Origin of the sequence: Escherichia sp. MOD1-EC6475 (assembly GCF_003046645.1) — a bacterium.
GTDB lineage: Bacteria > Pseudomonadota > Gammaproteobacteria > Enterobacterales > Enterobacteriaceae > Escherichia > Escherichia ruysiae.
In genome coordinates, this window is sequence record NZ_PZKQ01000052.1 from 1 (window position 1) to 57,671 (window position 57,671).

A 57,671-nucleotide genomic window follows, 5' to 3' on the forward strand; every position below is an offset into this window, starting at 1 on the left:
TGGCTGCCACACCATGTTGCCGGGCAACAAGGGAGACCGTCATTCCCGGTTCAAAGCTCTGCTGAACGATAGCGATCTTTTCCTGTGTAGTACGCCGTCTGCGTTTCTCCGGCCCTAAGACATCAATCATCTGTTCTCCAATGACTAGTCTAAAAACTAGTATTAAGACTATCACTTATTTAAGTGATATTGGTTGTCTGGAGGTTCAGGGGGCCAGTCTACAGGGAAAGATATCGTTACTATAACGTTCACAAACAAGGTTAGAACTCGATATATAGCTGTTACCTGACTATGTTTTCTTATCTTAAATCAAAATCAGCACTCAGTTAAGGAATGATAGCCGCGTCAGTTTATCATTGCCTTTCAATTAGTTACGTAGAAACATGATTAAAAAGCATTAATTAAGGACATTTCAGGTTACATTCGAAAAAATCCTCTATAAATTAATGCAAACAGTCATGGAATTTTATATATACAAAATCATATACAGTTTAATAAAACATATATGAATATCAGTTATATCTATTACTCATTCAGGACGTAAATAACCATAAACTTTACAGGGGTTAGCTAATGGATTTAGAAATTAAGTTTTCATATCATTTTCCTGATGGAATAATTCTTACAGAAGATGGTATTCTTACAAAAGGGAATGAGCAATCTTACATACCTCCGAAAGAGCTTGGCGTATTATTTGTATTGCTTGAATCATCTGGCAATGTTGTATCAAAAGATATGATCATTGAGTCCGTGTGGAAAAATGTGATTGTAAGTGACGAGTCCCTTACACGGTGTATATATTCATTAAGATGTATTTTTGAACGCATCGGTTATACCCGCTGTATAGAAACCATATACAGGAAAGGCTATCGATTCAGTGGGCAAGTTTTCAAAATAAAAGGGAACCAAAATAATGAAGAAGGAAGTACGGTTGCTTTATTTCCATTTACAACGTCTCACAGTCATCATGATCCATTAAAACTAAATCAGGATCTTGTACAACTTATTTCAAACCAAAAAGATGATGACCTTTACATATACCCACTGGCGGCAACCCAGTATTGTATAGATAATAAATCTCAAACAGCTTTTCTGGCCAGATTCAAACCAGATTATTTTATAACTGGAAGAATTAGCCAACATGGAGCATCAAATAGCTTATATGTAGAAGTGATCGATGCAAAAAGCTTTTATCTTGTTGCCAGCACACATCTGCAAGCGGATGATATACAAAAAGTATCACAATTTATAATCAGTAACTTGAATCTGGCTATGAAGAAACCTAAAGCCGCGCAGGAAATGATCAGTCAACGCGATTCTTTTAATGACAATATTTTATCAAAAGAAATGTCTAACGGAAAAAACGCACTGAATGAGTTCACACCTGAAAGTATTGTCAAAGCAATAACAATATTTGAACACCTGAAAAAAAAATACAATATTCCGTCTCTAATAAATGAGTGTCATTGCCTGTTGGCTGAATGCTATATATCCCTGGCTCTTCATGGTATGAACGAGCATAAAGATGCAACTCAAAAAGCATTAGCATTTATAGATAAGGTGTCAGATAAAACTATTTGTGATGGAAAGATTTTAGGGATCATGGGATTGATAACCGGCCTTTCCGGACAAGCAACGACATCACGTATTTTTTTTGAACATGCGCAGACACAAATATTAGATATCGCCGCCTTATACTATTATCGTTCACTGGTAAATATATATAACGATAGAATTGAGGATGCAATTGCTTGTATAGATCAAGCTCTGTTACTTGAACCTAATATGCATAAAGCTGTGGTAATAAAAAAAAGCATTAATGCATATATTTCTGCAACACAGAATAAAAAATACACACTCGTTTATCAAGGAACAGAGAAAGAATGCTATTTAGTTATTATTAATAACATCCAAAAGTTAAAGCAATTGACAAAAACTAACAATAGTATCGATTTTAACAGTCAATATGCAGTAGCGTGAGTCGTGATAATCCTCGACTGGTATAACGAATGCAAACTCGTTTATGACTGTTAATGTCGAGGAGCACACAAGCCCTACTTATTTTTGATTGTTGTTATTTGATTCAACCATACTTGATGTAAGCACATTAAAAGAATGGAAGTTTTCGATAAAAAAAGAAAAATAAATGAGGATATAAAAACTGGAGCGGGCGAAGGGAATCGAACCCTCGTATAGAGCTTGGGAAGCTCTCGTTCTACCATTGAACTACGCCCGCTTTGAGATGCGTAAGGCATTATAAACCTTACGCTCTTCTTAGCAAGTGCCTTGCTACTGACTGCTGATTAATTCACCATCAGCACTTTGGTTTACTGCCCTGTGGCGGCAAGTAGCGCAAAGGATCAATCGCCGTAGCACGGTAACGAATCTGGAAATGTAACCGCACAGATTCAGCATCCGTACTGCCCATCGTCGCTATCTTTTGCCCAGCCTTAACATTTTGCCCATTGTTTACCAGCATCGTGTCGTTATGAGCGTAAGCAGTGATGTAATCTTCACTGTGTTTAATCATGATGAGATTACCGTAGCCACGTAATTGGTTACCGACATACACCACCTTACCGGCGCCGGCTGCATATATTGGCGTCCCGCGCGCTGCAGCAATATCAATCCCTTTATTACCACCATCAGCCATTGAGTAAGGCATGATAACTTTTCCACTCGTTGGCCATAACCAGCAACGTTGTCCGACGGGCGGCCATGAAGATTTCGGAACCACTGGCGGTGGAGTGACTGACGCTGTTTTCGTCGTTGATTTGGCTGTATATTTTCTCGAGCTGCGGTTACTTTTTGCCCCACCAAGCTTCAACTTTTGACCAACTTCGATGGTATAGGGTGGAGAAATGCCGTTGAGTCGGGCAAGTTCTTTTACGCTTGTTCCCGTGGTGCGTGAAATACGATAAAGCGTATCCCCCCGTTTCACGGTGTAAACGGAGCCGGAATACGTTCCTGTGTCTGATGATTTGCTACCAGAACAGCCCGCCAGAAGCAGCCCTGCCGATAACAGCATCACGATACCCAGCGTTTTTTTATTCGGGCGTCCTGCGCTCAAAATCTTTCCTCGCTCAAAAAACAAGACGCTATATCATAGCAGCCACCTGTCAGATACCCAATCCATTGCTCAGAAAATGGATGTACAAATCAAGAATTGTGAATGAATCCATTAGGATAGCGATCCCCCATTTGCACATCATCATAACGCAAAAGAAGGCATCCTGACTGTCGCCTAATATTCATTTATCACAATGATTTTTATCACACTCATATTGATACACAGCCCTCTCTTTCTTTGCTGATAAAAACGCATCATCCCTGGCGTTTTATTAACAACATCACACTTCCCTCCTCCCCCCATGCTTATAGTCGTTTCTGGCGTAATTCTTGCCTGCAAAGACTAAATCATTGCCATAAGAACCAAATGTTCAAATCAAGGGGATTTCTATGGAAGCGCGGGAAGCAACCGCTACAGGTGAATCATGTATGCGCGTAGATGCCATTGCTAAGGTTACCGGGCGGGCACGATATACTGATGATTATGTTATGGCGGGCATGTGTTACGCAAAATATGTACGTAGCCCTATCGCACATGGTTATGCCGTAAATATTGACGATGAAAAAGCCAGAAGCCTGCCGGGCGTACTGGCGATTTTTACCTGGGAAGATGTACCGGATATCCCATTCGCTACGGCAGGACATGCCTGGACACTTGACGAAAACAAACGCGATACCGCCGATCGCGCACTGTTAACCCGCCATGTTCGTCATCATGGTGATGCCGTTGCCATTGTCGTGGCTCGCGATGAGCTCACGGCAGAAAAAGCGGCGCAACTAGTCAGCATTGAGTGGCAAGAATTACCCGTTATCACCACACCAGAAGCGGCACTGGCAGAAGACGCAGCACCAATCCATAACGGCGGCAATTTACTTAAACAAAGCACGATGTCGACGGGCAATGTCCAGCAAACAATCGATGCGGCAGATTACCAGATCGAGGGGCATTATCAGACACCGGTCATTCAGCATTGCCATATGGAAAGTGTGACCTCACTGGCATGGATGGAGGATGACTCGCGAATTACCATCGTCTCCAGTACGCAGATCCCACATATTGTTCGCCGCGTTGTCGGTCAGGCGCTGGATATTCCCTGGTCATGTGTTCGAGTCATCAAACCGTTTGTCGGCGGCGGTTTTGGTAATAAACAGGATGTGCTGGAAGAGCCTATGGCGGCCTTCCTGACCAGCAAGCTCGGGGGCATTCCGGTGAAAGTTTCCCTTAGCCGTGAAGAGTGTTTTCTCGCAACCCGAACCCGCCACGCCTTTACCATTGATGGGAAAATGGGCGTGAACCGTGATGGTACGTTGAAAGGTTATAGTCTGGATGTTCTGTCCAACACCGGCGCTTATGCCTCCCACGGTCACTCCATCGCTTCCGCAGGCGGTAACAAAGTCGCTTACCTTTATCCTCGTTGTGCTTATGCCTACAGTTCAAAGACCTGCTATACCAATCTGCCCTCGGCAGGCGCGATGCGTGGTTATGGCGCACCGCAAGTCGTTTTTGCTGTCGAATCAATGCTGGATGACGCCGCTACCGCGTTAGAACTAGACCCAGTAGAAATTCGTTTACGTAATGCTGCTCGAGAAGGCGATGCAAATCCGCTCACGGGCAAACGTATTTACAGCGCCGGATTACCAGAGTGTCTTGAAAAAGGGCGGAAAATCTTTGAATGGGAAAAACGCCGCGCAGAGTGTCAGAACCAGCAAGGCAATTTACGGCGAGGCGTTGGCGTTGCCTGTTTTAGCTACACCTCTAACACCTGGCCTGTCGGGGTCGAAATCGCGGGCGCCCGTCTGTTGATGAATCAGGATGGAACCATCAACGTGCAAAGCGGCGCTACAGAAATCGGTCAGGGTGCCGACACCGTGTTCTCACAAATGGTGGCAGAAACCGTGGGTGTCCCGGTCAGCGATGTCCGCGTAATTTCGACACAAGACACCGATATTACACCATTCGACCCCGGCGCGTTTGCATCACGTCAGAGCTACGTTGCCGCGCCAGCGTTGCGCAGTGCGGCGCTGCTGCTGAAAGAGAAAATCATCGCTCACGCCGCTGTCATGCTACATCAGTCAGCGATGAATCTGACCCTGATAAAAGGCCAAATCGTGCTGGTTGAAAGACCGGAAGAGTCGTTGTTGTCATTAAAAGATCTGGCAATGGATGCGTTTTATCATCCCGAGCGTGGCGGACAGCTTTCTGCAGAAAGTTCTATCAAAACTACCACTAACCCACCGGCATTTGGCTGCACCTTTGTTGACCTTACAGTCGATATTGCGCTGTGCAAAGTCACTATCAACCGCATCCTCAACGTTCATGATTCGGGGCATATTCTTAATCCGCTACTGGCAGAAGGCCAGGTACACGGCGGGATGGGAATGGGCATTGGCTGGGCGCTATTTGAAGAGATGATCATCGACGCGAAAAGCGGCGTGGTACGTAACCCAAATCTGCTGGATTACAAAATGCCGACCATGCCGGATCTGCCACAACTGGAAAGTGCGTTTGTCGAAATCAATGAACCGCAATCCGCATACGGACATAAGTCACTGGGTGAGCCACCAATCATTCCTGTTGCCGCTGCTATTCGTAACGCGATGAAGATGGCTACCGGTGTTGCAATCAATACACTGCCACTGACGCCAAAACGGTTATACGAAGAGTTCCATCTGGCAGGATTGATTTGAGGATAACATCATGTTTGATTTTGCTTCTTACCATCGCGCGACCACCATTGCCGATGCCATCAACCTGCTGACCCACAATCCGCAGGCAAAACTGCTCGCCGGTGGCACTGACGTACTGATTCAGCTCCATCATCACAATGACCGTTATCGCCATATTGTTGATATCCACAATCTGGCGGAGCTTCGGGGAATTACGCAGGAGGAAAATGGCGCGCTACGAATCGGCTCCGCGACGACATTTACTCAGCTCATTGAAGATCCGTTAACCCAGCATCATCTTCCGGCGTTATGTGCTGCGGCTTCGTCAATTGCCGGACCGCAGATCCGTAATGTCGCTACCTACGGTGGAAATATTTGCAACGGTGCCACCAGCGCAGACTCCGCCACACCAACGCTGATTTATGACGCGAAGCTGGAGATCCACTCACCGCGTGGAGTTCGTTTCGTCCCGATTAATGGCTTTCACACAGGGCCAGGCAAAGTCTCTCTTGAGCATGACGAAATTCTTGTCGCCTTTCATTTTCCGCCACAACCGAAAGAACATGCTGGTAGCGCGCATTTTAAATATGCCATGCGCGACGCAATGGATATTTCAACGATTGGCTGCGCCGCGTATTGTCGGCTGGATAATGGAAGTTTCAGTGAATTACGCCTGGCATTTGGTGTTGCCGCTCCAACGCCGATTCGCTGCCAACACGCCGAACAGGCTGCACAAAACGCGCCACTGAACCTGCAAACGCTGGAAGCCATCAGCGAGTCTGTCCTGCAAGACGTCGCCCCGCGTTCCTCATGGCGTGCGAGTAAAGAGTTTCGTCTGCATCTTATCCAGACGATGACCCAAAAAGTCATTAGCGAAGCCGTCGCTGCGGCAGGGGGAAAACTGCAATGAACCACAGCGAAACAATTACCATTGAATGCGTCATTAACGGTATGCCTTTTCAGCTCCGCGCCGCGCCGGGTATGCCGCTTTCAGAGCTACTCCGTGAACAAGGATTACTTAGCGTCAAACAAGGATGCTGCGTTGGAGAATGCGGCGCGTGTACTGTGCTGGTTGATGGCACCGCGATAGATAGCTGCTTATACCTTGCCTCCTGGGCTGAAGGAAAAGAGATACGCACGCTGGAAGGCGAAGCAAAAGGCGGCAAACTTTCTCATGTACAACAGGCTTATGCGAAATCAGGCGCGGTACAGTGTGGCTTTTGTACGCCCGGGTTGATTATGGCCACCACGGCAATGCTGGCAAAACCACGCGAGAAACCATTAACTATTACGGAAATTCGTCGCGGCCTGGCGGGAAATCTTTGTCGCTGCACCGGTTATCAGATGATTGTGAATACAGTGCTGGACTGCGAGGAAACGAAGTAAAACGAAATCCGGCCTGAATGCAGGCCGGATTTACTGCGGTTACGCACTTAACAATTCATATTTTTTAATCTTACGATAGAGCGTAGCAATGCCGATTCCCAGTTCATCAGCAACTTGCTTCTTGCTGTTATGACGTGAAAGCGCCTCGCGGATCATCTGTTTTTCCATCTCCTCCAGCGCCGTACCACCAGCATCATCAAGTGCCAAATGTGCTTCGCTGGCTTCTGGGCTCTCACTTTGCTCTGTCACGCCGTTATTCACCAGATTGGGCGGCAGGAGTGTGCTGTCAATGACTTCACCTGAAGGAACAACGTTGACCAGATATTCCATCAAATTGCTTAGCTCTCGCAGGTTTCCAGGCCAATAATGCTTACGCAGCAACTCAACAACATCAGGAGCAATGCCAGGATAAACTGACCCCAGACGACGGGTATGCAGATGTAAAAAGTAATGCACCAACAGTTCAATATCTTCCTGACGTTCACGCAAAGGCGGCAACGTTAACGGAATAACATTCAGGCGATAGAAGAGATCCTCACGAAACTTACCTTCAGCAATAAACTGAGCCAAATTCTGGTTAGTTGCAGAAATGATGCGGATGTCGACCTGTATTGGGCTGCTGGCACCAATCGGCAGAATTTCACGCGCCTCAATAGCTCGTAACAATTTTGCCTGCAACATTAATGGCATATCGCCAATTTCATCGAGAAACAGCGTGCCCGTATTCGCCGCCTGAATCAGCCCTGTTTTGCCGTTGGCAGAAGCACCCGTAAAAGCGCCTTTGACATAACCGAACAGCTCACTTTCCAGAAGCTGCTCCGGGATCGCGGCACAGTTGATAGCAATAAAGGGTTTATTCCGTCTTCCACTCAACTTATGAATTGCACGAGCGACAACTTCTTTACCGGTGCCACTTTCCCCGACCACCATTACGCTGGATGGGCTGGGCGCGATACGGCTAATGAGTCGTTTTAATTGCCGCATAACCCGGCATTCACCCACTAATTGTTCAATATGCGGTTCATCAGAAACGTTCGCCACAGAAAAACTGGTATGTGACTGGTGAAACGCCATCAAAAATAACTGTCGCCCCTGGATGTTATGCAACTGACCAATTATTAATTCACTTTTATCATCCCACGAAACGATATGTTGCATATGTCCATGAGTAAAATTACTCTCAAATGTTAATGGTCTGAAACGAATAGGTTTCCCAACCATATTATTTTGAGCAACACCAAGAGTTTTTAATGCAGTCTGGTTAACAAACTGAATACGATTGTCTTCATCGATAACTAACACTCCCTGATCCATATTATCGATCATGGTAGCGAATATTTTACTTATATTATCTCCTGGCCCCTGATCTTCCAGAAGTTTCGAGACAAAAATAGTAGATATATGGCGAACGTAATCTGAAAATTCGCGTAAATTATCACTGATATGTTCTTGTTGCTCATGAGTAACAGCAATCAAACTTATTACTCCGACACAACGATCTTGCAGAATAACGGGCGTGCCCAGGAATGCCTTTTCACGACAATTTTCTTTACTGTCACAACCTTCACAAAGGGGATCGAAGCGAGACTGTGTCACAACCTTTTCGGTTTTTGTTTCCAGGACATAGCGGAGCAAACGTGAATTGCCACTTAGCTGGCGCCCAAGAAACTTCCCATATGCGCCAGTTCCAGCGACGCGACACAAGTTTTCATCAACGATCTCAACCTCAAGCTGCAAAACGCTGGCTAGCATTCTGGCAAAACGCTGAATTGTTGGTTGAATTTGCATCAATACTGACTGCGTAGTAACAAGCTCCATAGCTTTACCTTCCAGAATCACTTAAAAGTCGATCATTGAAGACGTTGATGGTTCACAGGTCATGACGATATTAACTCAGACAAATATAGCTTTGCTAAAAACATAGGATTTTTATCACTTTCTAATGAAATTATGGAAGTGATATCACATTTCTATATCAATATGAGAATTACGGGACTGCATTTATCAAACTGACGACGATTCTCCTCTCCCTTATATCTTATTTACGATACTTAGCAGCAAATAAATAACGGCAGAAAAAAAGCCAATCGTTTCCGTATATTTTTATGCTCCATAGTGCAATGTTAATTTGTGATCAACCCCACACATTACCTGTCAAATTACTCTTTCGCAGCCGCGTAGATAATTCTGGCACACTTATTGTTAGTCCCTGGTATAGCTGTGAAAACACCAATCACTTTGGCAAGTCATAGTGAAATAAACCACTTTGCCTGTCATTCCACTATCGGGACTTTATGATGAAAACTGTTAATGAGCTGATTAAGGATATCAATTCGCTGACCTCTCACCTTCACGAGAAAGATTTTTTGTTAACGTGGGAACAGACGCCAGATGAACTGAAACAAGTACTGGACGTTGCCGCAGCGTTAAAAGCACTGCGTGCTGAAAACATCTCGACCAAAGTCTTTAATAGTGGATTAGGTATTTCCGTATTCCGCGACAACTCCACCCGTACCCGTTTTTCTTATGCTTCCGCGCTTAACCTGCTCGGTCTGGCACAGCAAGATCTTGATGAAGGTAAATCACAAATCGCTCACGGCGAAACCGTTCGTGAAACCGCTAATATGATCTCCTTCTGCGCCGACGCTATCGGTATTCGTGACGATATGTATCTGGGTGCGGGTAACGCCTATATGCGTGAAGTTGGCGCGGCACTCGACGACGGCTACAAACAGGGCGTGCTGCCGCAGCGCCCGGCTTTAGTTAACCTGCAATGTGATATCGACCACCCGACGCAGTCGATGGCTGACCTGGCATGGTTGCGTGAACACTTTGGTTCGCTGGAAAACCTGAAAGGTAAAAAAATCGCCATGACCTGGGCCTATTCACCAAGCTACGGCAAACCGCTTTCTGTTCCGCAAGGCATCATCGGCCTGATGACCCGCTTCGGTATGGATGTCACCCTGGCCCACCCGGAAGGTTACGACCTGATCCCGGATGTGGTTGAAGTGGCGAAAAACAATGCTAAAGCGTCCGGCGGCAGCTTCCGTCAGGTCACCAGCATGGAAGAAGCGTTCAAAGATGCAGACATCGTTTATCCGAAGTCATGGGCACCTTACAAAGTGATGGAAGAGCGTACTGAACTGCTGCGCGCTAACGATCACGAAGGCTTAAAAGCACTGGAAAAACAGTGTCTGGCGCAGAACGCACAGCACAAAGACTGGCATTGTACTGAAGAGATGATGGAGCTGACCCGTGATGGCGAAGCCCTGTATATGCACTGCCTGCCAGCCGATATCAGCGGCGTATCCTGCAAAGAAGGTGAAGTCACTGAGGGCGTATTCGAAAAATACCGTATCGCGACCTACAAAGAAGCCAGCTGGAAGCCTTATATCATCGCCGCGATGATCCTGTCCCGTAAATACTCCAAACCGGGTGCACTGCTCGAACAACTGCTGAAAGAAGCGCAAGAACGCGTGAAATAACCCCTCGGGCCGATCGACAGATCGGCTCTCTATTTACAGAGGCCAAAAGGATAGGATATGTCCGTTTTCTCATTGAAGATTGATATCGCCGATAACAAATTTTTCAACGGCGAAACATCACCGCTCTTTTCGCAAAGCCAGGCAAAACTGGCGCGCCAGTTCCATCAGAAGATTGCTGGCTATCGCCCAACACCGCTTTGTGCGCTGGACGACCTCGCGAACCTTTTTGGTGTGAAGAAAATTCTCGTTAAGGACGAATCAAAACGATTCGGTCTGAACGCCTTCAAGATGCTCGGCGGTGCGTATGCCATCGCTCAGTTACTGTGCGAAAAATATCATCTTGATATCGAAACACTGTCATTTGAACACCTGAAAAAGGCTATCGGCGAAAAAATGACCTTCGCCACCACCACCGACGGCAACCACGGGCGCGGTGTGGCATGGGCAGCGCAGCAACTCGGACAGAATGCGGTGATTTACATGCCGAAAGGCTCCGCTCAGGAACGCGTTGACGCCATTCTGAATCTCGGTGCCGAGTGCATCGTCACCGATATGAACTATGACGACACCGTTCGCCTGACCATGCAACACGCGCAGCAGCACGGCTGGGAAGTGGTACAAGACACAGCCTGGGAAGGCTACACCAAAATCCCAACCTGGATCATGCAAGGCTATGCCACGCTGGCAGATGAAGCTGTCGAGCAAATGCGTGAAATGGGCGTAACCCCGACGCACGTTCTGCTGCAAGCCGGTGTCGGTGCTATGGCCGGTGGTGTGTTGGGTTATCTGGTCGATGTCTATAGCCCGCAAAATCTGCACAGCATTATTGTTGAACCTGACAAAGCTGACTGTATTTATCGCTCTGGCGTCAAAGGCGATATCGTCAACGTTGGCGGCGATATGGCCACTATTATGGCGGGCCTGGCCTGCGGCGAACCTAACCCGCTGGGCTGGGAAATCCTACGTAACTGCGCCACCCAATTCATCTCCTGCCAGGACAGCGTTGCCGCATTAGGTATGCGCGTGCTGGGTAATCCGTATGGCAACGATCCACGCATCATCTCCGGTGAATCTGGCGCTGTCGGTTTGGGCGTTCTCGCGGCGGTTCATTATCACCCGCAACGTCAAAGCCTGATGGAAAAACTGGCGCTGAACAAAGATGCCGTGGTGCTGGTTATCAGCACAGAAGGCGACACCGACGTGAAGCACTACCGCGAAGTTGTCTGGGAAGGCAAACACTCTGTAGCACCTTAATCACCCTATTGGAACTGCTCCCTGCAATACGGGGAGTAAAAAAACTGGAGAAAAATAATGGCTAAGAATATTCCATTCAAACTGATTCTTGAAAAAGCAAAGGATTACCAGGCAGACATGACTCGCTTCCTGCGCGACATGGTTGCGATTCCCAGCGAAAGCTGCGACGAAAAACGCGTAGTGCATCGTATTAAAGAAGAGATGGAAAAAGTCGGCTTCGATAAAGTTGAAATCGACCCGATGGGTAACGTTCTCGGTTATATCGGCCACGGCCCGCGTCTGGTGGCAATGGACGCTCATATCGATACCGTCGGCATTGGCAACATCAAAAACTGGGACTTCGATCCGTACGAAGGCATGGAAACTGATGAGCTGATTGGTGGTCGCGGCACTTCCGACCAGGAAGGCGGCATGGCATCTATGGTTTATGCCGGTAAAATCATTAAAGACCTCGGTCTGGAAGATGAATACACCCTGCTGGTCACCGGTACGGTACAGGAAGAAGACTGCGACGGTCTGTGCTGGCAGTACATTATTGAACAATCCGGCATTCGCCCGGAATTTGTGGTCAGTACTGAACCGACTGATTGCCAGGTATACCGTGGTCAGCGCGGACGTATGGAAATTCGTATAGATGTTCAGGGAGTTAGCTGCCACGGTTCTGCGCCAGAACGCGGTGATAACGCCATTTTCAAAATGGGACCGATTCTTGGCGAATTACAAGAACTCTCCCAGCGTCTGGGCTATGACGAATTCCTCGGCAAAGGCACCCTCACCGTTTCTGAAATTTTCTTTACCTCCCCAAGCCGTTGTGCTGTAGCAGACAGCTGCGCAGTTTCTATTGACCGTCGTCTGACCTGGGGCGAAACCTGGGAAGGCGCGCTGGACGAAATCCGCGCCCTGCCTGCGGTACAGAAAGCCAACGCGGTTGTTTCTATGTACAACTACGACCGCCCTTCCTGGACTGGCCTGGTTTACCCAACCGAATGCTACTTCCCGACCTGGAAAGTGGAAGAAGATCACTTCACTGTTAAAGCCCTGGTGAATGCCTACGAAGGTCTGTTTGGCAAAGCGCCGGTCGTTGATAAGTGGACCTTCTCAACTAACGGCGTATCCATCATGGGTCGTCACGGCATTCCGGTGATCGGCTTTGGCCCAGGTAAAGAACCTGAAGCGCACGCGCCAAACGAAAAAACCTGGAAATCTCATCTGGTGACCTGTGCCGCTATGTACGCTGCAATCCCGTTAAGCTGGCTGGCAACCGAATAATTATTCTTAACTTATTCCCCTCCGGTTCGCCGGAGGGTTTTTGGAGTTTGCTATGCGCGTATTGATCAAAAACGGCACTGTCGTTAACGCAGATGGACAAGCCAAACAGGATTTGTTGATTGAAAGCGGGATTGTTCGCCAGTTGGGCACCGATATTTCGCCGCAGCTCCCTTATGAAGAAATTGATGCCACTGGCTGTTACGTTATCCCTGGCGGCGTCGATGTCCATACACATTTCAATATTGATGTCGGCATTGCGCGCAGTTGTGATGATTTTTTTACCGGTACTCGCGCAGCCGCGTGTGGCGGTACAACAACCATTATTGACCATATGGGATTTGGCCCAAACGGTTGTCGGTTACGCCATCAACTGGAAGTTTATCGCGGTTATGCCGCCCATAAAGCGGTCATCGACTACAGCTTTCACGGTGTAATTCAGCATATTAATCACGCCATCCTCGACGAAATTCCGATGATGGTCGAAGAAGGACTGAGCAGTTTTAAACTCTATTTAACCTATCAATATAAACTCAACGATGACGAAGTGTTGCAAGCATTACGCCGCTTGCATGAGTCCGGCGCCCTGACCACTGTGCACCCGGAAAATGACGCAGCTATCGCCAGTAAGCGGGCGGAGTTCATCGCCGCCGGGCTAACCGCTCCGCGCTATCACGCATTGAGTCGACCTCTGGAATGCGAAGCAGAAGCTATCGCCCGCATGATTAACCTGGCGCAACTTGCCGGCAATGCCCCACTCTATATCGTCCATCTGTCTAACGGCTTAGGTCTGGATTATCTGCGTCTTGCCCGTGCGAATCACCAGCCAGTCTGGGTTGAAACCTGCCCACAATATCTTCTGCTGGACGAACGCAGTTACGATACAGAAGACGGAATGAAATTTATCCTTAGCCCGCCGCTGCGCAACGTTCGTGAGCAGGACAAGCTGTGGTGCAGCATCAGCGATGGTGCGATTGACGTGGTAGCGACCGATCATTGCACCTTCTCGATGGCTCAACGCCAGCAAATTTCTAAAGGCGATTTCAGTCGCTGCCCAAATGGCTTACCCGGTGTGGAAAATCGTATGCAATTGCTGTTTTCCAGCGGCGTAATGACCGGACGTATCACCCCGGAACGTTTTGTTGAGTTAACCAGTGCGATGCCCGCCAGGCTGTTTGGCCTGTGGCCACAAAAAGGATTGTTAGCGCCCGGTTCCGATGGCGACGTGGTGATTATCGATCCACGCCAGAGCCAACACATTCAACATCGCCATCTCCACGACAATGCCGACTATTCTCCCTGGGAGGGCTTTACCTGTCAGGGCGCGATTGTCAGAACCTTATCCCGTGGTGAAACGATTTTCTGCGACGGAGCCTTTACAGGCAAAGCCGGACGTGGTCGTTTCCTGCGACGCAAACCGTTTGTCCCTCCCGTGCTCTAACCACTGCCAGGGATCTATACACAATCAAGAATGATGAGTGAGGAAAAATGAGTAAGAAAATTGTTCTCGCCCTCGGCGGGAATGCGCTGGGCGACGATCTGGCCGGACAAATGAAAGCGGTAAAAATTACGTCTCAGGCAATTGTTGATTTAATTGCCCAGGGACATGAAGTTATCGTCACTCATGGTAATGGACCGCAGGTAGGCATGATTAACCAGGCATTCGAAGCTGCCGCAAAAACTGAAGCGCACTCGCCGATGCTGCCGATGTCTGTCTGTGTTGCGTTAAGTCAGGGATATATTGGTTACGATCTGCAAAATGCCTTAAGGGAAGAGCTGCTTTCTCGTGGTATTAATAAACCTGTAGCAACGCTGGTTACTCAGGTCGAAGTCGACGCTAACGATCCGGCATTCCTCCACCCGACCAAACCGATCGGATCGTTCTTTACCGAGCAGGAAGCCGAGCAACTGACAAAACAGGGTTACACCCTGAAAGAAGACGCGGGTCGTGGCTATCGTCGTGTAGTAGCCTCACCGAAGCCTGTTGATATTATTGAAAAAGAAACGGTTAAAGCTCTGGTAGATGCAGGCCAGGTGGTGATCACCGTTGGCGGTGGCGGTATTCCTGTGATTCGTGAAGGCAATCATCTGCGCGGTGCCAGCGCGGTTATCGATAAAGACTGGGCCAGCGCCCGTCTGGCAGAAATGATCGATGCCGATATGCTGATCATTCTGACTGCGGTAGAAAAAGTGGCCATTAACTTCGGTAAAGAGAATGAGCAGTGGCTCGACCGCCTGTCATTGGCCGATGCAGAACGCTTTATCGAAGAAGGTCATTTTGCGAAAGGTTCTATGCTGCCGAAAGTGGAAGCTGCCGCCTCGTTTGCTCGCTCTCGCGCAGGTCGCGAAGCACTGATTACCGTGTTGAGCAAAGCGAAAGAAGGGATTGAAGGCAAAACCGGAACGGTGATTTGTCAGTAAGTTAAAGGCCGGATGGGTAATACCATCCGGCCGTTTTCATTTAAGCCACTTCCAGCACTTCTTCTGTCGCTTTAACGCCCTGATGCATCAACATCATTAACGCCTCAAGTACGCCGCCGCCAATCGCCCTGGCTTTATCTGAAACACTGGTAAAATCAGCCGTTTCACCACGAGGGTCAATATCACCAATTTTAAAACCACCGACCACAGCCAGTCCGTCGTTCAACAAGCCACGTACCATCCCCGTCAACGGCGCTTTAATTTCATGCTCGCCAATCCAGGCAATCACATCACCCTCTTGCACCAGATCGCCTAATTTCACGTTGGAACGCATGATACCTGCCGCCGGAGCGCGAATAACTCGCCGGGTGGTATGCCCCATGATATTACCGGGAACACCTGTATTTTCCTGTGCGCAGCCGGAGTAAATCACCTGACCGAGCCAGTGCCCACGATTCGTTTCAATCACCGCATGACAATCTTTACCTGCGGTAAAGCCCGGCCCAAGCGCGATCGTCACTGGCGCCATATCTGCACGCGTACCCAAATTCTGTTCCGCAAGAATAGCGTCCACAACGCAAAGCGGTTTCAGTTCATCAAGCAGTGAACAGGCAGGATCTACCATCACCGGGATGAACCCGCGTTCGGTAAGTTTCATCGCCTCCGCAGAGCTGGTTGCCAGGCAGGCAGTGACGCCTTCGACCGTCATTTCGCCGTCGAACACGGCTTGGGCAAACGCCACGGTACAACGAATCACCGTTGGCTTTTCCACTTCCAGCATGATCACTTTGAACCCCGCATGATACAGACGCAGCGCCACACCACTGGCGATATCCCCCGCACCGCGAATCACCACCAGTTGGTGCCCGGAAGGATGCGTAGGTTTCATCATCAGCCCACCCGGCGCGTTATTTTTCACCTGTAATATTTCTGCCAGCACGCTGATGGCTATCTCCTGCGGCGTTTCCGCACCAATGTTGTAACCAACCGGCGCATGTAAACGGGCAATATGTTCTTCAGCCACGCCTTTCTCGCGCAACTGACGCAGGAAAAGCTGCACCTTGCGGCGACTTGCCAGCAAACCCAGCCATGCAATAGGCTGCTCAATGAGTTTATCGAGGGCTTCACGATCCTGATTATTCGTGGCAATCAGGACAAAATTATCAGGGCGAATCTCCAGTGCTTCTACTGCCGCGCCAAACGAATCGGCATGGAGAAGCGTAGTTGACGGCGGAAAAAGTTCAGGATTGAGGCTTTCGCGATAAATATCGGCAACGGCGATATCAAACCCTAATAACGCGGCACTCTGGGCTATCGCCCGGTTGACATGCCCCGCGCCGATCAACACCAGACGTGGTCGCATACCATGTACGCTGATAAACACTGACATTGCGCCTCCGCAATCTGACCCGACGGCATCCGCGCCGTTACGAGCCATGCGCCCGTGGAATAATCGCGGCTTACGTTCCTGCAATGCCTGAAGCGACTCTTCAATCACCTTCCGCTCAACCATTCCGCCGCCAATTGTGCCGACGATAGAACCATCGGCACGCACTAACATTTGTGCAGAATGACGGGGTGTAGAACCTCGGCTATCAACAATTTGCGCCATCGCAAACGGACAATTTTGCTCTTCGAGTTTTGCAGCCTCTGTGAAAATATTCATACCAACCTCAATGGATATCCTTTCAGTAACCCGGAATGCCCGAGCTGCTAATTCACAAATCTGCGCGCGATTGCAGGATGTTCTTGTATATCGCCCAGCCAGATTGCCTCTACGTCATGTTGTTGCAGCGGTTTGAGTAGCTCGCTTTGCGCAATCGCATTCTCACATTGAGAAAAACGGTTAATGAACCAGACTCGCCGACAGCCTTGCGGTACGTTTTTAAACGCGCCCTGCGGATGGCGAACCCGCGCAACGAGATCGCTAAGTTGCAAGGTTGCATCTGGTGTTAACCCAGTAATATCAGCAAACTGCGACCAGCGATGGACATTTTCGGCGCCAACTTTAGCGCCCAAAATATGCCCTCCCATCACAGCAATCACGCAGCAACTGCTTTTGGGTATGCAAGGTTCGTGCTCATCCGGCGCTTTTAACGGCATTCCACGCGAGCCATCTGCCTCAATGAGAATTACGTCACATTCTGGTCGTTGCGCCAGTACATCAATGGTATCTGGCGTAAATCCCTGCGCTTTTCCCTGTTTCGCTTTGAAGCGGTGAAAACAAAATGCAATGGGGGATGTGAGAGACGCATGAGGAAGCATGGCGGGATCGCGACAGAAAACCACGGGCCAGTGAGACGTTGGTATAAACATATGTGTCGTCGTCGTGATTAACACGCGCCTGCCACTAGACTGAAGTAACTCTGCCAGCCAAAAAAGCAGACTGGTTTTTCCCCCAGCACCAACAACAGAAATGACTGCCGGAGCGTTCTGCACGCCTAAATCAATGAATAATGCTGATGGGTCAATTATACTTTTCACGAGTCTTCATAGACCTCTCTGGGATAAATTAACCCACAAATTCATTAACCAGGAAGTAACGCAATTTTCAGGCGTTATTAACCGATATAAATAATGGAATCACTATGTCAGCCATCGACTGTATAATTACCGCTGCTGGATTATCATCAAGAATGGGACAATGGAAAATGATGTTACCCTGGCAACAGGAAACAATTCTTGATGCAAGTATCAAAAACGCGTTGCAGTTTTGTAGTCGAATTATTTTAGTTACGGGTTTTCGCGCTAATGAACTGCATCATCGCTACGAGAACACTGACAATATTACTCTTATTTATAATCCAGATTATGAGCAGGGCTTACTGACCTCGGTGAAGGCTGCTGCTCCCGAAGTGCAAACCGAACATTGCTTTATTACTCATGGCGACATGCCGAGCATTAATGCAAATATTTTCAATAAAATCTGGAAGTTACGCAATGACGGCGCAATACTCCCACTCCACAATGGCATTCCTGGTCATCCCATTTTAATCTCAAAGTCGAGTCTGATGCAGGCTATCCAACGCCCCAACGTGACCAATATGCGTCAGGCATTGCAAATGGGTGAGCATTATTCCGTCGAAATAGAAGATGAAGAAATAATTTTAGATATTGATACCCCCGAGGACTTTATTTATGCGCAAAAGCGGCATACTAAATTTTAGAAAATCAGGTTAAACGATTGCGTTCAAATATTCATTCCACTCAGCTCGTTTTTATCATAATGATAAGGAGTCACTGATTTTGAGAAATGAGAAAAAATGATAAAAGCCCTGACAATAATAAATCTCAGTAGTGATTTTAATTCTCATTTAGCACCTGTGAGATCATTCACAAAAAACCATTAAGTTTCGAGGCGCCTCACATTTTTTTATATTTCAGGACCAACCTGGCAATAGTGGTGCGATTGTTGCTCTGTCTCCTTAAACCACCGGATTTATCAATACCGGTTACTCAATGATATCTGTATAAGCTAAGGAGAGGGTTATGGGGGATATTATGCGTCCCATTCCGTTTGAGGAACTTTTGACGCGCATATTTGATGAATACCAACAACAACGCTCAATCTTTGGTATTCCTGAGCAACAGTTTTACTCACCCGTAAAAGGTAAATCTGTCGGCGTCTTCGGTGAAACCTGTGCCACCCCCGTCGGCCCTGCCGCTGGTCCGCACACGCAACTCGCGCAAAACATCGTCACCTCCTGGCTGACTGGCGGACGCTTCATCGAACTAAAAACCGTCCAGATTCTTGATCGTCTGGAGCTGGAAAAGCCTTGTATCGACGCCGAAGATGAGTGCTTTAACACCGAATGGTCCACCGAATTTACCCTGCTTAAAGCCTGGGATGAATACCTCAAAGCCTGGTTTGCCCTGCATCTTCTCGAAGCGATGTTCCAGCCTTCTGACTCCGGTAAATCGTTCATCTTTAATATGAGCGTCGGTTACAACCTCGAAGGCATTAAGCAGCCGCCGATGCAGCAGTTCATCGACAATATGATGGACGCATCTGACCATCCGAAATTCGCTCAATACCGCGATACGCTGAATAAACTCCTCCTCGATGACGCATTTTTAGCCCGTCACGGATTACAAGAAAAACGTGAAAGCTTGCAGGCCTTGCCAGCCCGTATCCCCACCAGCATGGTACAAGGCGTTACCCTCTCCACCATGCACGGCTGCCCTCCGCATGAAATCGAAGCCATTTGCCGCTACATGCTGGAAGAAAAAGAGCTGAACACCTTTGTGAAACTCAACCCGACCTTACTGGGGTACGCGCGTGTTCGTGAGATTCTTGATGGATGTGGATTCGATTACATCGGCTTAAAAGAAGAGTCATTTGATCACGACCTCAAGCTGACGCAGGCGCTGGAAATGCTGGAACGCCTGATGGCTCTGGCAAAAGAAAAATCACTCGGCTTTGGCGTCAAACTGACTAACACTCTCGGCACCATCAATAACAAAGGCGCACTGCCTGGTGAAGAGATGTATATGTCCGGCCGTGCGCTGTTCCCGCTCTCTATCAATGTCGCAGCAGTTCTGTCCCGCGCCTTTGACGGCAAACTGCCAATTTCTTATTCCGGTGGTGCCAGCCAGCTGACTATCCGCGATATTTTCGATACTGGCATTCGCCCAATCACCATGGCAACCGACTTGCTGAAACCAGGCGGCTATCTGCGTTTAAGTGCCTGTATGCGCGAGCTGGAAGGCTCCGACGCCTGGGGACTTGACCACGTTGACGTGGAACGACTGAGCAAGCTGGCCGCAGATGCGCTGACCATGGAATACACCCAGAAACACTGGAAGCCAGAAGAGCGGATAGAAGTGGCAGAAGACCTGCCGCTGACCGACTGCTACGTTGCCCCCTGTGTCACTGCCTGCGCCATCAAACAGGATATTCCGGAATACATTCGACTGTTGGGCGAACATCGTTATGCCGACGCGCTGGAACTCATCTACCAACGTAATGCCCTGCCCGCCATTACTGGTCACATTTGCGATCACCAGTGCCAGTACAACTGTACCCGCCTGGATTACGACAGTGCGCTGAATATCCGCGAACTGAAAAAAGTCGCCCTGGAAAAAGGCTGGGATGAATACAAACAACGCTGGCACAAACCAGCGGGTTCTGGTTCTCGCCATCCGGTTGCCGTCATTGGCGCGGGTCCTGCGGGTCTGGCTGCAGGTTACTTCCTTGCCAGAGCGGGGCATCCGGTCACACTGTTTGAACGCGAAGCTAACGCCGGCGGCGTGGTGAAAAATATCATTCCCCAATTCCGTATTCCTGCTGAGTTGATTCAGCACGATATCAATTTTGTTGCCGATCACGGCGTGAAATTTGAGTATGACTGCTCACCGGATCTGACCGTCGAACAGTTAAAAAATCAGGGTTTCCACTATGTTCTGATTGCCACCGGCACCGATAAAAACAGCGGTGTGAAACTGGCTGGCGACAACCAGAATGTCTGGAAATCCCTCCCCTTCCTGCGTGAGTACAACAAAGGAACGGCGCTCAAGCTGGGCAAACATGTGGTGATTGTCGGTGCGGGTAACACCGCAATGGACTGCGCCCGCGCGGCATTACGCGTGCCGGGCGTAGAAAAAGCGACTGTCGTTTACCGTCGTTCACTGCAAGAGATGCCAGCATGGCGCGAAGAGTATGAAGAAGCACTACACGATGGCGTAGAGTTCCGTTTCCTCAATAACCCAGAACGTTTTGATGCGGATGGCACCTTAACGTTGCGCGTCATGTCGCTTGGCGAACCTGATGAGAAAGGTCGCCGCCGTCCGGTTGAAACCAGCGAAACGGTAACGCTGCACGTAGACAGCCTGATCACCGCCATTGGCGAACAGCAGGATACTGAAGCCCTGAATGCGATGGGCGTGCCGCTGGACAAAAACGGCTGGCCTGATGTCGACCATAACGGTGAGACCCGCCTGACTGACGTCTTTATGATCGGTGACGTACAGCGCGGACCGTCCTCTATCGTTGCCGCAGTTGGCACCGCTCGTCGGGCTACCGATGCCATCCTTAGTCGGGAAAATATTCGCTCCCACCAGAACGATAAACACTGGAACAACGTCAACCCGGCGGAAATCTACCAACGTAAAGGTGATATCTCAGTCACCCTGGTGAACAGCGACGATCGCGACGCGTTTGTCGCCCAGGAAGCCGCTCGCTGCCTTGAATGTAACTACGTTTGCAGCAAGTGTGTAGATGTCTGCCCGAACCGCGCCAACGTCTCAATTGCCGTCCCTGGCTTCCAGAACCGTTTCCAGACGCTGCACCTTGACGCTTACTGCAACGAATGCGGCAACTGCGCCCAGTTCTGCCCGTGGAACGGTAAACCGTACAAAGACAAAATCACCGTCTTTAGTCTGTCGCAAGACTTTGATAACAGCAGCAATCCAGGCTTCCTGGTGGAAGATGAGCGTGTACGTGTCCGTCTGAATAACCAGAGTTGGGTGTTGAACATCAATAGCGAAGGTCAGTTCGACAACGTACCGCCAGAGCTGAACGATATGTGCCGCATTATCAGCCATGTCCACCAGTATCATCATTATCTGCTGGGCCGCGTGGAGGTGTAATCATGTTGATTCTGAAGAATGTCACCGCAGTGCAGTTACACCCGGCAAAAGTGCAGGAAGGCGTCGATATCGCCATCGAAAATGATGTGATTGTCGCGATCGGCGATGCTCTGACGCAGCGTTATCCTGACGCCAGCTACAAAGAGATGCATGGCCGGATTGTGATGCCTGGGATTGTCTGCTCGCACAACCATTTTTACTCGGGACTTTCGCGCGGAATTATGGCGAACATCGCCCCCTGCCCGGATTTCATCTCAACGCTGAAAAATCTCTGGTGGCGGCTCGATCGTGCCCTTGATGAAGAGTCGCTCTATTACAGCGGGCTGATTTGTTCACTCGAAGCAATCAAGAGCGGATGCACGTCGGTTATCGATCACCATGCTTCCCCGGCTTATATCGGCGGGTCGCTCTCGACGCTGCGCAACGCATTTTTAAAAGTTGGCCTGCGTGCGATGACCTGTTTTGAAACCACTGACCGTAACAACGGCATCACAGAGTTACAGGAAGGTGTAGAAGAAAACATCCGTTTCGCCCGTCAGATTGACGACGCGAAGAAAGCGGCTACCGAGCCATATCTGGTCGAAGCGCATATTGGTGCTCACGCGCCGTTTACTGTGCCGGATGCAGGTCTGGAAATGCTGCGCGAAGCCGTAAAAGCCACCGGGCGTGGTTTACACATTCACGCTGCTGAAGATCTTTACGACGTTTCTCACAGTCACCACTGGTACGGCAAAGATCTGCTGGCACGGCTGGCGCAATTCGATCTTATCGATAGCAAAACGCTGGTCGCCCACGGCCTGTATCTGTCGAAAGAGGATATCGCCCTGCTTAATCAGCGTGACGCGTTCCTGGTACATAACGCCCGCTCCAACATGAATAACCATGTTGGTTACAACCATCATCTTAGCGATATCCGCAATCTGGCGCTGGGAACCGACGGCATCGGTTCAGACATGTTTGAAGAGATGAAATTCGCCTTCTTTAAACATCGTGACGCTGGTGGTCCGCTGTGGCCTGACAGTTTTGCCAAAGCCCTGACTAACGGCAACGAACTAATGAGTCGCAACTTTGGTGCGAAATTCGGCCTGCTGGAAGCCGGTTATAAAGCCGATTTAACCATTTGCGATTACAACTCGCCAACGCCGTTGCTGGCGGACAATATCGCCGGTCATATCGCTTTCGGCATGGGTTCAGGCAGCGTTCACAGCGTGATGGTCAACGGTGTGATGGTCTATGAAGACCGTCAGTTTAACTTCGATTGCGATTCCATTTATGCGCAAGCCAGAAAAGCCGCCGCCGGTATGTGGCGTCGGATGGATGCGCTGGCATAAATGACAGATACCCTCTTCCTTCAGGGAAGAGGGTTAAATAAGGAAAGAAGATGATTGAACAATTTTTCAGACCCGACTCTGTCGAACAGGCGCTGGAACTGAAGCGCCGCTACCAGGATGAAGCAGTCTGGTTTGCCGGGGGCAGCAAACTCAACGCCACACCAACCCGTACCGATAAAAAGATTGCCATTTCCTTGCAGGATCTGGAGCTGGACTGGGTTGACTGGGATAACGGCGCACTGCGTATTGGCGCAATGTCTCGCTTGCAGCCACTGCGTGATGCGCGATTTATTCCTGCAGCTTTGCGTGAAGCCCTCGGCTTTGTCTACTCTCGCCATGTTCGTAATTAGTCGACCATTGGTGGCGAAATCGCCGCCCGGCAGGAAGAGTCGGTGTTGCTTCCCGTCTTGCTGGCACTGGATGCTGAACTGGTTTTTGGCAACGGTGAAACGCTGTCAATTGAGGACTACCTGTCCTGCCCATGCGATCGTCTGCTGACGGAAATCATCATTAAAGATCCGTATCGCACCTGCGCGACTCGCAAAATTAGCCGTTCCCAGGCTGGGTTAACGGTGGTGACTGCGGCCGTTGCGTTAACCGACCACGACGGTATGCGAATTGCGCTGGATGGCGTCGCCAGTAAAGCACTGCGTTTGCACGATGTCGAAAAACAAAATCTGGAAGGTAATGCACTGGAGCAGGCCGTCGCCAACGCCATTTTCCCGCAGGAAGATTTGCGGGGCAGCGTGGCCTATAAACGCTATATCACGGGAGTTCTGGTAGCCGACCTGTATGCCGACTGCCAACAGGCTGGGGAGGAAGCCGTATGATTATCCACTTTACTTTAAATGGCGCGCCCCAGGCGCTAACCGTTAATCCTGGCGAAAACGTGCAAAAGCTGTTGTTTAACATGGGAATGCACTCTGTACGTAACAGTGATGATGGTTTCGGTTTTGCCGGTTCTGACGCAATTATCTTTAACGGTAATATCGTCAACGCATCCCTGCTTATTGCCGCACAGTTAGAAAAAGCAGACATTCGTACCGCAGAATCGCTGGGCAAATGGAACGAGTTAAGTCTGGTTCAGCAGGCAATGGTTAATGTCGGCGTGGTGCAGTCCGGTTATAACGATCCGGCTGCGGCTCTGATTATTACCGATCTTCTTGATCGCATCGCCGCACCTACCCGTGAAGAGATCGACGACGCGCTTTCTGGTCTGTTCAGCCGCGATGCAGGCTGGCAACAATACTACCAGGTCGTTGAACTGGCGGTTGCGCGTAAAAATAACCCGCAGGCCACAATTGATATCGCCCCGACTTTCCGCGATGACCTTGAAGTCATTGGTAAGCACTATCCTAAAACTGATGCCGCGAAAATGGTGCAGGCGAAACCCTGCTATGTTGAAGACCGCGTAACGGCTGACGCCTGCGTCATTAAAATGTTACGTAGCCCACACGCTCACGCACTGATTACCCATCTGGATGTCAGCAAAGCCGAAGCTTTACCGGGCGTCGTTCACGTTATTACTCACCTGAATTGCCCGGACATCTATTACACCCCTGGTGGTCAGAGCGCGCCGGAACCGTCACCACTTGACCGCCGCATGTTCGGCAAGAAAATGCGTCACGTCGGCGATCGCGTTGCTGCGGTCGTTGCTGAAAGTGAAGAAATTGCGCTCGAAGCACTGAAGCTCATTGACGTTGAATATGAAGTGCTTAAACCGGTAATGTCGATTGACGAGGCAATGGCGGAAGATGCGCCTGTCGTACACGATGAACCGGTGGTGTATGTGGCTGGTGCGCCAGATACTCTGGAAGATGATAACAGCCATGCAGCCCAGCGCGGCGAGCATATGATCATTAACTTCCCTATCGGTTCTCGCCCACGCAAAAATATCGCCGCCAGTATTCATGGACATATTGGCGATATGGATAAAGGCTTTGCCGATGCCGATGTGATCATTGAGAGAACCTATAACTCAACGCAGGCACAGCAGTGCCCGACTGAAACACATATCTGCTTTACCCGGATGGACGGCGATCGTCTGGTTATCCACGCCTCCACCCAGGTACCATGGCACTTACGCCGCCAGGTCGCGCGCCTCGTGGGCATGAAACAGCATAAAGTTCATGTCATTAAAGAGCGAGTTGGCGGCGGTTTTGGTTCCAAACAGGACATCCTGCTAGAAGAAGTGTGCGCCTGGGCAACCTGCGTGACCGGGCGTCCGGTACTGTTCCGCTACACCCGTGAAGAAGAGTTTATTGCTAACACCTCTCGTCACGTCGCGAAAGTCACCGTCAAACTGGGAGCGAAAAAAGATGGTCGCCTGACGGCAGTGAAGATGGATTTCCGCGCCAACACTGGCCCTTACGGCAACCACTCACTCACCGTACCGTGTAACGGACCGGCGCTGTCGCTGCCGTTATATCCGTGCGATAACGTCGATTTCCAGGTCACCACCTACTACAGCAACATTTGCCCAAATGGTGCTTATCAGGGTTATGGCGCACCGAAAGGTAACTTCGCTATCACCATGGCATTAGCGGAACTGGCTGAACAGTTACAGATCGACCAACTGGAAATTATCGAACGTAACCGGGTACACGAAGGGCAAGAGCTGAAAATTCTCGGTGCAATCGGTGAAGGTAAAGCGCCGACCTCTGTTCCTTCCGCCGCCAGCTGCGCACTGGAAGAGATCCTGCGTCAGGGTCGCGAGATGATCCAATGGTCTTCACCGAAACCGCAAAATGGTGACTGGCGCATTGGTCGTGGCGTTGCCATTATCATGCAGAAATCGGGGATCCCGGATATCGATCAGGCTAACTGCATGATCAAACTGGAATCAGACGGCACCTTTATCGTTCACTCCGGTGGTGCAGATATCGGAACCGGCCTGGATACTGTGGTGACCAAACTGGCGGCAGAAGTGCTGCATTGCCCGCCGCAGGACGTGCATGTTATCTCCGGTGACACCGACCATGCGCTGTTTGATAAAGGCGCGTATGCCTCATCCGGTACTTGCTTCTCAGGCAACGCGGCGCGTATGGCAGCGGAAAATCTGCGGGAGAAAATCCTGTTCCACGGTGCACAAATGTTGGGTGAGCCACTGGAAGATGTTCAACTGGCAACGCCGGGCGTCGTGCGCGGTAAGAAAGGCGAAGTGAGTTTCGGGGATATTGCCCATAAAGGCGAAACCGGTACTGGCTTTGGTTCACTGGTGGGAACAGCCAGTTACATCACGCCTGATTTCGCCTTCCCGTATGGCGCAAACTTTGCCGAAGTTGCCGTTAACACGCGTACCGGTGAAATCCGCCTGGACAAATTCTACGCCCTGCTGGATTGCGGTACGCCGGTCAATCCGGAGTTAGCGTTGGGACAAATCTACGGCGCTACCCTGCGTGCTATCGGACACAGTATGAGCGAAGAAATCATTTATGACACCGAAGGTCACCCGTTAACCCGCGATTTACGCAGTTACGGCGCACCGAAAATTGGAGACATCCCACGTGATTTCCGTGCCGTACTGGTGCCGAGCGACGATAAAGTCGGCCCGTTCGGGGCGAAGTCCATCTCGGAAATTGGCGTAAATGGCGCAGCACCAGCAATAGCTACCGCAATTCACGATGCCTGCGGCATCTGGTTACGCGAATGGCATTTCACGCCGGAGAAAATACTCGCCGCGCTGGAAAAAATATAAGTAATAAATGGCCGCTTCGGCGGCCTGGATTGCTGACAAACGCGAAATGGCCTGATGCGCTGCGCTTATCAGACCTACATGTCGACTGCAATATATTGAGTTAGCATGATTTGGCAGGCGGATAAGGCGTTCACGCCGCATCCGGCATGAACAAAGCGCGATTTATCAACAATCTGTTACCGCTTCTGCGGCCTGTTTCTCTGTTTGAACGATGACTAAATAGTAACTGCGAAAATGAGATAAGCCGTTCTCAAGGCGTCCTGCGCCCCAAATTCGTGGGTATTTATTTTACTGATTCAGATGATCAAATTTACTTTAAAAGGAGTGAAGGGATGTCTGATATAAACCATGCAGGTTCCGACCTTATATTTGAACTGGAGGATCGCCCTCCCTTTCATCAGGCTATTGTTGGCGCAATTACCCATCTGTTAGCAATTTTCGTTCCGATGGTGACTCCCGCATTAATTGTGGGTGCGGCCTTACAACTTTCCGCAGAAACAACCGCCTATCTGGTTTCAATGGCGATGATCGCCTCCGGCATTGGAACATGGTTACAGGTAAACCGTTATGGCATCGTGGGTTCCGGTTTACTCTCCATTCAGTCAGTCAATTTTTCATTTGTTACCGTCATGATTGCGCTGGGCAGCAGCATGAAAAGCGACGGTTTTCACGAAGAGTTAATCATGTCGTCGCTGCTTGGCGTTTCCTTCGTCGGCGCATTTCTGGTTGTCGGTTCTTCTTTTATCCTGCCTTATCTACGTCGGGTTATCACCCCCACCGTCAGCGGCATTGTGGTGCTGATGATCGGCTTAAGCCTGATTAAAGTCGGCATTATCGATTTTGGCGGTGGATTTGCAGCCAAAAGCAGCGGTACGTTCGGCAATTACGAACATCTCGGCGTTGGTTTATTGGTTTTGATTGTGGTGATCGGCTTTAACTGCTGCCGTAGTCCGTTGCTACGCATGGGCGGGATCGCCATCGGGCTTTGCGTCGGCTATATCGCGTCGTTATGTCTTGGCATGGTGGATTTCAGCAGTATGCGCAACCTGCCGTTAATCACTATCCCACATCCGTTCAAATACGGATTTAGTTTCAGCTTCCATCAGTTCCTGGTGGTCGGCACTATTTATCTGCTTAGCGTGCTGGAGGCAGTAGGCGATATCACCGCCACGGCAATGGTTTCCCGCCGTCCTATTCAGGGTGATGAATATCAGTCCCGACTGAAAGGTGGCGTGCTGGCAGATGGTCTGGTCTCTGTTATCGCCTCCGCTGTCGGTTCATTACCGCTAACCACGTTTGCGCAAAATAATGGGGTTATTCAGATGACTGGCGTCGCTTCACGTTATGTCGGGCGAACCATCGCGGTTATGTTGGTTATCCTCGGGTTATTTCCGATGATCGGCGGCTTCTTCACCACTATCCCCTCGGCAGTTCTGGGGGGCGCAATGACGTTAATGTTTTCCATGATTGCCATTGCCGGTATCCGCATCATTATCACCAATGGCTTAAAACGCCGTGAAACACTTATCGTCGCCACCTCATTAGGTTTAGGTCTTGGTGTTTCCTACGATCCCGAAATTTTTAAAATATTGCCTGCCTCTATTTATGTATTAGTTGAAAACCCTATTTGTGCAGGCGGGTTAACTGCGATTTTATTAAATATTATTCTCCCTGGTGGCTACCGACAGGAAAACGTTCTGCCTGGTATTACCTCAGCGGAAGAGATGGATTAAAAGTAAAGGAGTCAATGATGTCAGGAGAACACACGTTAAAAGCAGTACGAGGCAGTTTTATTGATGTCACCCGTACAGTCGATAACCCGGAAGAGATCGCCTCTGCGCTGCGATTTATTGAGGATGGTTTACTGCTCATTAAACAAGGGAAAGTGGAGTGGTTTGGCAAATGGGAGGACGGAAAGCATCAAATTCCTGACACCATTCGCGTTCGCGACTATCGCGGCAAACTGATAGTTCCGGGCTTTGTCGATACACATATCCATTATCCGCAAAGTGAAATGGTCGGTGCCTATGGCGAGCAGTTGCTGGAATGGCTGAATAAACACACCTTCCCCACAGAGCGTCGTTATGAGGATTTAGAATATGCCCGCGAAATGTCGGCATTTTTCATCAAACAGTTATTGCGCAACGGCACAACCACGGCGCTAGTGTTTGGGACCGTTCATCCGCAATCCGTTGATGCGCTGTTTGAAGCCGCCAGTCATATCAATATGCGCATGATTGCCGGCAAGGTGATGATGGATCGCAATGCGCCGGATTATCTGCTCGATACCGCAGAAAGCAGCTATCACCAAAGCAAAGAACTGATCAAACGCTGGCACAAAAATGGACGTCTGTTATACGCCATTACGCCGCGCTTCGCACCGACTTCATCTCCCGAACAGATGGCAATGGCGCAACGCCTGAAAGAAGAGTTTCCCGATACGTGGATACATACCCATCTGTGTGAAAACAAAGATGAAATTGCCTGGGTGAAAGAGCTTTATCCTGAACATGATGGTTATCTGGATGTTTATCACCAGTATGGCCTGACAGGTAAAAACTGCGTCTTTGCTCACTGCGTCCATCTGGAAGAAAAAGAGTGGGATCGTCTCAGCGAGACTAAATCCAGCATCGCGTTTTGTCCAACCTCCAACCTTTATCTCGGCAGCGGCTTATTCAACCTGAAAAAAGCATGGAATAAGAAAGTCAAAGTTGGCATGGGGACTGACATTGGCGCAGGAACCACCTTCAACATGCTGCAGACACTGAACGAAGCCTACAAAGTATTGCAGCTACAGGGCTATCGTCTCTCAGCATATGAAGCATTTTATCTTGCCACGCTCGGTGGCGCAAAATCTCTGGGACTTGACGATCTGATCGGCAACTTTATACCAGGCAAAGAGGCTGATTTCGTGGTGATGGAACCTACCGCCACACCGCTGCAGCAACTGCGCTATGACAACTCTGTTTCTTTAGTCGACAAATTGTTCGTGATGATGACGTTGGGCGATGACCGTTCTATCTATCGCACCTACGTTGATGGTCGTCTGGTGTACGAACGTAACTAATAATAAACCTCGTGAGGACATCATTATGTCTGGAGACATCCTACAAACACCGGACGCACCAAAGCCACAGGGCGCGCTGGATAATTATTTTAAAATTACCGCTCGTGGCAGCAGCGTTCGCCAGGAGGTACTGGCGGGTCTGACCACATTCCTCGCTATGGTTTACTCCGTTATCGTAGTGCCGGGAATGCTGGGTAAAGCAGGTTTTCCTCCCGCAGCGGTCTTCGTTGCCACCTGTCTGGTCGCAGGCTTCGGCTCTCTGCTGATGGGGTTATGGGCTAACCTGCCAATGGCGATTGGTTGCGCCATTTCCTTGACAGCATTTACTGCATTCAGCCTGGTACTTGGGCAACAAATTAGCGTTCCGGTAGCACTAGGGGCGGTCTTTCTGATGGGGCTGATATTTACCGCTATCTCCGTAACTGGCGTGCGAACCTGGATCTTACGCAATTTACCAATGGGTATTGCGCACGGTACAGGTATCGGTATTGGTCTGTTCCTGCTACTGATTGCCGCTAACGGCGTAGGTATGGTCATCAAAAACCCGATTGAAGGCTTACCAGTTGCGCTTGGTGCGTTTACCTCTTTCCCGGTGCTGATGAGCTTGCTGGGATTAGCGGTGATTTTCGGCCTGGAGAAGTGCCGCGTACCTGGTGGGATCTTGTTGGTCATTATCGCCATCTCGATCATCGGCTTAATTTTTGATCCGGCGGTGAAATACCACGGTCTGGTGGCAATGCCGAGTCTGACTGGCGAAGATGGAAAATCTCTAATTTTCAGCCTGGATATTATGGGCGCGCTCCAGCCAACCGTACTTCCGAGTGTACTGGCATTAGTGATGACTGCTGTGTTTGACGCCACCGGCACCATCCGTGCAGTAGCCGGTCAGGCGAATCTGCTGGATAAAGACAACCAAATAATCAACGGTGGCAAAGCCCTGACCAGTGACTCGGTTAGCTCAATATTCTCCGGTTTAGTGGGTGCGGCACCTGCGGCAGTTTATATCGAATCAGCGGCAGGAACCGCCGCCGGAGGCAAAACCGGTTTGACCGCTACCGTGGTTGGTGCATTGTTCCTGTTGATTCTGTTTTTATCTCCGCTGTCGTTTCTGATCCCTGGGTATGCCACAGCCCCTGCACTGATGTACGTTGGTCTACTGATGTTAAGCAACGTTTCGAAGCTGGATTTCAACGACTTTATTGATGCAATGGCCGGACTGGTGTGTGCCGTGTTCATCGTCCTGACCTGCAATATCGTTACCGGTATTATGCTGGGCTTTGTGACGCTGGTTGTAGGTCGCGTCTTTGCTCGCGAATGGCAAAAACTGAATATTGGTACGGTTATCATTACCGTCGCCCTGGTCGCGTTTTACGCTGGTGGTTGGGCTATTTAAGAGATTCTCCGCGCCTTTCAGCGCGGAGATTTCTATCAGAGATGATTCTCGCCGCTGGCAGCAATACGCTGCTGGCGGATTTGCCTGAGTTCTCTCTCAGTCATCAACTGCAACGCCTGCGTTGGGCAAGATTCAACGCAGGCTGGCCCCTCTTCCCGCTGTTCACAGAGATCGCATTTCACGATGAGTTGGCGAGTATGTCCGGGCAAAGACTGAACAGTGATCATCCCAAACGGGCACGCACTGACACAACTCTGACAGCCAATACAGCGGGCAGAATTTGCCTGTACCACCTGTTCGCCCATCGTCAGCGCCTGCACGGGGCAAGCGCCAACACAAGGGGCGTTTTCGCACTGATGGCACATCACCGGCGCACTAATGTTGTTCAGACGCTGCACTTTTAAACGTGGGAGAAAGAAACTCGCATTCAACTCCTGTTCTAACGGATGGGCGACCACGCAAGCCACTTCGCAAGTACGGCAGCCAATACAGTCAGCTGGATTAACGATAATTAACGATTTCATCGCGATGCCTTCGTATTAAACATAGCTAACATATCGTGTGCCGCCTGTCTTCCTGCGGCCATTGCGGTGACGACCAGATCCGCACCATGAACGGCATCACCACCGGCAAAAACCTTTTTCAGATGCGTCTGGGTGGATAAATGCCCTGCATCGCCAGTTTTTATCAGCCCCCATTTATCAAGTTTAATGCCGCTGCCCTGCAACCACGGCATGGCATGTGCCTGGAAGCCAAAGGCCATAATCAGCACATCGGCGGGCAGTTCAAACTCAGATCTCGCCACCGGACGTGGACGACGGCGACCATCAGGCCCCGGCTCACCCATTGCGGTACGAATCAAGCCCACCGCCTTTAAGCGCCCGTTATCATCAAGAGCGATATATTGCGGCTGAACATTGAACAGAAACTCAACGCCTTCCTCACGCGCATTAACCACCTCTTTTCGCGAGCCGGGCATACTGACTTCATCACGCCGATAAGCACAGGTCACACTGGCGGCCTTCAGGCGAATGGATGTGCGCAGGCAATCCATTGTTGTATCGCCGCCCCCCAATACGACAACTCGCTTACCTTCTACATCCGTCAGCGGATACTCTGCAGACTCTGGCAGCCCCATCAACTGGCGAGTATGCGCGGTCAGAAACGGTAGCGCCTGAATCACACCGGGCGCATCTTCATGCGGCAGATCCGCTCGCATCATCCCGTAAGTCCCCACGCCAAGAAAAACAGCGTCATATTCTGTCGTTAAGTCGTTGAAAGAGATATCACGACCAATTTCACAGTTGAGATGAAAGTCGATCCCCATCGCGGTGAATATCTCCCGCCGCTGGCTTAACACCGCTTTATCGAGCTTGAAAGGAGGAATACCAAAGGTGAGCATACCGCCGATTTCCGGATGGCGATCAAAGACATCAACATGAACGCCGGCGCGCGCCAGAATATCGGCACACCCCAGCCCTGCTGGCCCAGCGCCAATCACAGCTACCCGTTCCATACGCGGAACGACCTGGCTGACATCGGGACGCCAGCCCATCGCCAGCGCGGTATCGGTGATGTAGCGTTCCAGATTACCGATAGAGACTGCGCCAGAGTGATCTTTCAAAGTACATGCGCCTTCACAAAGACGGTCCTGTGGACATACCCTGCCGCAGATTTCTGGTAAGGAGCTGGTCTGGTGGCAGAGTTCTGCCGCTTCAATAATCTTCCCTTCCTGTACCAGATGGATGTAATCCGGAATGGCGTTATGCAACGGACAATGCCAGTTACAGTTGGCTTTTTTGGCACAATAAACACAGCGGTCACTCTCATAAGTTGCTTGTTGCGGATCCAGTCCACAATAGATTTCGCCAAAGTGGGTTTTACGCTCACTCGCTGAAATTTTATCTGCACCTTTACGCGGGTTAACGGGGAGCAACGCTGCACGGCGAGATGGCTGAGCATCTGATGACGCCTTTCCTTCTACCGTTTTGCGCTGGCGGGTCATCTTTATCTGCTGTAACCCTTTATCGTCCATCAGCCTTAACGCCTGTGTTGGGCAGACCTCAATACAGGCTTGCGCGCCGGAACTGCGCTGGTTACAAAGGTCACATTTCTGCGCAATAGAACCGACCATCTCGATTACGCCAAAGGGGCAAGCGATTGCGCATCTTTTACAACCAATACACTTTTGCTCGTCCAGTTGTACGCTATCAGGCTGGAAAGTCAGAGCATTTACCGGGCAAACCGTAACGCAGGGGGCATTGTTGCAATGATGACAGGCCACCGGATTCGCGTGCAGGCCTTTCCCAACAATGTGAATACGGGGTCTAAAGTCACTGTAGCTCTGCGGCCAGTTTTCTTGATTGTGTGCCGCCGCACAGGCAATTTCACAGGCATGACAGCCTATACATTCCGCAGCTTCAGCAGCGATAAACTTATTCATTTGCATCCCTTTCATTTGATGAGTTATGTCTTCTCAAATGTCGCGATGCAATAAACGGGCATATATTATAAAACGTGTCCGCTTTAATGATATTTTGCGACTGAGGTCAAATTATTACCCCTCAATCTGTGCCGCTTTCATTAATTAAGCGCCGTCGCTGAAAACAGAGTAATCCAACTCAAAAGCATTAAATGCGAGAGTGCGACATGCCAGAATGATTAAAGACATATCAATATGAGAAAATTAAAGATAATTCCATTGTCTTATTCTTTTCTCATTTTCTCGGTTTAACCAGGATTATGTGATTGCCTCCGCATTTCCATTCTATAACTTCCCTTCCTCGTTAAAACTGGCATCCCACGAGCATGTCATTAAACAGTTTTATTAACGTAAACGGTTGCATTTCACTCTGGCGAGCGAAAGGAGAATGACTGATGAGCGCCATAGATTCCCAACTTCCCTCATCTTCAGGGCAAGACCGCCCCACCGATGAGGTTGACCGCATATTATCACCAGGAAAGTTGATCATACTCGGTCTGCAACACGTACTTGTGATGTATGCAGGCGCAGTCGCTGTACCACTGATGATTGGTGACAGACTCGGCCTTACCAAAGAGGCGATAGCGATGCTTATTAGCTCCGACCTCTTTTGCTGCGGTATCGTCACACTTTTGCAATGCATTGGCATCGGTCGTTTTATGGGGATTCGCCTGCCCGTTATTATGTCAGTGACCTTTGCAGCTGTAACGCCAATGATAGCTATCGGGATGAACCCGGATATCGGGCTGCTGGGGATTTTTGGCGCAACCATCGCAGCCGGATTTATCACCACATTATTAGCGCCGCTTATTGGTCGCTTAATGCCTTTGTTCCCACCGCTGGTTACCGGTGTGGTTATTACCTCTATCGGGCTGAGTATTATTCAGGTGGGCATTGATTGGGCTGCGGGAGGTAAAGGAAATCCGCAATATGGTAATCCCGTTTATTTAGGAATCTCCTTCGCAGTCTTAATTTTCATCTTGCTTATTACTCGCTATGCAAAAGGATTTATGTCCAATGTTGCCGTATTACTGGGGATTGTATTTGGCTTTTTACTTTCATGGATGATGAATGAAGTCAATTTATCCGGGCTGCATGATGCTTCGTGGTTTGCGATTGTTACGCCGATGTCGTTTGGTATGCCGATTTTCGACCCCGTTTCTATTTTGACCATGACCGCAGTTCTCATCATCGTATTTATTGAGTCGATGGGGATGTTCCTGGCACTGGGTGAAATAGTCGGTCGTAAGCTCTCTTCGCACGACATTATTCGCGGGCTGCGCGTGGATGGCGTAGGAACCATGATCGGCGGAACGTTTAACAGTTTTCCGCATACATCTTTTTCACAAAACGTCGGTCTGGTCAGCGTGACGCGCGTTCATAGCCGCTGGGTGTGTATTTCTTCGGGGATTATTTTAATTCTGTTCGGCATGGTGCCGAAAATGGCGGTGCTGGTGGCTTCCATTCCGCAATTTGTGCTGGGCGGCGCGGGGCTGGTGATGTTCGGCATGGTGCTGGCAACAGGGATTCGGATTCTGTCGCGCTGTAACTACACCACCAACCGTTACAACCTCTATATTGTGGCAATCAGTCTCGGCGTTGGCATGACTCCGACGCTTTCTCACGATTTTTTTTCTAAATTACCGGCCGTACTGCAACCGTTGCTGCATAGCGGCATTATGCTCGCAACCCTTAGCGCCGTTGTGCTGAACGTCTTCTTTAATGGCTATCAGCATCATGCTGACCTGGTGAAGGAATCCGTCTCTGATAAAGATCTAAAAGTTAGGACAGTACGTATGTGGCTTCTGATGCGCAAGCTGAAGAAAAATGAGCATGGAGAATAATATGAATCTTTTAATGCGCGCTATATTCAGTCTGTTATTACTCTTAATGCTCTCCATTCCTGTCATTTCTGACTGCGTTGCAATGGCTATTGAAAGCCGCTTCAAATATATGATGTTGCTTTTTTAAATGGTCTTTCTCTGTCGGCATCCGCTCAAAACGGGCGGTTGTCGATAAACGCTCACTTGGTTAATCATTTAACACTTCTGTTATCTATAATGACGAGTGATTAGAATTACATGTGAGAAATTATGCAAACGGAACACGTCATTTTACTGAATGCACAGGGAGTCCCTTCGGGTACACTGGAAAAATATGCTGCACACACGGCAAATACCCCCTTACATCTCGCGTTCTCCAGTTGGCTGTTTAATGCCAAAGGGCAATTATTAGTTACCCGCCGCGCACTGAGCAAAAAAGCATGGCCGGGTGTGTGGACAAACTCGGTTTGTGGGCATCCACAACTGGGAGAAAGCAACGAAGACGCAGTGATCCGCCGTTGCCGCTTTGAACTGGGTGTGGAAATAACATCACCAGAACTGGTCTATCCTGACTTTCACTATCGCGCCACCGATCCGAGTGGCATTGTCGAAAATGAAGTGTGCCCGGTATTTGCCGCTCGCGTAATCAGCGAGTTACAGCCCAACAATGATGAAGTGATGGATTATCAATGGTGTGATTTAGCAGATGTATTACACGGTATTGATGCTACGCCGTGGGCGTTCAGCCCGTGGATGGTGATGCAGGCAGCCAATAGCGAAGCCAGAAAACAATTGTCTGCATTTACGCAGCTAAAATAAAAAACCCCGACGGTTGCCGGGGTTATGTGCTTACGCGTAATACTTATTTTACCGGACGCATCGCCGGGAACAGAATAACGTCGCGGATAGTATGGCTGTTGGTGAAAAGCATAACCATACGGTCGATACCAATTCCCAGACCTGCTGTCGGCGGCAGACCATGTTCCAGCGCAGTAACGTAATCTTCATCGTAGAACATTGCTTCATCGTCGCCTGCGTCTTTCGCCGCAACCTGATCCAGGAAACGCTGCGCCTGATCTTCTGCATCGTTCAGTTCGCTAAAGCCGTTACCAATCTCACGACCGCCAATAAAGAATTCAAAGCGATCGGTGATTTCCGGGTTGACGTCGTTACGACGCGCCAGCGGAGAAACTTCAGCCGGGTATTCAGTAATGAAGGTCGGCTGAATCAGATTCGCTTCTGCCACTTCGTCAAAGATCTCGGTCACAATACGACCCAGCCCCCAGCTCTTCTCAACGTGAATGCCGAGAGATTCAGCAATCGCTTTCGCAGAGTCGAAGTTATCCAGATCTGCCATGTCGGTTTCCGGGCGATATTTCTTAATCGCTTCACGCATGGTCAGTTTTTCGAACGGCTTACCGAAGTCCAGTACCACATCACCGTAGGTTACTTCGGTCTTACCGAGAATATCCTGCGCCAGAGTGCGGAACAGCGATTCGGTCAGTTCGATCAGATCTTTGTAATCCGCGTAAGCCATATAGAGTTCCATCATGGTGAACTCTGGGTTATGGCGTACGGAGATACCTTCGTTACGGAAGTTACGGTTGATTTCGAACACTCGTTCAAAGCCGCCAACCACCAGACGCTTAAGATACAGTTCCGGCGCAATACGCAGGTACATGTCGAGATCCAGCGCGTTATGATGGGTGATAAACGGACGCGCAGCCGCACCGCCAGGGATCACCTGCATCATCGGGGTTTCAACTTCCATAAAGCCGCGATTCACCATGAACTGGCGAATGCCAGAGAGGATCTGTGAGCGCACTTTAAAGGTGTTGCGGGAATCATCGTTAGAGATGAGATCCAGATAACGCTGACGATAACGCGCTTCCTGATCTTGCAAGCCGTGGAATTTGTCTGGCAGCGGGCGCAGTGCTTTGGTCAGCAGACGCAGCTCGGTGCAGTGGATCGACAGTTCGCCGGTTTTGGTTTTAAACAGCTTACCTTTTGCGCCGATAATATCGCCAAGATCCCATTTCTTAAATTGATCGTTATAAACGCCTTCCGGCAAATCATCACGAGCTACATACAGCTGAATGCGACCACCGACATCCTGCAGGGTAACGAAAGAAGCTTTACCCATGATTCGGCGAGTCATCATGCGACCAGCTACAGCGACTTCGATGTTCAACTCTTCCAGCTCTTCGTTCTCTTTACCGTCGAAGTCTGTATGCAGTTGGTCAGAAGTATGGTCGCGACGGAAATCATTCGGAAAGGCAATCCCCTGCTCGCGCAGGTTCGCCAGCTTTTCGCGACGTGTTTTCAGTTCATTGTTAAGATCGGTTACCGCGTCAGTGCCTTGTACGTGTTGTTCAGACATGTTGGTTCCTTATAACCCAGCTTTCAAACTTGCTTCGATAAATTGATCCAGGCTGCCATCCAGCACTGCCTGCGTGTTGCGGGTTTCAACCCCGGTACGCAGATCTTTAATGCGGGAGTCATCAAGGACATAAGAACGAATCTGGCTGCCCCAGCCGATGTCAGATTTATTGTCTTCCATCGCCTGTTTCTCAGCATTCTTCTTCTGCATCTCCAGCTCATAAAGCTTCGCTTTCATCTGCTTCATGGCCTGGTCTTTGTTCTTGTGCTGGGAACGGTCGTTCTGGCACTGGGTCACAATCCCGGTCGGGATGTGAGTAATACGCACCGCAGATTCGGTACGGTTAACGTGCTGACCGCCTGCACCGGACGCGCGATATACATCAATGCGCAGATCCGCTGGGTTGATTTCGATATCAATATCGTCATCCACTTCTGGGTAAACAAACGCGGAACTAAACGACGTGTGACGACGACCGCCGGAGTCAAACGGGCTCTTACGCACCAGACGGTGAACGCCGGTTTCTGTGCGCAGCCAACCATAAGCGTAATCGCCGGAGATCTTGATAGTCACGGATTTGATACCCGCCACTTCACCTTCTGACTCTTCGATAATTTCAGTTTTGAAACCGCGCGATTCTGCCCAGCGCAGATACATACGCTCAAGCATACTTGCCCAGTCCTGTGCTTCCGTACCGCCGGAACCTGCCTGGATATCAAGGTAGCAGTCGGCGCTGTCATATTCGCCGGAGAACATGCGGCGGAACTCAAGCTGCGCCAGCTTTTCTTCCAGGGCGTCGAGTTCAGCAACGGCTTCGTTAAAGGTTTCTTCGTCGTCAGCTTCTACAGCCAGTTCCAGCAGACCGGAAACATCTTCCAGCCCTTGTTTCATTTGGTCGAGGGTATCGACAACAGCCTCGAGAGAGGAACGCTCTTTACCCAGCGCCTGCGCACGTTCGGGTTCGTTCCAGACATCCGGCTGTTCCAGCTCGGCGTTTACTTCTTCCAGACGCTCTTTCTTGGCGCCGTAGTCAAAGATACCCCCTAAGAACGTCGGAGCGTTCCGTGAGGTCCTGAATGCGATTATTTACCGGATTAATTTCAAACATGGTCTGATTTCTTTTATTGAGCTAGTCAAAATGCGGTGATAAGAGCGGGATTGTACCCAATCCACACTCTTTTTTATAGAGAAGACGACGCTAAAGTGGCCAGATATTATCGATGATAATCTGTAGACTGCGGTTGCCACGAAACTCGTTGATATCCAGCTTGTAGGCCAGTTGAACTTCACGCACGCCGTTATCCGGCCAGAGGGCGGTATCGACATTAAAAGCAATACCATCCAGCAGCGGGCCGCCGCCGACCGGTTCAACCATGACCTTCAGATGGCGCTCCCCCACCAGCCGCTGTTGCAGCAGGCGGAAATGACCGTCAAACAGCGGTTCCGGGAACATCTGCCCCCACGGACCGGCATCACGCAGCAGTTGCGCAACTTCCATGGTCATCTCCGCTGCACTTAACGGGCCGTCGGAAACCACTTCACCCTGTAATAATGCCGGGTCCAGCCACTCGGTAACCAGTTCGCCAAAGCGGTGCTGAAAGAGTTCGAATTTGTCCTCTTCCAGCGACAATCCTGCCGCCATCGCATGACCGCCAAACTTGAGTATCATGCCAGGGTAGAGCGTGTCTAACCGCTCCAGCGCGTCGCGCATATGCAGTCCCTGAATGGAGCGCCCAGAACCTTTCAATGTACCGTCGCCCGCAGGCGCAAAGGCGATAACCGGACGATGAAAACGCTCTTTGATGCGCGAAGCCAGAATACCAACGACGCCCTGATGCCATTCAGGGTGATACATTGCCAGCCCGCCAGGCAGCGTATCGCGGCTACGCTCCAGTTGCTCGCACAAGGTCAGTGCTTCGACCTGCATTCCCTGTTCAATCTCTTTTCGCGTCTGGTTTAGTGCATCAAGCTCATTAGCCAGAACGCGCGCTTCGCCGATGTTGTCGCAAAGTAACAGTGCCACGCCAACGGACATATCATCCAGTCGTCCGGCGGCATTGAGACGCGGCCCCAGCGCAAAACCTAAATCGCTGGCAGCGAGTTTTTGTGCATCGCGGTTTGCCACTTCCAGCAGAGCTTTAATCCCCGGACGGCACTTCCCGGCACGGATGCGACTCATCCCCTGCCAGGTCAGAATGCGATTATTGGCGTCCAGCGGCACTACATCCGCCACCGTACCCAGCGCCACCAGATCCAGCAATTCCGCCAGATTCGGTATTGCGATACCACGCTCATCGAACCAACCCCGATCGCGCAAAAAGGTGCGTAACGCCAGCATCAGATAAAACGCTACGCCAACGCCTGCCAGCGATTTCGACGGAAACTCGCAGTCACGGAGATTGGGATTAATAATGGCTTCCGCCGCAGGTAAAGTTTCGCCAGGCAAATGATGATCGGTAACAATAACCGGAATGCCCAACGATCGAGCATGTTCAACACCTGCGTGGGAAGAAATGCCGTTATCAACCGTTACAATCAGCTGCGCGCCACGCGCATGAGCCTGATCGACCACTTCCGGACTTAAGCCGTAACCGTCTTCGAAACGGTTCGGTACAAGGTAGTCGATGTTGTCACAGCCGAGAGAACGCATCGCCAGCACGCTCAGAGCTGTGCTGGTGGCACCGTCGGCGTCGAAATCACCGACCACAATAATCCGTGTTCCTTCGCGAAAAGCGTTGTAAAGGATCTCAACGGCCTTTTCGACACCGCTCAGTTGCTGCCAGGGCAGCATACCTTTAACGCTACGCTCCAGTTCCTGCGCGCTGCGCACGCCCCGGCTGGCGTATAAACGCCGCAGCAAGGGGGGCAGGTCAGCGGGCAGGTCTGCCGTTTCGTCGACTTCACGACGACGAAGTTGTATCTGTTGTTTCACGCGAATTATTTACCGCTGGTCATTTTTTGATGTTCGTCGAGGAATTCTTTCATCTCTTTCGGCGGCTGATAACCCGGAACCAGTGTGCCATTACTCAGCACAACTGCCGGAGTTCCGCTAACGCCAAGCTGTACGCCAAGTGCGTAATGGTCGGCAATATCGATATCGCAACTTGCCGGGGTAACGGCTTTGCCTGCCATTACGTCATCGAAGGCTTTATTTTTATCTTTTGCACACCAGATGGCTTTCATTTGTTGCTCCGCCTGGCTTTCCAGTCCCTGACGCGGGAACGCGAGATAACGCACGGTGATCCCCAGCGCATTATAGTCAGCCATCTGCTCATGCATTTTGTGGCAGTAGCCGCAGGTAATGTCGGTAAACACGGTGATGACGTGCTTTTCTTGCGGCGCTTTGTAGATAATCATCTCTTTTTCCAGCGCATTCAGTTGCTTTAACAGCATCTGGTTGGTGACGTTGATCGGTGCCGCGCCGCTAACGTCATACATTGGCCCCTGAATGATATGTTTACCGTCATCGGTGATATACAGCACGCCGCTGTTAGTCAGCACGGTTTTCATACCAGCAACGGGCGCGGGCTGAATATCGCTGCTTTTGATGCCCATTTTGGCTAACGTTTGTTGTATTGCCGCATCATCCGCCTGAACAAAGCCAGAAAACGCCGTCAACAAAGTAAACAACATAAAACCTTTCTTCATAAATCATCCCGTTCTTTTCAGCTATCACGCCCGAGGGTGATGCTGTTGATGAAGTTGCCGCAGACGCTCAGTAGCGACATGCGTATAAATTTGAGTCGTCGAGAGATCGCTATGCCCCAGCAACATCTGCACAACGCGTAAATCCGCACCATGATTTAACAAATGGGTGGCAAAGGCGTGACGCAACACATGCGGCGACAGCTTTTCGCTGTCGATCCCCGCCAGCACGGCATAATGTTTAATGCGATGCCAGAAAGTTTGTCTCGTCATCTGCTGCGCACGCTGGCTGGGAAACAGTACATCAATTGACACACCGTTTAGCAACCACGGTCGCCCGTGTTCCAGATAGGTTTCCAGCCAGTAAACTGCCTCTTCACCTAACGGCACCAGGCGTTCTTTGTTGCCTTTACCAATTACCCGCACCACCCCCTGACGCAAGCTGATATCGCTCATCGTCAGCCCTACAAGTTCAGAGACACGCAATCCGGTAGCATACAGCACTTCGAGCATCGCTTTGTCGCGTAGCTCCAGAGGCTGATCAATCAGCGGCGCCTGCAATAACCTTTCGACTTGCGCTTCACTTAAATCTTTCGGTAGACGCTGGGGTAATTTTGGCGAAGCAAGATGCGCACTGGGATCGTCTTCACGAAACTTTTCGCGATAAAGATACTGGAACAATCGGCGCACCGCACTCAGCAAACGAGCGGAACTGGTGGCTTTATACCCGCCTTCCAGCCGTTCTGCCAGTAATGCCTGTAAGTCGCCGCTTTGCGCCGTTGCCAGCGTCAGTCCACGATGATGCAACCACTCCACCATCATTGACAGATCGCGACGATATGCGTTCAACGTATTTTCTGCCAGATTTTTTTCCAACCACAGGGCATCAAGAAACTGCTCGATGCGTGCCAGATCCTGTTTCACTTGCGCCCCTTATCGTTACTCGTTTGATCCATTATGCCTTATTGTGCCGTGACTAAAGCGATTCTGATACACTAGCCGCAAAAGCCACAGCAGAATCGAGAAGCTTACGTTATGAATATGGGTCTTTTTTACGGTTCCAGCACCTGTTATACCGAGATGGCAGCGGAAAAAATCCGCGATATTATCGGCCCAGAACTGGTGACCTTACATAACCTCAAGGACGACTCCCCTAAATTAATGGAGCAGTACGATGTGCTCATCCTGGGAATCCCGACCTGGGATTTTGGTGAAATCCAGGAAGATTGGGAAGCCGTCTGGGATCAGCTCGACGACCTGAACCTTGAAGGTAAAATTGTTGCGCTGTATGGGCTAGGCGATCAACTGGGATATGGTGAGTGGTTCCTCGATGCACTCGGTATGCTGCATGACAAACTCTCGACCAAAGGCGTGAAGTTCGTCGGCTACTGGCCAACGGAAGGGTATGAGTTCACCAGTCCGAAACCGGTGATTGCTGACGGGCAACTGTTCGTAGGTCTGGCGCTGGATGAAACTAACCAGTATGACCTCAGCGACGAGCGTATTCAGAGCTGGTGCGAGCAAATCCTCAACGAAATGGCTGAGCATTACGCCTGAGATTACTGACGGCATAGCGCACTCGCTTTGCCGTCGCCATTATTTTTGCGTCTCCTGCTGTAACAAAATCCGCCGCAAATCTCGCCATTCGGCTTCATCCATGCTGTCTGCTGCCAGCCACAGATGCTGACGTTTGCCGCTATCAGAACGTAAACGCAACATCATGCCGCTTTTAATCATCCACGGCGCTTTAACGATGCTCCACTCCTGCCCCTGCCAGCGCAAACGCCCATCCATCAGCAGACGAATCTCACCCTGACGAGCATTAATGCGCCGCTGGCTGCGAACGCAATCAAACACCACTAGCGAAAGCAACACCAACCATAACGGGGTGTAACTAAGCGGCCAGGGCATGAGTAAAATAACAGCGGCAACCAGCCCATGAATCAGCAAGGAAAGCCACTGCGCGCGCCAGGAGACGCGCAGTTCAGATTGCCACAGGACCACGTTCCCGGTTCCGTGTCTGGATGAGTCGGACCATCATTTCCAGTTCTGCATCGGCCGGTTTACCGTGATTCATCAGCCAGTTGAACAGATCGGGATCGTCACATTCCAGCAGACGAATAAAGATGCGTTTTTCGTCATCGCTTAAGCTGTCGTACTCATGTTCGAAAAACGGCATGATCGAAATATCAAGTTCGCGCATACCACGGCGGCATGCCCAATGAATGCGGGCTTTGTTGTTAATGTCCATCTTCTTCCTGTCTCACGAAAATCCAGTACTTGGCTATTGTAACGTGTTTTTCGACTTCTTTTGCGGGAATATCGGTAAACACAATCACAATCGCGAAATTAATCCACAACAATTCAATGGCTTCATTTTTTTGGAAGTCACCTCGCAAAGCCTGGTTGAAGGCACAGATCGCGTAGTGAAAGCACTTGCAATGCCCCATAGCTCTTTTACCATTAGTCATTAATTACGCCGTTTGTAAAACAGGACTCCATTATGGCTTTTACACCTTTTCCTCCCCGTCAGCCTACGGCTTCTGCCCGTTTACCGTTGACGCTGATGACGCTTGATGACTGGGCGCTGGCCACCATTACTGGCGCGGACAGCGAAAAATATATGCAGGGTCAGGTGACAGCAGATGTCAGCCAGATGACAGAAGATCAGCACCTGCTCGCCGCACATTGTGATGCTAAAGGTAAAATGTGGAGCAATTTGCGTCTGTTCCACGATGGCGACGGTTTCGCATGGATTGAACGGCGCAGCGTGCGCGAGTCGCAGCTTACCGAACTGAAAAAATATGCGGTATTTTCTAAAGTGACCATCGCCCCAGACGACGAGCGTGTGTTGCTTGGTGTTGCCGGTTTTCAGGCACGCGCCGCGCTGGCGAATCTCTTTAGTGAACTGCCTTCGAAGGAAAAACAGGTGGTCAGAGAAGGTGCGACCACCCTGCTATGGTTTGAACACCCGGCAGAACGTTTTCTGATCGTGACCGATGAAACTACCGCCAGTGCGCTGACCGATAAACTGCGCGGCGAAGCGGAACTGAACAATAGCCAACAGTGGCTGGCATTAAACATTGAAGCGGGCTTCCCGGTGATTGATGCGGCTAATAGCGGGCAGTTTATCCCCCAGGCGACCAATCTCCAGGCGCTGGGCGGCATCAGCTTTAAGAAAGGCTGCTATACCGGGCAAGAGATGGTGGCGCGAGCAAAATTCCGTGGTGCCAACAAACGCGCGCTCTGGTTGCTGGCAGGTAGCGCCAGCCGACTGCCGGAAGCAGGTGAAGACATCGAGCTGAAAATGGGCGAAAACTGGCGTCGTACCGGAACCGTGCTGGCGGCGGTCAAACTGGAAGATGGGCAGGTCGTGGTTCAGGTAGTCATGAATAACGACATGGAACCGGACAGCGTTTTCCGCGTTCGTGACGATGCGAATACATTGCATATCGAGCCGCTGCCGTATTCGCTGGAAGAGTAAATTTCTGTATCGCTTCGGGCATCTATTGCCTGATGCGACGCTGACGCGTCTTATCAGGCCTGGGATTTGGTGCCTTTATCACAACAGGGACGCAGCCCGTAGGCCGGATAAGGCGCTCGCGCCGCATCCGGCAGTTGCGCTCTGATGCCTGATGCGACGCTGGTGTATCTTTTCATTCCTACAAAGGCATACCAATTACGCCTGCCCAATATACAAATAAATCGCCAGGAAATGGCACACGCTGCCGCCGAGCACAAAGCCGTGCCAGATGGCGTGGTTGTAGGGAATGCGTTTGCAGACGTAGAAAATTACCCCGAGCGAGTAAACTACACCGCCTACGGCCAGTAAGGTAACGCTGCCCGCCGCGAGCTTAACTGCCATTTCATAAATCACCACCAACGACAGCCAGCCCATAGCCAGATAAGTCACCAGAGATAAGATTTTAAATCGGTGCGCGATGGTCAGTTTGAACAGAATCCCCAGCAATGCCAGGCTCCAGATAACAACCATCAACCCGCGCGCTAACGGAGAATCCAGCCCCACCAGCAAAAACGGCGTGTAGGTTCCGGCAATCAACAGATAAATGGCGCAGTGGTCAAATTTCTTCAGCCACATTTTTGCCCGTTGATGAGGAATGGCGTGATAAAGCGTCGAAGCGAGGAACAGCAGGATCATACTGCCACCATAGAGGCTATAACTGGTTATCGCCGTGGCGCTGGCATTGAGATCCACCGCCTGAACCAGTAGCAATACCAACCCAACGATACCAAACACCAGTCCAATACCGTGACTGACGCTGTTGGCAATTTCCTCTGCCAGCGAATATCCCTGCTTAATGAGAGGCTTCTGAACCATAACTTACTCCGGAGAAACGTACACGCACGTGTATACCTCTCCAGCGTAACTGAGAATAGTTCCAGTGAACACCTGTTAGCTAAAATAAATTCTGATTTGAGACTAATCTCCGAAAAATCATGAAATTAAATGCGAAATTTCAACTAACAGGCGTGAGTTCAATTTAAAGACATTTAAATTCAATTACATAAAACTGTGTCTGACCGGGATAGATATCGGCAATGACCTTTTTCAATTCAGCCAGGGTCATATTTTCCTGTTGCGCGTGTTTTTCTGTGAGAGTATCCAGCGTCACCGTTGAGGTTGCAGTGACTTCAATAGTGCAAAAATAGCCGTTATCTTCAAAGCGCCCGACACGAAGCACATCGCCAGCTTTAAAGTGCGATTCAGACTCGTCACGGATTGTGATGGTTTTACGCCCAGCCAGAATGTCATCCTGGAATCGTTGAAAAAAAGTGATGTTGTTTGGCTGCATGGTACTATTTCCTGTAAGAATTGACTCATCTGGAGCCTATGATAGTGAAAAAACTCACCTTACCGAAAGATTTCTTATGGGGCGGCGCAGTTGCCGCTCATCAGGTCGAAGGCGGCTGGAACAAAGGCGGCAAAGGGCCGAGTATTTGTGACGTACTGACCGGCGGTGCACACGGCGTGCCGCGCGAAATCACCAAAGAAGTCTTGCCGGGCAAAAACTATCCAAACCATGAAGCGGTAGATTTTTACGGTCACTACAAGGAAGACATCAAGCTATTTGCCGAAATGGGCTTCAAATGTTTTCGTACTTCCATCGCCTGGACGCGCATTTTCCCGAAAGGCGATGAAGCTCAGCCAAACGAAGAAGGGCTGAAGTTTTACGACGATATGTTCGATGAACTGCTGAAATACAATATCGAACCGGTGATCACCCTCTCCCACTTTGAAATGCCATTACATCTGGTGCAGCAATACGGTAGCTGGACCAACCGTAAAGTGGTTGATTTCTTTGTCCGTTTCGCAGAAGTGGTATTTGAGCGTTATAAGCACAAAGTCAAATACTGGATGACCTTCAACGAAATTAACAACCAGCGTAACTGGCGCGCGCCGCTGTTCGGTTACTGCTGCTCTGGCGTGGTTTATACCGAGCATGAAAATCCGGAAGAGACGATGTACCAGGTGCTACATCACCAGTTTGTCGCCAGCGCCCTGGCGGTGAAAGCCGCGCATCGCATCAACCCGGAGATGAAAGTTGGTTGTATGCTGGCGATGGTGCCGCTCTATCCTTACTCCTGTAACCCGGACGATGTGATGTTTGCCCAGGAGTCGATGCGCGAACGCTACGTCTTTACCGATGTGCAGTTGCGTGGCTATTACCCGTCCTATGTGTTGAACGAGTGGGAACGTCGCGGATTTAACATCAAAATGGAAGACGGCGATCTGGATGTGCTGCGCGAAGGCACCTGCGATTATCTTGGTTTCAGCTATTACATGACCAACGCAGTGAAGGCCGAAGGCGGCACCGGCGATGCCATCTCTGGTTTTGAAGGCAGCGTACCAAACCCGTATGTTAAAGCATCTGACTGGGGCTGGCAGATTGATCCTGTGGGTCTGCGTTACGCGCTATGCGAATTGTATGAGCGTTACCAGAAGCCGCTGTTTATTGTCGAAAACGGTTTTGGCGCTTACGACAAAGTGGAAGAAGACGGCAGCATCAACGACGACTACCGCATTGACTACCTGCGCGCCCATATTGAAGAGATGAAAAAAGCGGTGACTTACGATGGCGTAGATCTGATGGGCTACACGCCGTGGGGCTGCATCGACTGTGTGTCGTTCACCACCGGACAGTACAGCAAACGCTACGGCTTTATCTATGTGAATAAACATGACGACGGTACTGGCGATATGTCGCGCTCCCGTAAGAAGAGCTTTAACTGGTACAAAGAGGTGATTGCCAGCAACGGCGAGAAACTTTGATTAGCTGATGTGCCGGATGCAACGTAATTGGCGTTGCATCCGCCCAGATAACTTTCCCATCTTATTTACCGCCCGCCAAATCGATAAAGCTCCCAGTGACATAAGAGGCTTTATCGCTTAACAGCCAGACAATGGCCTGGGCAACTTCATCTGCCTGTCCGCCACGGTGCATGGGGATGTTCAACTTAACGCGATCGACGCGTCCTGGTTCGCCACCGCTGGCATGCATTTCGGTATAAATAAACCCTGGTCGCACGCCATTGACGCGAATCCCTTGCGCAGCGACTTCCAGCGACAGTCCGGTGGTTAACGTATCAATCGCTCCTTTCGATGCCGCATAATCAACGTATTCCCCCGGCGATCCCAGCCGTGAGGCCACTGAAGATACATTGACGATAGCGCCGCCGCTACCGCCGTTTTTAAGCGCCATGCGTTTTACCGCCTCGCGGCAGCAGAGAAAATATCCCGTCACATTGGTGGAAAGCACCCGGTTGATTCGCTCTGCGGTAAGGTTTTCTACGGTGCACTGGGTAAACAAGATCCCGGCGTTATTGACCAGCGCAGCTAGCGGTTCATCGTGCTGGTCGATTGCTGTAAACATCGCGACAACCTGGTTTTCGTCGCTAATATCCGCAAGGAGCACAAATGCCTTGCCACCCGATTTAGTTATTAAGTTCACCACTTCCTGCGCCGCGTGGAGGTTTTGCTGATAATTAACCGCCACCGTATACCCTTCTTTTGCCAGCAGCAGCGCAGTTGCCCGCCCAATGCCGCGACTGCCACCGGTCACAAGTGCTATAGCCATTTTTTTCCTCATAAATTAAGACTGATAACAAAGTCAAAAGAGCGCACGATCAATCCACTCTCCCCTTCAGGGAGAGGGAGGAAAACCGTGCCAATATTTACGTTTGAGCAAACTGTCAGCAAGTAAAAAGGCGCCGAAGCGCCTTTAGAAGATAGTCGAATCAGTAAATTACTGGTATTCGCTAATCGGTACGCAGGAGCAGAACAGGTTACGGTCGCCGTACACATCATCCAGACGTTTCACCGTCGGCCAGTATTTGTCTGCCACGCCTGCCGGGAATACCGCAACTTCGCGGCTGTACGGATGCACCCACTCGGCAACCAGTTCGCTCTGAATGTGCGGCGCGTTCACCAGCGGGTTATCTGCCAGCGGCCAGACTCCGGCTTTCACCTGGTCGATTTCTGCGCGGATAGCCAGCATCGCGTCGATAAAGCGATCCAGCTCTACTTTGCTTTCAGATTCAGTCGGTTCAACCATCAGCGTACCCGCCACCGGGAACGACATGGTCGGCGCGTGGAAACCGTAGTCGATCAGACGCTTGGCAATATCCAGCTCGCTGATGCCGGTTTCTTCTTTCAACGGACGAATATCGAGAATACATTCGTGCGCCACGCGACCGTCGCGACCGGTATACAGCACCGGGAAGGCATCCTGCAGGCGGCTGGCAATATAGTTGGCGTTAAGAATTGCCACCTGACTTGCTTTTTTCAGCCCTTCTGCGCCCATCATGCGGATGTACATCCAGCTGATTGGCAGGATGGATGCGCTACCGAACGGTGCCGCAGAAACCGCGCCCTGACGGGTTAACATGCCTTCGATTTGCACCACGCTATGACCCGGCACAAACGGCGCCAGATGCGCTTTCACGCCGATCGGTCCCATACCTGGACCGCCACCGCCGTGCGGAATGCAGAAAGTTTTATGCAGGTTAAGGTGCGAAACGTCCGCGCCAATAAAGCCCGGCGAGGTGATGCCAACCTGGGCGTTCATGTTCGCACCATCAAGATAAACCTGACCGCCGAACTGGTGTACAACTTCACACACTTCACGGATCGTTTCTTCATACACGCCGTGGGTGGAAGGATAGGTCACCATGATGCAGGAGAGGTTATCGCCCGCCTGTTCCGCTTTCGCGCGCAGATCAGTCAAATCGATATTGCCGTTTTTATCACACGCCACAACCACCACTTGCATCCCCGCCATATGTGCAGAAGCGGGGTTAGTGCCGTGAGCAGAAGCCGGGATCAGGCAGATATCGCGATGCCCTTCGTTGCGGCTTTCGTGATAATGACGAATCGCCAGCAGCCCCGCATATTCGCCCTGAGCGCCAGAGTTCGGCTGCATACAGACGGCGTCGTAACCGGTCAGTTTCACCAGCCAGTCAGCCAGTTGCGCGATCATCTGCTGATAACCTTCGGCCTGTTCTGGCGGGCAGAACGGGTGCAGTTCAGCAAATTCCGGCCAGGTGATTGGGATCATCTCAGCGGCGGCGTTCAGTTTCATGGTGCAGGAACCCAGCGGGATCATCGCCTGATTCAGCGCCAGATCTTTACGCTCCAGCGAGTGCATATAGCGCATCATTTCGGTTTCGCTGTGGTAGCGATTAAACACCGGATGGGTGAGAATTTCGTCATCGCGCAGCATTGCAGGCTGAATAGAACGGCTGTCGTGAGCCACGTCTTTGTCCAGTGTGTCGATGTCCAGCCCATGATTATCGCCCAGCAGTACGCTGAAAAGCTGCATCACGTTTTCGCGCGTGGTGGTTTCATCAAGGGTGATCCCAACCGCGTTCAGAATATCGCTACGCAGGTTGATTTCAGCCGCTTCGGCACGCGCCAGCACGCCCGCTTTATCAGCCACTTCCACACACAAAGTATCGAAATAGTGCGCATGGCGCAGCTTCAGACCTTTTTGTTGCAGCCCCGTTGCCAGAATATCAGTAAGACGGTGGATGCGGTTAGCGATACGTTTCAGGCCAACCGGACCGTGATAAACGGCATACAGGCTGGCGATGTTTGCCAGCAGAACCTGGGAAGTACAAATGTTCGAGTTCGCTTTCTCGCGACGAATATGTTGTTCACGAGTCTGCATTGCCATGCGTAGCGCAGTATTACCAGCCGCATCTTTCGATACGCCGATAATGCGCCCCGGCATGGAGCGTTTGTATTCATCTTTCGCCGCAAAGAATGCCGCGTGTGGGCCACCGTAGCCCATCGGCACGCCGAAGCGTTGCGCCGAACCAAAGACAATATCCGCGCCCTGTTTACCCGGCGCAGTTAACAGCACCAGCGCCATAATATCGGCGGCAACGCTGACCACAATTTTGCGTGATTTCAGTTCGCTAATAAGCGCAGTGTAGTCGTGAATTTCACCAGTCGTGCCGACCTGCTGTAACAGCACGCCGAAGACGTCCTGATGGTCGAGCACTTTTTGCGCGTCATCGACAATGACTTCAAAACCAAAGGTTTCAGCGCGGGTACGTACGACATCGAGCGTTTGCGGATGCACATCGGAAGCCACGAAGAAGCGGTTGGCATTTTTCAGTTTGCTGACGCGTTTCGCCATCGCCATGGCTTCGGCAGCAGCGGTGGCTTCGTCCAGCAGTGATGCCGAAGCCATATCCAGCCCGGTTAAATCCAGCGTTACCTGCTGGAAGTTGAGCAGTGCTTCCAGGCGCCCCTGAGAAACTTCAGGTTGATACGGGGTATACGCAGTATACCAGCCCGGATTTTCCAGCATGTTGCGCAGGATAACCGGCGGCAGTTGCACGGCGGTGTAACCCATGCCGATGTAAGACGTGAAGCGTTTATTGCGACTGGCAATAGCCTTGAGTTCTGCCAGTGCGGCGTATTCGGTCGCCGGTGCGCCAACCTGCGGCGGGGTCGCGAGCTGAATATCTTTCGGCACAATCTGGCCGGTCAGCGCGTTTAGCGATTGTGCGCCAACGGCATTCAGCATTTCTTGCTGTTGCGCGGCGTCCGGTCCGATATGGCGTTCAATAAAAGCGCCGCTGTTTTCAAGCTGGCTTAACGTCTGTGTCATGAGCGATGGTTCCTGAAACGTGCAGTGAATTGTGAACCTCTCTCCTTGCGAAGAGAGTGAGGGTGAGGCGTACAATTTCCTCACCCTTATCCTCTTCCAAAGAAGAGGATTAAAGCCGTTACTCGTCTTCTAACAATGCTTCGTATGCGGTCGCATCCAGCAGTGATTCCAGTTCGCTTTCATCGCTGGCTTTGATTTTAAAGATCCAACCGCCTGCATACGGTTCGCTGTTCACCAGTTCCGGGGAATCGCTCAGCGCGTCGTTCACCGCCACGATTTCACCGCTTACTGGCGCATAAATGTCTGACGCCGCTTTTACTGATTCGGCAACCGCACAGTCATCGCCCGCGCTAACCGTTGCGCCTACTTCCGGCAGGTCAACAAACACCATATCGCCTAACAGCTCCTGGGCGTGTTCGGTGATGCCAACGGTGTAAGTGCCGTCGGCTTCTTTACGCAGCCATTCGTGTTCTTTGCTGTATTTCAGTTCTGCTGGTACGTTGCTCATCAATCAATCTCCAAAAAAGTAAATCACGCGACGGCTTTGCCGTTACGCACAAAAACAGGTTTCGTCACTTTTACCGGCATTTCACGGTTGCGAATTTGCACAATCGCCGTTTCGCCAATGCCTTCCGGCACACGTGCCAGCGCAATGCTGTAACCCAGCGTCGGGGAGAAAGTGCCGCTGGTGATAATGCCTTCATGCTGGTTGCCCTGCGCGTCGGTAAAACGTACCGGCAGTTCATTACGCAGCACGCCTTTTTCGGTCATCACCAGGCCAACTAATTTTTCTGTGCCATGCTCACGCTGCGCTTCCAGAGCTTCACGACCGATGAAGTCACGATCTGCCGGTTCCCAGGAAATGGTCCAACCCATGTTGGCGGCTAAAGGAGAAATGGTTTCGTCCATCTCCTGACCATAAAGATTCATGCCCGCTTCCAGACGCAGCGTGTCACGCGCGCCCAGGCCGCAGGGCTTAACGCCCGCTTCCACCAGCGCGCGCCAGAAATCCGCCGCTTTTTCATTTGGCAGCGCAATTTCATAGCCCGCTTCACCGGTGTAACCGGTGGTGGCAATAAACAGATCACCCGCCTGCACGCCAAAGAACGGTTTCATTCCTTCCACCGCCTGACGCTGAGCGTCATTAAACAGTGTGGCAGCTTTTGCCTGCGCATTCGGCCCTTGTACTGCAATCATGGAAAGGTCATCACGAACGGTAATTTCGATGCCGAAGGGTTCAGCGTGTTGGGTAATCCAGGAGAGGTCTTTTTCGCGGGTGGCGGAGTTTACAACGAGGCGGAAGAAATCTTCAGTGAAGTAGTAGACGATGAGGTCATCTATCACACCGCCAGAGGCATTCAACATCCCGGAGTAGAGGGCTTTGCCACTTTTGGTGAGCTTCGCCACATCGTTCGCCAGCAGATAACGCAGAAACTCCCGGGTGCGGCTGCCACGAAGATCGACGATGGTCATATGCGACACATCAAACATTCCGGCATCGGTACGTACCGCATGATGTTCGTCGATTTGCGAACCGTAATGCAGCGGCATCATCCAGCCGTGGAAGTCCACCATGCGAGCGCCGCAAAGCGTGTGTTGTTCGTACAAAGGAGTCTGTTGTGCCATCTTGTCCTCATTGAATAAGCGGGGCTGACAACTTTTCATGGCGAAATTATCACCACGAAACCCAGCATCGGAGCCACTCCCGGTCCCCAACGCAATCGTTCTCTTTTCCCTGAACTTACCACCGAAACAGACTGTTAACCATAAGGTAAAATTGATCATCACATTAGCTTATGGTTAAAAAATACAAAAATCTCAACAGAATAAAAAACCAAAAATTTATTTTATTTTTATATAAATACGATGCTTTCAAGAAACAGATTTGGATAAACGAATATTAAGAACTGAAAATATGTCAAAAATCACTCAATGAAAAAATCGTAACATTAGAAAATATAATGCGAAATTGATGGTGAAATTAGTTTATTTCAAATGAGGAAAATCTCCCGGCGAAAAAACCGGGAGAAGAAAGTGTGATGGGTATCAAATAAAGAGTTGAGGAGAAATTTTTAACGCAGCCATTCAGGCAAATCATTCAATCCCATTGCCTGACGGATAAGTTGTGGCTTAACGCCAGGAAGCGTGTCGGCCAGTTTCAGGCCAATATCGCGCAGCAGTTTTTTCGCCGGATTGGCTCCGGAAAACAGATCGCGAAAGCCCTGCATACCAGCCAGCATCAGCGCAGCACTGTGCTTGCGGCTACGCTCATAGCGACGCAGGTAAATATACTGCCCGATGTCTTTACCCTGACGATGCAACCGTTTCAGTTCAGCAATCAACTCTGCGGCGTCCATAAAGCCGAGATTAACGCCCTGTCCCGCCAGCGGATGAATGGTATGCGCGGCGTCGCCCACCAGCGCCAGACGGTGCGCGGCAAACTGGCGCGCATAACGCCCCGTCAGCGGGAATACCTGACGCTCGCTCTCAACCTTGCATAAGCCCAGGCGATTATCAAAAGCGATATTTAACGCGCGATTAAATTCGTCTTCACCTGCCTGCTGCATCCGCTGCGCTTCCTCTGGCGACAGTGACCAGACAATCGAGCAAAGATGCGGATCGCTAAGCGGTAAAAAGGCCAAAATACCTTCGCCATGGAAAACCTGGCGCGCCACAGCTATATGCGGTTCTTCAGTACGAATAGTCGCCACCAGCGCGTGATGCTGATAATCCCAGAAAGTCAGCGGGATATCAGCTTTGTTGCGCAACCAGGAATTAGCGCCGTCCGCGCCAATCACCAAGCGCGCCGTTAACATGCTGCCATCTTTCAGCGTCAGGAAGGTTTCGTTTTCTCCCCAGGCGACCTGCTGTAATTCTGCGGGGGCCAACAGAGTGATATCTGACGACTGATGCGCTTTGTTCCACAGCGCGTAGTGAATCACTGAGTTTTCAACAATATGCCCAAGATGGCTATAGCCCATGCTTTGATCGTCAAACGAGATGTGACCAAAGCTGTCTTTGTCCCACACTTCCATGCCGTGATAGCAACTGGCTCTGCGGGAGAGGATGTCCTGCCAGACGCCAAGACGGGTAAGTAATTTTTCGCTGGCGGCATTGATAGCCGAAACGCGCAGTTGTGGTAGTGCATCCGCCGCCAGAGGTTCAGGTACGCGCTGCTCCAGTACGGCGACGCGTAAGCCGCTACCCTGTAAGCCGCAGGCAACCGCCAGCCCCACCATGCCGCCGCCAACAATGGCTACATCAACACTTTGCATTGTTTATTCCTTAAAGCCGCCTTCAACGCGCCACCCAACCAAGGGTGCGCTGCGCCAGCACATCGCGTGCCGGGGTGAATAATTCCATTGCCATCAGCCCGATGTTGCGCCCGACAACCAGCGGCGCCCAGCGGTTGGCAAAAAGATGAACAAGGCTGTCTGTTACACCAATAGTCGCTTCGCGATCGCTCTGCCGACGCTGCTGGTAACGGCACAAAATGCCGTAATCACCGATATCCTCTCCGCGTTCCTGCGCCTGAGTCAGGGTTTCCGCAAGGCTCATAACATCACGCATACCGAGGTTAAATCCTTGCCCGGCAATCGGGTGCAGGGTTTGCGCCGCATTGCCCACCAGCACGGTGCGATGGGTTATAGGTTTGGCGGCGCGGGTTAACGCCAGCGGATAAGCACTGCGTTTTCCGGCGTGGGTAATTTGCCCCAGCCGCCAGCCAAACGCAGCCTGGAGTTCACGGCAAAACTTCTCGTCGCTCCACGCCAGTACCTCTTCGTGCCGTTCCAGTGGATGACACCAGACCAGCGAACAACGTCCGTCAGACATCGGCAACATCGCCAACGGACCGTATTGCGTGAAACGTTCAAAAGCACGGCCTTCGTGCGCAACGGAGGTCGCAACGTTGGCAATCACTGCCAGTTGTTCGTAAGGCTCCTGCTGCCAGTCAACACCGCAGGCGCTGGCTAATGCTGAATGGGTGCCATCAGCGGCTACCAGCACGCGCCCCGTCAGCGTCCCGCCGCTCTCCAGCGTCACTTCAACGGTATCCTGTGTACGGGAAACGTTAGCAACGCGATCCGGGCAATGCAGCGTTACGCCTGGCGCTTTGCGCAACAGCGCAAACAGCCGTTGCCCGACATTATGCAACTCGACAACCTGCCCCAGCGCCGCCAGTTGGTAATCTTCTGCGGCGAGGGTGACGAATCCGGCATGACCGCGATCGCTGACATGCACGGTAGTGATGGCGGTTGCGCAATCAGCCAGAGATTGCCAGACGCCGATACGTGCCAGCTGCTGGCAGGTGCCCGCCGCCAGCGCAATAGCTCGTCCATCAAAGCCCGGATGTGCATGAGACTCTGGCGCGGTCGCTTCAATCAGATGTACCGGCAGCGCCCCGTGACTTAAACGGGAAATAGCCAGCGCCAGCGTCGCGCCCGCCATGCCGCCACCGACGATGATTACGCTCATTGCTTTCTCGCAGCTGCCATCAACGCTTCGATTTCTTCCGGCTTTTTCACCACGCTGGCGGTGAGGTTTTCGTTGCCAGTTTCGGTAATCACAATATCGTCTTCAATACGAATGCCGATACCGCGATATTGTTCTGGCACATCCGCATCCGGTGCAATATACAGACCTGGCTCTACGGTCAGTACCATGCCAGGTTCAAGAATGCGCGAGCGATCCTGACCATAAACACCTACGTCATGGACATCCAGACCTAACCAGTGGCTAAGGCCATGCATAAAGAAAGGACGGTGGGCGTTTTGAGCGATCAGTTCATCGACTTCACCTTTCAGGATCCCAAGTTTTACCAGGCCGCTAATCATGATGCGCACCACTTCACCGGTGACTTCCTGAATGGAAGTTCCCGGACGATACAGGCGTAAGCTGGTTTCGAGAGACTCCAGCACAATGTCGTAGATTTCACGCTGAGCCTGAGTGAATTTGCCGTTGACCGGGAAGGTACGGGTAATATCGCCAGCGTAACCTTTGTATTCGCAACCAGCATCAATCAACACCAGGTCGCCGTCGCGCAGTTCACACTCGTTTTCGGTGTAGTGCAGAATGCAGCCGTTTTCACCGCTGCCGACTATGGTGTTGTAGGAAGGATAACGCGCGCCGTGGCGGTTAAATTCGTGGTGAATTTCGCCTTCCAGATGGTACTCGAACATTCCCGGACGACATTTTTCCATCGCCCGGGTGTGCGCCAGTGCGGTGATTTCGCCCGCGCGGCGAAGTACGGCAATCTCTTCTGGCGATTTGAACAGGCGCATTTCATGAACAATGGGACGCCAGTCGATCATCGTTGCCGGAGCGGTGAGATTTTGCCGTGAGCCTTTACGCAGTTTTTCCAGCGCACTGTTCACGATTTCATCAGCATAGGTATATTCGCCCTGAGCGTGGTAAACCACATCCAGACCGTTGAGCAGTTGATAAAGTTGCTGATTGATTTCGCTGAACGCCAGGGCGCGGTCAACGCCCAGTTTCTCTGGCGCGGCATCCTGACCTAAGCGACGGCCAAACCAGATCTCCGCCGTCAGGTCGCGAACGCGGTTAAACAGAACGCTGT

The 57,671-nt window shown here is 50.7% G+C and carries 47 protein-coding genes, 1 tRNA gene and 2 pseudogenes (1 of these 50 running past the window's edge); 24 read left to right on the top strand and 26 right to left on the bottom strand.

Going from position 1 to position 57,671, the window contains the following annotated elements:
- Positions 1-130 (bottom strand): IS3 family transposase (locus A7589_RS16460; RefSeq protein ID WP_000567664.1); only part of this gene is annotated, 130 nt, incomplete at its 3' end.
- A gap of 443 nt (positions 131-573) precedes the next feature.
- Between A7589_RS16460 and A7589_RS16465 the strand changes: the two genes are divergently transcribed.
- Positions 574-1,980: a winged helix-turn-helix domain-containing protein gene (locus A7589_RS16465; RefSeq protein ID WP_108188925.1), complete on the top strand. Its 1,407-nt coding sequence runs from the start codon at positions 574-576 to the stop codon at positions 1,978-1,980.
- Between the two features lie 182 nt (positions 1,981-2,162).
- Here the strand turns inward: A7589_RS16465 and A7589_RS16470 are convergent.
- Positions 2,163-2,236 (bottom strand) — tRNA-Gly (locus tag A7589_RS16470).
- A gap of 78 nt (positions 2,237-2,314) precedes the next feature.
- Entirely contained in the window at positions 2,315-3,070 is a 756-nt protein-coding gene (gene actS, locus A7589_RS16475) for an amidase activator ActS (RefSeq protein ID WP_010349361.1), read from the bottom strand.
- Between the two features lie 389 nt (positions 3,071-3,459).
- Between actS and xdhA the strand changes: the two genes are divergently transcribed.
- Genes xdhA through xdhC form a run of 3 tightly spaced genes read left to right on the top strand, consistent with a single transcriptional unit; the run spans position 3,460 to position 7,122 of the window.
- Positions 3,460-5,757 carry a xanthine dehydrogenase molybdenum-binding subunit XdhA gene (gene xdhA / locus A7589_RS16480; RefSeq protein ID WP_000388090.1) on the top strand — a complete coding sequence of 766 codons (2,298 nt, stop codon included), beginning with the start codon at positions 3,460-3,462 and terminating at the stop codon, positions 5,755-5,757.
- 10 nt (positions 5,758-5,767) lie between these two features.
- Positions 5,768-6,646: a xanthine dehydrogenase FAD-binding subunit XdhB gene (gene xdhB, locus A7589_RS16485; RefSeq protein WP_000459214.1), complete on the top strand. Its 879-nt coding sequence runs from the start codon at positions 5,768-5,770 to the stop codon at positions 6,644-6,646.
- The gene (gene xdhC, locus A7589_RS16490; protein ID WP_001016616.1) at positions 6,643-7,122 is read left to right on the top strand and encodes a xanthine dehydrogenase iron sulfur-binding subunit XdhC; all 480 of its coding nucleotides are present in this window, start codon (positions 6,643-6,645) and stop codon (positions 7,120-7,122) included. Before xdhB ends, xdhC begins: the two co-directional genes overlap by 4 nt.
- A 39-nt stretch (positions 7,123-7,161) precedes the next feature.
- Here xdhC and A7589_RS16495 read toward each other — a convergent pair whose 3' ends face one another.
- Positions 7,162-8,940 carry a sigma-54 interaction domain-containing protein gene (locus tag A7589_RS16495; RefSeq protein WP_000424616.1) on the bottom strand — a complete coding sequence of 593 codons (1,779 nt, stop codon included), beginning with the start codon at positions 8,938-8,940 and terminating at the stop codon, positions 7,162-7,164.
- 479 nt (positions 8,941-9,419) lie between these two features.
- Between A7589_RS16495 and ygeW the strand changes: the two genes are divergently transcribed.
- The 5 genes from ygeW to arcC are packed head-to-tail and all read left to right on the top strand — an operon-like array spanning position 9,420 to position 15,548.
- On the top strand, positions 9,420-10,607 hold the full coding sequence (gene ygeW / locus A7589_RS16500; protein ID WP_001360948.1) for a knotted carbamoyltransferase YgeW: 1,188 nt from the start codon (positions 9,420-9,422) through the stop codon (positions 10,605-10,607).
- Positions 10,608-10,664: 57 nt separating this feature from the next.
- Entirely contained in the window at positions 10,665-11,861 is a 1,197-nt protein-coding gene (dpaL, locus tag A7589_RS16505) for a diaminopropionate ammonia-lyase (protein WP_000110483.1), read from the top strand.
- A 57-nt stretch (positions 11,862-11,918) separates the two neighbouring features.
- Positions 11,919-13,130 carry a YgeY family selenium metabolism-linked hydrolase gene (locus A7589_RS16510; protein ID WP_001107125.1) on the top strand — a complete coding sequence of 404 codons (1,212 nt, stop codon included), beginning with the start codon at positions 11,919-11,921 and terminating at the stop codon, positions 13,128-13,130.
- 52 nt (positions 13,131-13,182) lie between these two features.
- Entirely contained in the window at positions 13,183-14,568 is a 1,386-nt protein-coding gene (gene hyuA / locus A7589_RS16515; protein ID WP_108188926.1) for a D-phenylhydantoinase, read from the top strand.
- A gap of 47 nt (positions 14,569-14,615) precedes the next feature.
- A complete protein-coding gene (gene arcC / locus A7589_RS16520; protein ID WP_000037980.1) occupies positions 14,616-15,548 on the top strand; it encodes a carbamate kinase in 933 nt (310 codons plus the stop codon).
- Between the two features lie 40 nt (positions 15,549-15,588).
- Here the strand turns inward: arcC and yqeB are convergent, their stop codons facing one another.
- Together yqeB and yqeC are read right to left on the bottom strand one after the other, a co-directional pair.
- Positions 15,589-17,214 (bottom strand): selenium-dependent molybdenum cofactor biosynthesis protein YqeB, encoded by a 1,626-nt coding sequence (gene yqeB / locus A7589_RS16525; protein WP_108188927.1) that lies wholly within the window; start codon positions 17,212-17,214, stop codon positions 15,589-15,591.
- A gap of 47 nt (positions 17,215-17,261) precedes the next feature.
- Positions 17,262-18,032 carry a selenium cofactor biosynthesis protein YqeC gene (gene yqeC, locus A7589_RS16530; RefSeq protein WP_108188928.1) on the bottom strand — a complete coding sequence of 257 codons (771 nt, stop codon included), beginning with the start codon at positions 18,030-18,032 and terminating at the stop codon, positions 17,262-17,264.
- Positions 18,033-18,136: 104 nt separating this feature from the next.
- Here yqeC and mocA point away from each other — a divergent pair, with 104 nt between their 5' ends.
- The 8 genes and pseudogenes from mocA (at position 18,137) to ghxQ (ending at position 31,624) form a co-directional block, all read left to right on the top strand.
- The gene (gene mocA, locus A7589_RS16535; protein WP_108188929.1) at positions 18,137-18,715 is read left to right on the top strand and encodes a molybdenum cofactor cytidylyltransferase; all 579 of its coding nucleotides are present in this window, start codon (positions 18,137-18,139) and stop codon (positions 18,713-18,715) included.
- Between the two features lie 322 nt (positions 18,716-19,037).
- Entirely contained in the window at positions 19,038-22,136 is a 3,099-nt protein-coding gene (ygfK, locus tag A7589_RS16540) for a putative selenate reductase subunit YgfK (RefSeq protein WP_021551325.1), read from the top strand.
- Between the two features lie 2 nt (positions 22,137-22,138).
- A complete protein-coding gene (ssnA, locus tag A7589_RS16545; protein WP_000906293.1) occupies positions 22,139-23,467 on the top strand; it encodes a putative aminohydrolase SsnA in 1,329 nt (442 codons plus the stop codon).
- A 50-nt stretch (positions 23,468-23,517) separates the two neighbouring features.
- Positions 23,518-24,297, top strand: a pseudogene (gene ygfM, locus A7589_RS16550) (molybdopterin-dependent oxidoreductase FAD-binding subunit).
- Complete coding sequence (locus A7589_RS16555; RefSeq protein WP_000583586.1) at positions 24,294-27,164, top strand: molybdopterin-dependent oxidoreductase Mo/Fe-S-binding subunit; 2,871 nt, start codon at positions 24,294-24,296, stop codon at positions 27,162-27,164. Before ygfM ends, A7589_RS16555 begins: the two are co-directional and overlap by 4 nt.
- A gap of 332 nt (positions 27,165-27,496) precedes the next feature.
- Positions 27,497-28,897: a xanthine/proton symporter XanQ gene (gene xanQ, locus A7589_RS16560; RefSeq protein ID WP_001280174.1), complete on the top strand. Its 1,401-nt coding sequence runs from the start codon at positions 27,497-27,499 to the stop codon at positions 28,895-28,897.
- Between the two features lie 17 nt (positions 28,898-28,914).
- On the top strand, positions 28,915-30,231 hold the full coding sequence (gene guaD, locus A7589_RS16565; protein WP_010349348.1) for a guanine deaminase: 1,317 nt from the start codon (positions 28,915-28,917) through the stop codon (positions 30,229-30,231).
- A 25-nt stretch (positions 30,232-30,256) separates the two neighbouring features.
- Positions 30,257-31,624 (top strand): guanine/hypoxanthine transporter GhxQ, encoded by a 1,368-nt coding sequence (gene ghxQ, locus A7589_RS16570; protein WP_000012142.1) that lies wholly within the window; start codon positions 30,257-30,259, stop codon positions 31,622-31,624.
- 35 nt (positions 31,625-31,659) lie between these two features.
- Here the strand turns inward: ghxQ and A7589_RS16575 are convergent, their stop codons facing one another.
- Together A7589_RS16575 and ygfT are read right to left on the bottom strand one after the other, a co-directional pair.
- Positions 31,660-32,148: a 4Fe-4S dicluster domain-containing protein gene (locus tag A7589_RS16575; RefSeq protein ID WP_000838403.1), complete on the bottom strand. Its 489-nt coding sequence runs from the start codon at positions 32,146-32,148 to the stop codon at positions 31,660-31,662.
- On the bottom strand, positions 32,145-34,067 hold the full coding sequence (ygfT, locus tag A7589_RS16580; RefSeq protein WP_010354231.1) for a formate-dependent uric acid utilization protein YgfT: 1,923 nt from the start codon (positions 34,065-34,067) through the stop codon (positions 32,145-32,147). The genes A7589_RS16575 and ygfT overlap by 4 nt, the downstream gene beginning before the upstream one ends.
- Before the next feature lie 434 nt (positions 34,068-34,501).
- Between ygfT and uacT the strand changes: the two genes are divergently transcribed.
- Positions 34,502-35,950 carry a urate/proton symporter UacT gene (uacT, locus tag A7589_RS16590; protein ID WP_010347966.1) on the top strand — a complete coding sequence of 483 codons (1,449 nt, stop codon included), beginning with the start codon at positions 34,502-34,504 and terminating at the stop codon, positions 35,948-35,950.
- 1 nt (position 35,951) lies between these two features.
- Positions 35,952-36,077, top strand: a complete 126-nt coding sequence (gene yqfG, locus A7589_RS16595; RefSeq protein ID WP_032337118.1) for a protein YqfG — start codon at positions 35,952-35,954, stop codon at positions 36,075-36,077.
- Here yqfG and A7589_RS22860 read toward each other — a convergent pair.
- Positions 36,074-36,145 carry a hypothetical protein gene (locus A7589_RS22860; RefSeq protein ID WP_123056740.1) on the bottom strand — a complete coding sequence of 24 codons (72 nt, stop codon included), beginning with the start codon at positions 36,143-36,145 and terminating at the stop codon, positions 36,074-36,076. The genes yqfG and A7589_RS22860 overlap by 4 nt on opposite strands.
- A gap of 54 nt (positions 36,146-36,199) precedes the next feature.
- Between A7589_RS22860 and idi the strand changes: the two genes are divergently transcribed.
- On the top strand, positions 36,200-36,748 hold the full coding sequence (gene idi, locus A7589_RS16600; RefSeq protein ID WP_001192778.1) for an isopentenyl-diphosphate Delta-isomerase: 549 nt from the start codon (positions 36,200-36,202) through the stop codon (positions 36,746-36,748).
- Between the two features lie 43 nt (positions 36,749-36,791).
- On the opposite strand, the gene lysS is transcribed toward idi, so the two are convergent.
- From lysS to xerD, 5 genes are all read right to left on the bottom strand, one after another.
- Complete coding sequence (lysS, locus tag A7589_RS16605; RefSeq protein WP_000003093.1) at positions 36,792-38,309, bottom strand: lysine--tRNA ligase; 1,518 nt, start codon at positions 38,307-38,309, stop codon at positions 36,792-36,794.
- Between the two features lie 9 nt (positions 38,310-38,318).
- Positions 38,319-39,417, bottom strand: a protein-coding gene (gene prfB, locus A7589_RS16610) for a peptide chain release factor 2 (RefSeq protein ID WP_097680215.1) whose coding sequence is annotated in 2 segments (ribosomal slippage) — positions 38,319-39,341 and positions 39,343-39,417 — 1,098 coding nt in all. Because the reading frame shifts where the segments join, the coding sequence is not laid out codon by codon here.
- Between the two features lie 90 nt (positions 39,418-39,507).
- Positions 39,508-41,241, bottom strand: a complete 1,734-nt coding sequence (gene recJ, locus A7589_RS16615) for a single-stranded-DNA-specific exonuclease RecJ (protein ID WP_000813171.1) — start codon at positions 41,239-41,241, stop codon at positions 39,508-39,510.
- 5 nt (positions 41,242-41,246) lie between these two features.
- On the bottom strand, positions 41,247-41,957 hold the full coding sequence (gene dsbC, locus A7589_RS16620) for a bifunctional protein-disulfide isomerase/oxidoreductase DsbC (RefSeq protein ID WP_000715234.1): 711 nt from the start codon (positions 41,955-41,957) through the stop codon (positions 41,247-41,249).
- A gap of 24 nt (positions 41,958-41,981) precedes the next feature.
- The gene (gene xerD, locus A7589_RS16625) at positions 41,982-42,878 is read right to left on the bottom strand and encodes a site-specific tyrosine recombinase XerD (protein ID WP_000806648.1); all 897 of its coding nucleotides are present in this window, start codon (positions 42,876-42,878) and stop codon (positions 41,982-41,984) included.
- Between the two features lie 111 nt (positions 42,879-42,989).
- Here xerD and fldB point away from each other — a divergent pair, with 111 nt between their 5' ends.
- A complete protein-coding gene (fldB, locus tag A7589_RS16630; RefSeq protein WP_001055874.1) occupies positions 42,990-43,511 on the top strand; it encodes a flavodoxin FldB in 522 nt (173 codons plus the stop codon).
- A gap of 39 nt (positions 43,512-43,550) precedes the next feature.
- On the opposite strand, the gene A7589_RS16635 is transcribed toward fldB, so the two are convergent.
- From A7589_RS16635 to A7589_RS22865, 3 genes are read right to left on the bottom strand one after another with little or no spacing between them, the layout of a single operon-like run.
- Positions 43,551-43,958, bottom strand: a complete 408-nt coding sequence (locus A7589_RS16635) for a protein YgfX (RefSeq protein WP_000244787.1) — start codon at positions 43,956-43,958, stop codon at positions 43,551-43,553.
- Positions 43,939-44,205, bottom strand: a complete 267-nt coding sequence (gene sdhE, locus A7589_RS16640; RefSeq protein ID WP_000354046.1) for an FAD assembly factor SdhE — start codon at positions 44,203-44,205, stop codon at positions 43,939-43,941. Before sdhE ends, A7589_RS16635 begins: the two co-directional genes overlap by 20 nt.
- Positions 44,195-44,425 carry a hypothetical protein gene (locus tag A7589_RS22865; RefSeq protein WP_000181264.1) on the bottom strand — a complete coding sequence of 77 codons (231 nt, stop codon included), beginning with the start codon at positions 44,423-44,425 and terminating at the stop codon, positions 44,195-44,197. Before A7589_RS22865 ends, sdhE begins: the two co-directional genes overlap by 11 nt.
- Before the next feature lie 32 nt (positions 44,426-44,457).
- On the opposite strand from A7589_RS22865, the gene ygfZ reads away from it, so the two are divergent.
- Entirely contained in the window at positions 44,458-45,438 is a 981-nt protein-coding gene (gene ygfZ, locus A7589_RS16650) for a tRNA-modifying protein YgfZ (RefSeq protein ID WP_000886069.1), read from the top strand.
- A 195-nt stretch (positions 45,439-45,633) separates the two neighbouring features.
- Here the strand turns inward: ygfZ and trhA are convergent, their stop codons facing one another.
- Complete coding sequence (gene trhA, locus A7589_RS16655; RefSeq protein ID WP_000250279.1) at positions 45,634-46,293, bottom strand: PAQR family membrane homeostasis protein TrhA; 660 nt, start codon at positions 46,291-46,293, stop codon at positions 45,634-45,636.
- A gap of 163 nt (positions 46,294-46,456) precedes the next feature.
- Positions 46,457-46,768 (bottom strand): N(4)-acetylcytidine aminohydrolase, encoded by a 312-nt coding sequence (gene yqfB / locus A7589_RS16660; RefSeq protein WP_001183003.1) that lies wholly within the window; start codon positions 46,766-46,768, stop codon positions 46,457-46,459.
- Positions 46,769-46,812: 44 nt separating this feature from the next.
- Here yqfB and bglA point away from each other — a divergent pair, with 44 nt between their 5' ends.
- On the top strand, positions 46,813-48,246 hold the full coding sequence (bglA, locus tag A7589_RS16665) for a 6-phospho-beta-glucosidase BglA (RefSeq protein ID WP_024257340.1): 1,434 nt from the start codon (positions 46,813-46,815) through the stop codon (positions 48,244-48,246).
- 61 nt (positions 48,247-48,307) lie between these two features.
- On the opposite strand, the gene A7589_RS16670 is transcribed toward bglA, so the two are convergent.
- The 4 genes from A7589_RS16670 to gcvT all read right to left on the bottom strand — a co-directional run bounded on the left by A7589_RS16670 (position 48,308) and on the right by gcvT (position 53,719).
- The gene (locus tag A7589_RS16670) at positions 48,308-49,051 is read right to left on the bottom strand and encodes an SDR family oxidoreductase (protein ID WP_000951953.1); all 744 of its coding nucleotides are present in this window, start codon (positions 49,049-49,051) and stop codon (positions 48,308-48,310) included.
- Between the two features lie 168 nt (positions 49,052-49,219).
- Positions 49,220-52,093: an aminomethyl-transferring glycine dehydrogenase gene (gene gcvP, locus A7589_RS16675; RefSeq protein WP_000195074.1), complete on the bottom strand. Its 2,874-nt coding sequence runs from the start codon at positions 52,091-52,093 to the stop codon at positions 49,220-49,222.
- A gap of 118 nt (positions 52,094-52,211) precedes the next feature.
- On the bottom strand, positions 52,212-52,601 hold the full coding sequence (gcvH, locus tag A7589_RS16680) for a glycine cleavage system protein GcvH (RefSeq protein ID WP_001295377.1): 390 nt from the start codon (positions 52,599-52,601) through the stop codon (positions 52,212-52,214).
- Positions 52,602-52,624: 23 nt separating this feature from the next.
- Positions 52,625-53,719 carry a glycine cleavage system aminomethyltransferase GcvT gene (gene gcvT / locus A7589_RS16685; protein WP_010354553.1) on the bottom strand — a complete coding sequence of 365 codons (1,095 nt, stop codon included), beginning with the start codon at positions 53,717-53,719 and terminating at the stop codon, positions 52,625-52,627.
- A gap of 313 nt (positions 53,720-54,032) precedes the next feature.
- Here gcvT and A7589_RS23725 point away from each other — a divergent pair.
- Positions 54,033-54,092: pseudogene (locus A7589_RS23725) on the top strand (hypothetical protein); the annotation flags it as partial.
- 73 nt (positions 54,093-54,165) lie between these two features.
- Here the strand turns inward: A7589_RS23725 and ubiI are convergent.
- The 3 genes in view from ubiI to pepP are tightly spaced (at most 22 nt apart) and all read right to left on the bottom strand, a layout consistent with a single transcriptional unit that may run on beyond the window.
- Positions 54,166-55,368, bottom strand: coding sequence for an FAD-dependent 2-octaprenylphenol hydroxylase (ubiI, locus tag A7589_RS16690; RefSeq protein ID WP_001192157.1), 1,203 nt, complete (start codon positions 55,366-55,368; stop codon positions 54,166-54,168).
- Positions 55,369-55,390: 22 nt separating this feature from the next.
- On the bottom strand, positions 55,391-56,569 hold the full coding sequence (ubiH, locus tag A7589_RS16695; protein WP_000111213.1) for a 2-octaprenyl-6-methoxyphenyl hydroxylase: 1,179 nt from the start codon (positions 56,567-56,569) through the stop codon (positions 55,391-55,393).
- Positions 56,566-57,671: the 3' portion of a Xaa-Pro aminopeptidase gene (gene pepP, locus A7589_RS16700; RefSeq protein WP_001280374.1), read on the bottom strand. 220 nt of this gene lie beyond the right edge of the window; the window shows 1,106 of its 1,326 coding nt (coding positions 221-1,326); the start codon falls outside the window, past its right edge; the stop codon is at positions 56,566-56,568. Before pepP ends, ubiH begins: the two co-directional genes overlap by 4 nt.

What these genes read in the sequence shown, in the direction of transcription:
- A7589_RS16465 (WP_108188925.1), top strand. Translation starts at nt 574, where the DNA reads ATGGATTTAGAAATTAAGTTTTCATATCATTTTCCTGATGGAATAATT.
- xdhA (WP_000388090.1), top strand. Translation starts at nt 3,460, where the DNA reads ATGGAAGCGCGGGAAGCAACCGCTACAGGTGAATCATGTATGCGCGTA.
- xdhB (WP_000459214.1), top strand. Translation starts at nt 5,768, where the DNA reads ATGTTTGATTTTGCTTCTTACCATCGCGCGACCACCATTGCCGATGCC.
- xdhC (WP_001016616.1), top strand. Translation starts at nt 6,643, where the DNA reads ATGAACCACAGCGAAACAATTACCATTGAATGCGTCATTAACGGTATG.
- A7589_RS16495 (WP_000424616.1), bottom strand. Translation starts at nt 8,940, where the DNA reads ATGGAGCTTGTTACTACGCAGTCAGTATTGATGCAAATTCAACCAACA.
- ygeW (WP_001360948.1), top strand. Translation starts at nt 9,420, where the DNA reads ATGAAAACTGTTAATGAGCTGATTAAGGATATCAATTCGCTGACCTCT.
- dpaL (WP_000110483.1), top strand. Translation starts at nt 10,665, where the DNA reads ATGTCCGTTTTCTCATTGAAGATTGATATCGCCGATAACAAATTTTTC.
- A7589_RS16510 (WP_001107125.1), top strand. Translation starts at nt 11,919, where the DNA reads ATGGCTAAGAATATTCCATTCAAACTGATTCTTGAAAAAGCAAAGGAT.
- hyuA (WP_108188926.1), top strand. Translation starts at nt 13,183, where the DNA reads ATGCGCGTATTGATCAAAAACGGCACTGTCGTTAACGCAGATGGACAA.
- arcC (WP_000037980.1), top strand. Translation starts at nt 14,616, where the DNA reads ATGAGTAAGAAAATTGTTCTCGCCCTCGGCGGGAATGCGCTGGGCGAC.
- yqeB (WP_108188927.1), bottom strand. Translation starts at nt 17,214, where the DNA reads ATGAATATTTTCACAGAGGCTGCAAAACTCGAAGAGCAAAATTGTCCG.
- mocA (WP_108188929.1), top strand. Translation starts at nt 18,137, where the DNA reads ATGTCAGCCATCGACTGTATAATTACCGCTGCTGGATTATCATCAAGA.
- ygfK (WP_021551325.1), top strand. Translation starts at nt 19,038, where the DNA reads ATGGGGGATATTATGCGTCCCATTCCGTTTGAGGAACTTTTGACGCGC.
- ssnA (WP_000906293.1), top strand. Translation starts at nt 22,139, where the DNA reads ATGTTGATTCTGAAGAATGTCACCGCAGTGCAGTTACACCCGGCAAAA.
- A7589_RS16555 (WP_000583586.1), top strand. Translation starts at nt 24,294, where the DNA reads ATGATTATCCACTTTACTTTAAATGGCGCGCCCCAGGCGCTAACCGTT.
- xanQ (WP_001280174.1), top strand. Translation starts at nt 27,497, where the DNA reads ATGTCTGATATAAACCATGCAGGTTCCGACCTTATATTTGAACTGGAG.
- guaD (WP_010349348.1), top strand. Translation starts at nt 28,915, where the DNA reads ATGTCAGGAGAACACACGTTAAAAGCAGTACGAGGCAGTTTTATTGAT.
- ghxQ (WP_000012142.1), top strand. Translation starts at nt 30,257, where the DNA reads ATGTCTGGAGACATCCTACAAACACCGGACGCACCAAAGCCACAGGGC.
- A7589_RS16575 (WP_000838403.1), bottom strand. Translation starts at nt 32,148, where the DNA reads ATGAAATCGTTAATTATCGTTAATCCAGCTGACTGTATTGGCTGCCGT.
- ygfT (WP_010354231.1), bottom strand. Translation starts at nt 34,067, where the DNA reads ATGAATAAGTTTATCGCTGCTGAAGCTGCGGAATGTATAGGCTGTCAT.
- uacT (WP_010347966.1), top strand. Translation starts at nt 34,502, where the DNA reads ATGAGCGCCATAGATTCCCAACTTCCCTCATCTTCAGGGCAAGACCGC.
- yqfG (WP_032337118.1), top strand. Translation starts at nt 35,952, where the DNA reads ATGAATCTTTTAATGCGCGCTATATTCAGTCTGTTATTACTCTTAATG.
- idi (WP_001192778.1), top strand. Translation starts at nt 36,200, where the DNA reads ATGCAAACGGAACACGTCATTTTACTGAATGCACAGGGAGTCCCTTCG.
- lysS (WP_000003093.1), bottom strand. Translation starts at nt 38,309, where the DNA reads ATGTCTGAACAACACGTACAAGGCACTGACGCGGTAACCGATCTTAAC.
- dsbC (WP_000715234.1), bottom strand. Translation starts at nt 41,957, where the DNA reads ATGAAGAAAGGTTTTATGTTGTTTACTTTGTTGACGGCGTTTTCTGGC.
- fldB (WP_001055874.1), top strand. Translation starts at nt 42,990, where the DNA reads ATGAATATGGGTCTTTTTTACGGTTCCAGCACCTGTTATACCGAGATG.
- sdhE (WP_000354046.1), bottom strand. Translation starts at nt 44,205, where the DNA reads ATGGACATTAACAACAAAGCCCGCATTCATTGGGCATGCCGCCGTGGT.
- A7589_RS22865 (WP_000181264.1), bottom strand. Translation starts at nt 44,425, where the DNA reads ATGACTAATGGTAAAAGAGCTATGGGGCATTGCAAGTGCTTTCACTAC.
- ygfZ (WP_000886069.1), top strand. Translation starts at nt 44,458, where the DNA reads ATGGCTTTTACACCTTTTCCTCCCCGTCAGCCTACGGCTTCTGCCCGT.
- trhA (WP_000250279.1), bottom strand. Translation starts at nt 46,293, where the DNA reads ATGGTTCAGAAGCCTCTCATTAAGCAGGGATATTCGCTGGCAGAGGAA.
- yqfB (WP_001183003.1), bottom strand. Translation starts at nt 46,768, where the DNA reads ATGCAGCCAAACAACATCACTTTTTTTCAACGATTCCAGGATGACATT.
- A7589_RS16670 (WP_000951953.1), bottom strand. Translation starts at nt 49,051, where the DNA reads ATGGCTATAGCACTTGTGACCGGTGGCAGTCGCGGCATTGGGCGGGCA.
- gcvP (WP_000195074.1), bottom strand. Translation starts at nt 52,093, where the DNA reads ATGACACAGACGTTAAGCCAGCTTGAAAACAGCGGCGCTTTTATTGAA.
- gcvH (WP_001295377.1), bottom strand. Translation starts at nt 52,601, where the DNA reads ATGAGCAACGTACCAGCAGAACTGAAATACAGCAAAGAACACGAATGG.
- gcvT (WP_010354553.1), bottom strand. Translation starts at nt 53,719, where the DNA reads ATGGCACAACAGACTCCTTTGTACGAACAACACACGCTTTGCGGCGCT.
- ubiI (WP_001192157.1), bottom strand. Translation starts at nt 55,368, where the DNA reads ATGCAAAGTGTTGATGTAGCCATTGTTGGCGGCGGCATGGTGGGGCTG.
- ubiH (WP_000111213.1), bottom strand. Translation starts at nt 56,569, where the DNA reads ATGAGCGTAATCATCGTCGGTGGCGGCATGGCGGGCGCGACGCTGGCG.